This window comes from Mycobacterium venezuelense (assembly GCF_054919535.1).
This window is the reverse complement of record NZ_JBONDW010000005.1, coordinates 1-57,671: the sequence shown is the minus strand read 5'-3', so window position 1 is coordinate 57,671 and position 57,671 is coordinate 1. Positions and strand designations below refer to the sequence as shown.

Genomic DNA, 57,671 nt, shown 5'->3' with positions numbered 1-57,671 from the left:
GACGCGCGCGTTCGGCGGCACGTTCCTGCAGTTCTCCGACTACATGCGGCCTGCCGTGCGCCTCGCGTCGCTGATGGACATCGACACGATCTACATCTGGACCCACGATTCGATCGGCCTCGGCGAGGACGGCCCGACCCACCAGCCGATCGAACACCTCGCGGCGCTGCGCGCCATCCCGAACCTTTCGGTGGTGCGGCCGGGTGATCCGAACGAGACGGCGTATGCCTGGCGCAGCATCATCGCGCGCGGCAACGGCAGCGGGCCGGTCGGTTTCATCCTGACGCGCCAAGGCGTCCCGGTGCTCGAGGGCACCGACGCCGATGGTGTGGCCAAGGGTGGCTATGTGCTCGGCGGGCCGCGCGACAGCGACCCGGACGTGATCCTCATCGGGACGGGTTCGGAACTGCAGCTGTGCGTCGAGGCGGGAAAAATTCTCGCCGACAAGGGCGTTAATGCCAGTGTGGTGTCCATGCCGTGCGTCGAGTGGTTCGAATCGCAGCCCAAGGAGTACCGCGACAGCGTGCTGCCGCCCGCCGTTTCGGCCCGGGTGGCCGTGGAAGCAGCGGTCGCCCAGAGTTGGTACAAGCTGGTCGGCGACACCGGCGAGATCGTCTCGATCGAGCACTATGGCGAATCCGCCGACGACAAGACGTTGTTCCGCGAGTTCGGTTTCACCCCAGAGGCTGTGGTGGCCGCAGCGGAACGATCGCTCGAGAACTGATCGAGAACTAGTAGAGAAGGCGAATCATGACTCAGAACCCGAATCTCGCGGCGCTGAGTGCCGCGGGCGTATCCGTATGGCTCGACGACCTCTCCCGTGACCGGCTCCAGACCGGGAACCTGCAGAACCTGATCGACACCCGCAGCGTTGTGGGCGTCACCACCAACCCGTCGATCTTCCAGGCCGCGCTGTCGAAGGGCACCGCCTACGACGCTCAGGTCAAGGAACTCGCCGAGCGGGGCGCCGACGTAGACGCCACGATCCGCACCGTCACCACAGACGACGTGCGCAACGCCTGTGACGTGCTGGCCAAGCAGTACGAGGCGTCGGGCGGCGTCGACGGACGCGTGTCGATCGAGGTCGACCCCCGCCTCGCGCACGACACCGACAAGACGATCCTGCAGGCGATCGAGCTGTGGAAGATCGTCGACCGGCCGAATCTGCTGATCAAGATCCCGGCGACGCTCGCCGGCCTGCCCGCGATCACCGCGGTGATCGCCGAAGGCATCTCGGTCAACGTCACGCTGATCTTCTCGGTCGAACGGCACCGTGCGGTCATGGACGCCTACCTCGCCGGCCTGGAGAAGGCCAAGGAGGCAGGCCACGATCTTTCCAAGATCCATTCCGTGGCATCGTTCTTCGTGTCCCGGGTGGACACCGAGATCGACGCGCGACTGGACAAGATCGGCAGCGAGGACGCCCTCGCCCTGCGTGGGCAGGCCGGCGTCGCCAACGCACGGCTCGCCTACGCGGCCTACGAAGAGGTGTTCGGCGGCGACCGCTACGCCGCGCTCAAGGCCGACGGTGCCCGCGTGCAGCGTCCGCTGTGGGCGTCGACCGGTGTCAAGAACCCGGACTACTCCGACACGCTCTACGTCACCGAACTGGTCGCCCCCGACACCGTGAACACCATGCCGGAGAAGACGCTCGAGGCCGTCGCCGACCACGGCGAGATCACCGGCAACACCGTTTCGGGCACCGCCGCGGCGGCGCAGGAGACCTTCGACAAACTCGCCGCGGTCGGCATCGATCTGCCGGACGTGTTCAAGGTGCTCGAAGACGAGGGTGTCGAGAAGTTCGAGAAGTCGTGGCAGGAATTGCTCGACGCAACGCAGGGTCAACTCGACGCCGCAAAGAAATGACAGCGGTCAACGACAAGCCCGAGGTCGCGTGGCGTAATCCGCTCCGCGACAAGCGGGACAAGCGCATGCCGCGGATCGCCGGGCCGTGCGGCGTCGTTATCTTCGGCGTCACCGGCGATCTGGCTCGCAAGAAGCTGATGCCGGCGATCTACGACCTGGCCAACCGCGGGCTGCTGCCCGCGTCGTTCGCACTCGTCGGCTTCGCCCGGAGGGACTGGGCGGACGAGGATTTCGGCAAGGTCGTCTACGACGCCGTCAAGCAGCACGCCCGCACTCCGTTCCGCCAAGAAGTGTGGGACCGGCTGGCCGAGGGATTCCGGTTCGTCCAGGGCAGTTTCGACGACGAGGCGGCGTTCGGCCGGCTCGCCGAGACACTCGACAAGCTCGATATCGAGCGCGGCACCGGCGGCAATCACGCGTTCTACCTGTCGATTCCGCCCAACGCGTTCCCCCTGGTGTGCGAGCAGCTGCGCAAGTCCGGCTTGGCGCGTCCGCGCGACGGCCGCTGGAGCCGCGTGGTCATCGAGAAGCCGTTCGGCCACGACCTCAAGACGGCCCGCGAACTCAACGCGGTCGTCAACAGCGTGTTCCCGGAGGAGTCGGTGTTCCGCATCGACCACTACCTGGGCAAGGAGACGGTCCAGAACATCCTGGCGCTGCGCTTCGCCAACGCGTTGTACGAGCCGATCTGGAACAACAATTACGTCGACCACGTGCAGATCACGATGGCCGAGGACATCGGCCTCGGCGGCCGCGCCGGCTACTACGACGGCATCGGCGCTGCGCGCGACGTCATCCAGAATCACCTGTTGCAGTTGCTCGCCCTGACCGCGCTCGAGGAGCCGGTCAGCTTCAGCCCGCACGAACTGCAGACCGAGAAGATCAAGATCCTGTCGGCAGTGAAGCTCGCCGAGCCGTTGGACGAGACCACCGCGCGCGGTCAGTACGCCGCGGGCTGGCAGGGCGGTGAGAAAGTGGTGGGCCTGCTCGACGAAGAGGGTTTCGCCAAGGACTCCACCACCGAGACCTACGCCGCGATCACGCTCGAGGTGAACACCCGGCGCTGGGCGGGCGTGCCGTTCTACCTGCGCACCGGAAAACGCCTTGGCCGCAGGGTCACCGAGATCGCACTGGTGTTCAAGCGGGCACCCCACCTGCCGTTCGACGCCACCATGACCGAGGAGCTGGGCCAGAACGCCCTGGTGATCCGGGTGCAGCCGGACGAGGGCATCACGCTTCGCTTCGGTTCCAAGGTGCCAGGCAGCGCGATGGAAGTCCGCGACGTCAACATGGACTTCTCCTACGGGTCGGCATTCGCCGAGGACTCGCCGGAGGCGTACGAACGGCTCATCCTCGATGTGCTGCTCGGCGAACCGTCGCTGTTCCCGGTCAACGCCGAGGTCGAATTATCTTGGGAGATCCTGGATCCCGTGCTCGATTACTGGGCGGCCAACGGCAAACCGGAGCCTTACGAATCGGGCACGTGGGGACCGCCGTCAGCCGATGAGATGTTGCGTCGCACGGGCCGGGAATGGAGGCGTCCCTAACGATGATTGTCGACCTACCCGACACCACCACCAACAACGTCAACAAGAAGATCACCGGCCTGCGTGAAGAAGGCGGCGCCCTCACCCTCAGCCGGGTGTTGACGCTCGTCATCGCGCCGGACACCGAAGACATCGTCGAGGATTCCATCGAGGCCGCGAATTTCGCGAGCCGTGAGCATCCGTGCCGCGTCATCGTCGTGGTGCCCGGCGACCCGGATGCCGACACACCGCGCCTCGACGCGCAGCTGCGTGTCGGTCACGACGCGGGTGCCGGTGAAGTGGTGGTACTCAAGCTGTCCGGCGAGCTGTCCGGTCACGCCAGCAGCGTGGTGTTGCCCTTCCTGTTGCCCGACACCCCGGTCGTGGCCTGGTGGCCTGCCGTCGCGCCGAGGGTGCCCGCACAGGATCCGTTGGGCAAGTTGGCGATCCGCCGGATCACCGACGCAACCAACGGTGCCGATCCCTTGGCCTGCATCAAGAGCCGGCTGGCCGGCTACACGCCGGGCGACACCGATCTGGCGTGGAGCCGCGTCACGTACTGGCGGGCGCTGCTGGCCGCCGCGGTCGACCAGCCGCCCCACGAGCCGATCACGTCGGCGGTGGTGTCGGGGCTCAAGGACGAGCCCGCACTCGACATCCTGGCCGGCTGGCTGGCCAACCGGATCGACGGGCCCGTCACCCGGGCGGTCGGCGACCTGAAGGTCGAGCTCACGCGGCCGAGCGAGACCGTGACGCTGGTGCGTCCGCAGACCGGTATCACCGCGACGCTCAGCCGCACCGCGCGCCCGGACTCGTTGTTGCCGTTGGCGCGCCGGGAAGCCAAGGAATGTCTGGCCGAAGATCTTCGGCGACTCGACGCCGACGAGATCTACCGCAACGCACTGCAAGGCATCGACAAGGTCCAATACGTATGAGCGACACAGTCATCGAACGCTATCCCGATACCGCGGCGCTTGTCGCCGCCGCCGGCGACCGGCTGGTGGATGCCATCAAGTCGGCGATCGCCGCGCGGGGTCAGGCCACGATCGTGTTGACCGGTGGTGGCACCGGCATCGGCATGCTCAAGCGTGTCGGCGAGCGGAGCACCGATATCGACTGGGCGAAGGTCCATCTGTACTGGGGCGACGAGCGCTTCGTTCCGCAAGACGACGACGAGCGCAACGACAAGCAGGCCCGTGAGGCCCTCCTCGACCACATCGACATCCCAGACGTCAACGTGCACGCGATGGCGGCCAGTGACGGCGAGTTCGGTGACGACCTCGACGCGGCGGCCGACGGGTACGCCCAGCTGCTCGCGGCCAACTTCGACGCCCCCGGGCCGGAGTTCGACGTGCACCTGCTCGGCATGGGCGGCGAGGGACACATCAACTCGCTGTTTCCCGACACCGCGGCGGTGCGGGAGACCACGCGCCTTGTGGTCGGTGTCACCGACTCCCCCAAGCCCCCGCCTCGGCGAATCTCCTTGACGCTGCCCGCAGTTCAGAGTTCGCGTGAGGTATGGGTCGTGGTGTCCGGCGAGGCCAAGGCCGATGCAGTGGCCGCCGCGGTCGGCGGTGCCGACCCCGTCGACGTGCCCGCCGCCGGTGGGATCGGCCGCGAAAAGACGGTCTGGCTGCTCGACGAGGCCGCGGCCGCCAAGCTGTAGCTGTCGAATCAGTCCCCGCTGGGAGCCGGGTCGGTATGCCCGTCGGCCAGCGCCTCGGCATAGCCGGCCAGATAGTCGGCCGGGTCGCGGTCGGCGTCCGCCCGATCGAGACGCCAGGATCGAAGCTCGCAGAATTGCCGCACAGCAATTCAGACGCGCTGGGACCGCATTCGGTTCCCTGGCCCCATACTGTTCGACATGGCAGATAAAGGGGACGGCCGCGTTCGCCCGGCCTCGGGACGGCAGCGAATCAAGACTCTGACGCAGGCTGCCCTCAATGCCGACATGACCGTCGAACAGGTCGACACGCTGCTGACCGACCTCAGCAACACGCTGGTCGACCTCAACAAGTCCACCGGTGGCCTCGACGCCACGCTCGACCGGTTCAACGCAACGATCACCCGCATCGACGAACTAGCGCCGCGGCTCATCGGCGTGGTGGAGCGTCTCGAGGCCATCGTCGACCGCGTCGAGGTGATCGTCGGAATCGGTGAAGCCGTGATGTCGCCGCTCGCGGTGACCGAGAATGCGGTTCGCGGCGTGGTCAAGGCAATTCGCGATCGCACTCACTTGTAGACAGCCTGCCGTCGGCCAGCCGGAACGTACGCACGCAGTTGCCTGCCGCCAGTTCGGCATCGTGGGTGATCATCAGCACGGCCAGGCCCCGGTCCATTTCCCGTTCGAGCACGTCCATCACCGTCGCGGCGGCGGCAGGATCCAGCGCCGAGGTTATCTCGTCGCACACCAATACTCTCGGCGCGTATGCGAGGGCGCGCGCGATCGCGACGCGCTGGCGTTGACCACCCGACAGCATGTGCGGATAACGCTGGGCGAAGTCGTGGGCCAGCCCCACTCTGGCCAGCACATCGGCCACCGCGCCGCGTTTTCCGTTGCTGCGCAACGCCCGGTTGAGAGTCGCGCCGACGGTGCGTCTGGGGTTGAGCGTGGCAGCGGGATCCTGCGGCACGAGTTGGATCGCCATCTTGTCCGACCGCGACCGGCGGCTCAGCGGCTGCGCCAAAGTCGTTCCGTCGAGCATGATCTCGCCATCGTCTGCGACGACCTGACCGGTCAGCGCCCGGGCGAACGTGGATTTCCCGGCACCGGAATCGCCCATCAGCGCGACCGCTGATCCGGCCCCGATGGTCAGGCCTGCCTCGTCGAGAACCCGGTGCGAGCCGAACGTCACCGTGAGCCGGCGTACCTGAAGGACGTCCGGACCGGCCGACCGTCGTTTCGGCGCATCGCGTGCCGGTGCGGGGGCGGCGGCTGCGCCGAGTTCGACGACGCGATCGGCAACCGTCGCCGCCGCGCGCGTCGTATGTGCGGTGACGAGGACGGCCACGCGGCGGTCGGTCGCCCAGGTACGGATGATCGTGGCGATGTCGTCGCGAAGGGGCTGGTGGAGACCGGCGAAGGGTTCGTCCAGCACGAGAACGGTGGTCAGCCGGGACATGGCACGGGCGAGCGCCACCCGGCGCTGCTGGCCGCCCGACAGGCGTACCGCCCGACGTGTCGCCAACCCGTGGTCCAGCTGCACCATGTCCAGGAGCTCGGTCACCGGAGGCGCGTCGGGATGGGCCAGCTCGGTGAGCAGATTCGCCACGGTCGCGGCGGGGTTGAGTGCGGACCCGGGATCCTGACCCACGTAGGCGATCTGGTTGCGCCGGAACTGGCGCAGCGCACGGCGATCGAGCGCGGCGACCTCGACGTCGCCGACTCGCGGACCGCCGCTCAGTGTCGTGCCTGTGGGCAGATCGCCCACCAGGCTCCGGCACACGAGCGACTTGCCGCCTCCCGACGGCGCGATCAGCGCGGTCACGGTCGAGGCGCTGAGATCCAGATCGACGGGCCCGGCGAGGATTCGGCCGGACGCCGCGGTGATCGTAAGCGCTCTGGCGACAACGGCACTCATGACCGTCCCCCCGGTTGCGGGTTGCGCATGAGTACCGCGATGTTGACCGACACCGCGAGCACGGCGATCGCGACGGCGGGAGCCACGACAGCGGCCGGGTTGAGCAAGACCCCCGATGCGTTCTCCCGCACCATCACGGCCCAGTTCGACCCTCCGACCGCGGGGATGAGCTGCAGGAACGCCGCAGTGCTCACTACGTAGATGGCCTCGACATAACGTAGTCCGAACTGCGTTGCGATGGTGTCGCGCAAGTTGGGCAGCACCTGCCCGAAGACGAGGTACGGCAACCGCTCTCCTGCCGCCTCGGCCACCTGGACGTAACCGCTGGCCGCGACCGATGACGCCGCGCCCGCGAGAACCCGCGTCGTGTAGGGCGTTCCGATCACCACCGCGAGCACGATCAGCGCCCATATCCCACCCTGCGGCCAGGACACCAGTACCAGCAGCATGAACAGGACCGGTGGCACGAGCATCGTCGCGTCGGTGATCCAGCCGACCGTCGCCGCATAACGCGGCCGCAGTGCGGCAAGACCGCCCAGGGTGGCCGCCAGCGCCGTCACACCGACCGCGATGACGGCTGCGATCCAGGCCAGCGTCCAGCCCCCGGCGGCAAGCTTGGCCAGCACGTCCTCGCTGCGCGCGTCCGTTCCGAGCCAGTGCGCGGCCGACGGCGGCGCGAATGGCACACCGGAACCGCGGCCCTCGACAGCAGGCGCGATCAGTCGACCCACCGCGACCACGATGAGCACCGTCACCGCGGGTGTGACCAGAGCCCAACGCTGACGGGTCATTCCGCGCGCGCCTTCGCCCAGGCCCGCGTCGCGTCGGCGACGAGCAGCATCAGCAGGATCACCACGCCGGTGCAGGCGACCACCGCCGCAACGACATTGACATCACGCGTGTTGACCGAACCCGCAACCACCGCACCGACACCGGGAAAGTTGAACAGCGACTCCACCACCACCGAACCGCCGACGATCATGCCCACGGTCGTCGCCAGTGAGGCGATCATGGTCGGCAGTGCCCGCGGCGCGATGTACCGGACGAACAGCGCTGCCTCACCCACACCGTCGAGTGCCGCGGCGTGCACGTACGGCATCGACCGCGCCTCCCGGATCGCGGCCACGAAAACCCTGGTGTTCCAGCCGATCTGCGGGAGTGCCAGGGCGATCACCGGCAGGATATACATCGACGGATCACGCGGGGCGCCCGCGGAATCCTGCACCGTCACGGCGGGCAGGACGTCGAGCGCCAAGGCGAATACGAGGATCGCGATCGTGGCGACGACGAACTCGGGCAGTGCGATCACCACGATCGTGCCCACCGATGCGATACGCCGGAACACCGGTCGATCACCGCTGGTCCAGTAGACCGCGAGTAGCGTCGCTGCCACCACCGTAACGAGCAGCGCAGCGCCGGTGAGAATCAGCGAGTTGGGCACCTTCGCCGCCAGCAGGTCGCCCACCGGCTCCCCGCGCAGTGTCGTGCCGAAATCTGCATGTACCAGCCCCGACAACCACTCCCAGAACCGCACCACGACCGGGCGGTCGAGCCCGAGTTCGGCTTCCCGCTCGCGCACCTGGGTTTCGGTGGCGTCGCGGCCGAGCAACGCGCGCACCCCGTTGCCCGGCAACAACGCCATCGCCAGCATCACCGCGAACAACGCGACCACGAGCATCGCCGTACGGTTGAGCAACGCGGCGGCGGGCCGCACGGCGCGGCCTAGGTTTCGAGCCACGTGTTCTCAAGCTGGGCCCGGCCCCACCCCGGCAATTCGGGCAGCCCGCGGACATTCGAGCGGGCCACGTCGATACCGTCGGCCATCCCCCACAGCACGTAGCCGCCACGGTCGAACTGGATCTGCTGAAGGTCGGTCGACGCGTCGCGGTAGTCGGGCGAATCCGGGGCAGCGGCCAGCCCGGCACGATATGCCGCATCGAACTCCGGGTCATTGAAAGCGGTTTCGTTGCTGGTCGATTCGGAGTTGAGCACCTTGCTGGCGAAGAACATCACCGAGTCGTTGGTCGGCCAGCTCGCGGTCGCCAGGGGCGCCGACGGCTTCGCCCAGTAGTTGTCGTAGAAGTCGGCCGATTCCTTGACCTCGACGGCGATCTTGAGTCCGATGTCCTGCAATTGCGCGGCGAACAGCTGCGCCGCCTCGACCTCGTTGAACACCTCGCGTTTGGTGATCAGCGGATAGGTTCGCGCCGTGTCGAAGTGAGCTTCGGCCAGCAGGCGCCTGGCCCGCGTCACGTCGCGGGCGCGCTGCGGCCGGTCGACGTACGTCGGATCTCCCGTCCCCAGCACATCGTTGCCCACACTGCCGTAGCCGGACAGCACTTGTTCGATCATCGCCTGCCGATCGACGCCCAGCCGGATCGCCTCGCGCACACGTGGATCGGTGAACGGTCCGTCGGACGTGCGGATGGCGATCGGCATCGACAGGTCGTTGGGCCTGCGGACCAGTATCAGATCGGGCCGGGCCGACGCACTGCGCGCGGCCAACGGCCCGACGCTGGAGGCCACGTCGATTTCCCCACCCATGATCGCGTTCGCGAGCGCATCGGTGGACTCGAACCGCGTCACCACGATTCGGTCCAGCAGCGGCTTGTCGCCATACCACGTGTCATTGCGCACCAGGGTCGCGTTGCCGTCGCGATAACTGCCGGGTTCCATCCGGAACGGTCCGGTGCCGACGAAATCCGACCGATCGGTGCTGCCTTCCTTGACCGTGAACGTCATCAGCCGCAGCAGTAACGGCAGTTGGCTGTTGGGCGTCGGAGCGCGCATCGTCACCGACCGTGCACCGGACGGCGCGATCGAGCTCAGATCGACCGGCACTTTCCACGGGGTCATCTCGCCGAGAGTTCTCAGCGACCATGCCACGTCGGCGGGACGCACCGGACTGCCGTCGTGGAACGTCGCCGCTTCGGGGAGCGTGAACGTCCACGCCTGCTGCTTCGCATCGGTGGTCCACGACGCCGCGAGCCGGCCGGTGACGTTCGGCGACCTCGCCGGAACTGTCAGCGGGTCGTATACCAACGACATGATCAGCATGTCGGAGTCGTTGGCGAGCAGCCCAAAGGGATCCGACACCACATTCGACGCCTGCCCGAGGGCGCCGATGCGCAGGGTTCCGCCGGGTTTGGGTTCGCCGCCACCGGGTGCGGGGCTCGACGAATTCGCCCCGCAAGCGGCAAGAGTCACCGCCGCTCCCAACCCCAGTGATGCTCCGAAAAACGACCTGCGGTTCAACTGCGGCAACTGAGTTCCCCCTCGCCGTTCCACCCGCGCCGGCTGCATTGCTGTCCCCGTAGCTTAAGTTCGCCTAACCTCGGCACGCCGACAGGGTCATTCGTGTCGCGGGCCCCGGGTTATACGGTGTTGTGCGATGACGGTCGCCGCGACGGGGCGCGAACTCACCCGCCTGGCGGGGCCGATCGCGCTGACACAACTCGCGCAGGTTGCGCTGACCACCACCGACCTGGTGATGATGGGCCCACTCGGTGTGGCGGCGCTCGCCGCGGGCGGCCTGTCCATCACGCTGTTCAATCAACTCCGCACGATGGGCGTGGGCCTGCTGACGTCGGTCGGCAACTTGGTGTCGGCGGCCGTGAGCCGGTCCGAGCGGCACCAGAACACCGCGGACGCGTCCGACGACGAGACGCGCGATCTCGTCCGCGCCAGCTTCCTGGTGGCCACTGTCGCGGGAATCGTCGGTGGGCTTGTCTTGGTGGGCCTCGGCTTTCTGCTGCGGTTGCTGGGCCAGGACGCCGCCGTGCTCGACGGCACGCTTCCGATGTTGGCGGCGCTCGCCCCAGGTCTTGTGCCGTGTCTGTGGTTTCAGGTGGTCCGGCAGTTCACGGTCGGCATGCGGCGCCCGAAGGCGCTTCTGCTGATCACTCTGGCGTCGGTCGTCCTCAACGTCGTGCTCAACGCCGTCCTCATCTACGGCCCCGGCCCGCTGCCGGAAATGGGTCTGGCGGGCATCGGCGCCGCGACATCGCTGGTGTACTTGTTGACGTTCGTCGCGTTCACTGCGATGGTGCGGGCCGACCCCGAGCTGTCGCCGTATTTCAGCGTGGCCATGCACCGCGCGCCGCTGCCCGCGGTGAAGCAGATTCTGCGTCTGGGCATTCCCATCGCCGGCACCTACGGCAGCGAGGCCGGGTTGTTCTCCGTGACCGCGGTTGTGATCGGCACGTTCGGTGCTCCCGCCCTGGCCGCGCATTCCGTGGTGAACCAGTTGAGCTACATCGTCTTTCAGGTGTCGGTCGGGATATCCCACGGGGCCTCGATTCTCGTGAGCCGACTGATGGAACTCGGTGAGGCCGCGCAGAGTCGCGTTATCGCCTGGCTCGCCTACGGGCAGGGCGCGGCCGTGGCCGCCCTCGTGGCGCTCGTGTACCTGTCGATTCCGAGAGAGGTTCTCGGCCTGTTCATGGACACCAGTGACCGCGCCGCGTTGGTCATCGCCATGTCGTTGCTCGTGGTGGCCGCGTTCCAGCAATTCGTCGACTCGGCCCAGAACATCGGTATCGGCTTGCTCCGCGGCCTGCACGACACGTCTTCGAGCTTCCTGATCACGATCGTCGGCTACTGGATCGTGGGGTTCCCGGTCGGCCTGCTGCTGGCCTACGTCGCCGACCTCCAGGCGCTGGGTATGTGGCTGGGCCTGTCCGCGGGCCTCACGACCGCTGCAGTCCTGCTGCTCGTGATGTTCCGGCGCCGGTTCGCCGAAGCGGTCGCCGGCTTCTGACGGCGCTAACCGCTGTTGCGCAGCGCGGTGGCCAACCCGCTCATCGTCAGCAGGATTCCGCGCTGTACGAGTTCGTCGGTGTCGCCCGAACGGTAGCGGCGCAGCAGCTCGACCTGCAGGTGGTTGAGCGGTTCGAGGTAGGGGAAGCGGTTGAACACCGAGCGCGCGAGGGCCGGGTTGTCGGCGAGCAGGTCGTCCTGGCCGGTGATCAGCCGGTGCATCCGGATGGTGCGGTCGTGCTCGGCGACGATCTTGTCGAACACCCTGGCTCTCAGGTCCTCGTCGTCGACCAGCTCCGAATAACGGGCGGCCAGACCCATATCGGCTTTGGCGAGCACCTGCGCCATGTTGGACAGCACGGTGCGGAAGAACGGCCAGCGTTCGTAGAGATCCTGCAGAACGGCGAGGCGGGATTCGGCGCCGTCCGGGTCGAGGCTGACCCATTCCTCGAATGCCGTGCCGGTGCCGTACCAGCCGGGCAGCATCACGCGCGACTGGCTCCATGCGAGCACCCACGGGATGGCGCGAAGATCGGCGATCGATGTGGTGGGCTTACGTGAGGTCGGGCGGCTGCCGATGTTCAACGCACCGATTTCACTGACCGGTGTCGACGCCTTGAAGTAGTCGACGAAACCCGGTGTCTCGTGAACTAATTCGGCGTAGGCGCGCTGCGCCCGGGCGGCCAGTTCGTCGAGCACCCGGTAGGCGGGCTCCGCCTCCTCCCCCAGCCCCTCGACGTCCAGCAAGGTCGATTCCAACGTCGCGGCCAGCAGTGTCTCGAGGTTGCGGTGCGCGATCCGCGGCTCGGCGTACTTGGCCGCGATCACCTCGCCCTGTTCGGTGATCCGCAGCGACCCGTTCACCGCTCCCGGAGGCTGCGCGAGGATGGCGTCGTAGCTCGGCCCTCCTCCACGGCCGACGGTACCGCCGCGACCGTGAAAGAGCCGCAACCGGATTCCGGTTTTGCGGGCCGACTCGACGAGGTCGAGCTCGGCACGGTACAGGGCCCAGTTCGCCGCGAGATAACCACCGTCTTTGTTGGAGTCCGAGTAGCCGAGCATCACTTCCTGATGCCGGCCACGGCAGGCCACCATGGTGCGGTACACCGGAAGGTCCAGCGCCGCTTCGAGAATCGACGAACCACGCTGCAGGTCGTCGATGGTCTCGAACAGTGGAACGATACCGACCGGACAATAGGGTTGCGCGCCGGTCAAATTCAGCAGCCCGGCTTCTTTCAGCAACACCGCCGCCTCGAGCATGTCGGAGACCGACTGGCACATCGAGATGATGTAGTTGGGCACGGCCTGCGGACCGAGAACCTTGACCGCCCGTGCCGCGGCACCGACGATACCCAGTTCCTTGCGTGCCAGCTCGGACAACTCGGCGCCCTCACCGATCAGCGGGCGGCGCGTGGAGATCTCCCCGGCGAGCAGTTCTACCCGCTCCGCCTCTGGCAGCGCGGCATAGTCGGGATGTACGCCCGCCCAGGCGAGCAGTTCGGCGATCACCTGCTCGTGCACTTCGGAGTTCTGTCGCATGTCGAGGCCGGACAGATGGAAGCCGAAGACCCGCACCGCTTCTCGGAGCCTGGCGAGCCGGTCATCGGCGAGCACGGCGCTGCCGTTGGCACGCAGTGAGCCGTCGACCGTGTTCAGATCGGCGAGAAGTTCAGAAGGGGTCGGGTATGGATGGAGACCAAGATCTAGTTGGTGTTCGGGTTGTTCGTCGAGGATCTGGTGTGCCGTGGCAGTGAGTCGGGCGTGAATCACCCGCAGCGCTCTGCGGTAGGGCTCATCGGCACGCGCCGGTTCATGGCACGCGTCGGCCAGCGCGGTCAGCCCGGCGCTGACGTTGACCAGTCGCGCCGACATCGACAGCTCTTCTTCCAGCGCGGTGATCTCGGTGAAGTAGTGCGCCAGCGCCACATAGGCGGCCCGGCCGGTGGCGAGCCGGACTACGTCGGCAGTCACGTTCGGGTTGCCGTCCCGATCGCCGCCGATCCAGGATCCCGGCCGCAGGATCGGATCCTCGAGGAGGTCCACGCCGGGCCAACGAGCCTGCAGCGCATCACGGACTTCGGCGTTGACCTGTGGGATGACTTGGAAAAACGCCGCGGGATAATAGCGAAGGCCGGTCTCGATCTCATCGGAGATCTTGAGCCGCGACAAGCGCACGAGCGCGGTCTGCCACAACGTGAGGATGTGTCGGCGCAGCTCGATCTCGATGTCGCGCCCGTCCTCCGTACGCGCATGCCCGTGTAGCCGCAGACGCATGAGCTCGGTGATTCGATGTTGGGTGTCGAAGATCGTGCGGCGCCGGGTCTCGGTCGGATGCGCGGTGATGACGGGCGAGACCAGGGCGCCCGTCAGCGCGTCGGCGACGGCATCGGCGTCCAGGTCAGCCGAATCCAACTTGAGATAGGTCGCGGCCAGGCTGCTGTCCTGTGGTGGTTCCCCGGCCGCCACGTGCACGGCACGGCGACGCTCGCGGTGGATGTCCTCGGCGACGTTGGCCAGCAGGGCGAAATGGGTGAACGCCCGGATGACCGGTATCGCTTGGTGGATGTCGATTCCGGCGAACAGTCCGGCCAGCTCCACCCGGTCGATCTCGGACCGGCGCACTCGGAAGGACTCCACGCGGGCACGCTCGACGAGGTCGAAGACCGCTTCGCCGTTTTGTTCGCGGACGGTATCGCCGAGAATCGCGCCGAGCAGCCGGATGTCTTCGCGCATCGGCTCGGTGGCGTCACGCCCAACCAAGGTGCGGTGCACCGATCCGATCGGTTCGAGTGCTGTGTCGGAACCGTCAACCATGCGTACCAGTATCGGCGGCGCCGATGGGCGGCGCATGACGGGGACACCGGTGCTCTTAGGATCGGCAGGTGCTCGTCAATGTCATGTCGTTCACCGTGGCCGCGGTGTTGCTGGTGGTCTTGCCCGGGCCCGACACGCTGGTCGTGGTGCGTGGCCTGGTGCGCGGGGGTATCCGAGGTGGCGTTCTGACGTCGCTGGGTGTGTTGTGCGGCCTGGCTGTGTGGGTCGTCGCCGCCGCACTCGGCCTGTCGGCCCTGCTGCAGACCAGTGAGGTCGGTTACGAGGTGCTCAAGGTCATCGGCGGTTGCTACCTGGTGTGGATGGGGGTGCAGTCCTTGCGCTCGCTGCGGCGAACGGCCGCCGAGCTGTCGGCGCCAGATCTGGGACGGCCGGTGTTTACGCGACCGGCGTTCGCGTCCGGTTTTCTCACCGACATCCTCAACCCGAAGGTCGGGGTGTTCTTCATCAGTTTCCTGCCCGGGTTCATCCCCTCGGGGTATCCCGTTGGCTGGATGACGCTGGAGTTCGGCGGCATCTACATCGCGCTCACCGCGCTGTACTGCGCGGGAATCATCGCGGCCTCCGGCGCGATCACGAGCTGGATGCAAGCGCCGCGGATCCGCAAACGACTCGACACACTCACCGGGTTGGTACTGGTGGGGTTCGGCGTGCGCCTGGCGACCGAAGCGTGACGGTCACACGGCGTCTCTCGCGGATCGGATCAGCTGTACTTGATCTGCAGCGCGACGCCGATGATGGACACCACCCAGATGCCGGTCACGAAGAAGGTGAGCCGGTCCAGGTTCTTCTCCACGACCGTGGAACCGGACAGGCTGGACTGGACGCCGCCACCGAACAGGGTGGACAGACCGCCACCCTTGGCACGGTGCAACAGAACCAAGAGCACGACCAGCACGCTGGTCACGACCAGGACAATCTGCAGCGCCAATTCCATGGCCGCAAGACTACCTGGTGAGCCTGCCCGGCCCCGCGTGGGGTTACGGCAGCGGACCGCCCGCGGCGATCGCCGAAAGCGTCGCGAACTGCTCACCGTCAAGCGATGCCCCGCCGACGAGCGCGCCGTCCACGTCACCCTGGGCCACGATCTCGCCGACATTCTTGGCGTTGACCGAGCCACCGTAGAGAACCCGGATACCGGCCGCCGCCTCCGGCGACGACAGGTTGCCCAGTTCGTCGCGGATCGCCTTGCAGACCTCCTGGGCGTCGGCCGCACTGGCAACGCGCCCGGTACCGATGGCCCAGACCGGCTCGTAGGCGATCACGAGCTTGCCGATCTGTTCCTTCGACAGCCCGGCCAGGGAGCCCCTCAGCTGCTCCACGTTGTGCTCGACGTGGTTCCCCGCCTCGCGCACATCGAGATGCTCGCCGATGCAGACGATGGGCGTGAGGCCGTGCTTGAACGCCGCGGCGGCCTTGGCGGCCACCAGGGCGTCGTCCTCGTGATGGTAGGTACGGCGTTCGGAGTGCCCGACGACCACGTACGTGCAGCCCAGCTTGGCCAGGAACGCACCGCTGATCTCACCGGTGTAGGCACCCGAGTCGTGCTGTGACACATCCTGGGCACCGTAGGTCAGACGCAGCTTGTCGCCGTCGACCAGCGTCTGAACGCTGCGAAGATCGGTGAACGGCGGGATGACGGTCACATCCACCTTGTCGAAGTACTTGTCCGGCAAGGCGAATGCGATCTTCTGGACCAGGGCGATGGCCTCGAAGTGATTGAGGTTCATCTTCCAGTTGCCGGCTATCAACGGCTTACGGGCCATGGTTCTACGACTCCAGTACTTCGATGCCGGGCAAGGTCTTGCCCTCCAGGTATTCCAGCGATGCGCCACCGCCGGTGGAGATGTGGGAGAACCCGTCCTCGGGCAGGCCCAGCTGACGCACGGCCGCGGCCGAATCGCCACCGCCGACGACGCTGAACGCGCCCTTGCCGGTGGCCCCGATGATCGCCTCGGCGACCCCCTTGGTGCCCGCGGAGAACGCCGGGAACTCGAACACGCCCATCGGGCCGTTCCAGAACACGGTCTTGGCGTTCGAGAGCAGTGCGGTGAACCGCTTGACCGACTCCGGGCCGATGTCCAGACCCATCTTGCCGTCCGGAATGCGATCGCAGGCAACCGTTTCCGGCTCGGCGTCGGCCGCGAACCTGTCGGCGACCACGATGTCCACCGGTAGGTGGATCACGTCGGCGTAGTCTTCGAGCAGCTTGCGGCAGGTGTCGATCATTTCTTCCTGCAGCAGCGAGGTTCCGACCGAAACCCCTTGTGCGGCAAGGAATGTGAAGCACATCCCGCCGCCGATGATCAGGCTGTCGGCCTTCGTGGCCAGGTTCTCGATCACCGCGAGCTTGTCGGACACCTTGGAGCCGCCCAGCACGACCGCGTAGGGCCGCTCGGTCGAGCTCGTCAACTGCTCGAGCACCTTGACCTCGGCAGCCACCAGAGTCCCGGCGTAGTGCGGGAGGATGGTGGCGACGTCGTACACCGACGCCTGCTTGCGGTGCACCACACCGAAGCCGTCGGACACGAACGCGCCGGGTGAACCGTCGGCACCCTCGACGAGACTCGCGAGCGCCTTCGCCAACTCGAGGCGTTCGGCGTCGTCCTTGCTGGTCTCACGCGCGTCGAACCGGATGTTCTCCAGCAACAGCACGTCCCCGTCGGTCAGGCCCTCGGCGCGGGCAAGCGCATCGGTGCCGACCACATCACCGGCCAACTGCACGTGGCGGCCCAGCTTCTCCCCCAGTGCCGCGGCGACGGGCGCAAGCGAGAACTTGGGATCCGGGCCGCCCTTGGGGCGGCCGAGATGTGCGGTCACGACGACCTTGGCACCGGCCTCGGCCAGCGCCTTGAGTGTCGGCACCGACGCGATGATGCGCCCAGCGTCAGTGATCGAGCCGTCTTCGTCCAACGGGACGTTGAGGTCGGAGCGGACCAACACGCCCCGGCCCTCGACGCCCTCGTTCAGAAGATCTTCGAGTGTCCGGACAGCCATCGTGACTAGAGAGACTTGCCGACCAGCGCGGCCAGGTCCACCAGGCGGTTGGAGTAGCCCCACTCGTTGTCGTACCAGGACACGACCTTGACCTGGTTGTCGATCACCTTGGTCAGGCCCGAGTCGTAGAGCGAGCTGTGCGGGTCGGTGACGATGTCGCTCGACACGATCGGTGCGTCGTAGTACTTGAGGATGCCCTTGAGCGGACCCTCCGCGGCGGCCTTGAAGGCAGCGTTGATGTCATCGACGCTCGCCGCCTTGGAGACCTCGGCGGTCAGGTCGGTGACCGAACCCGTCGGGATCGGCACACGCAGCGCGTAGCCGTCGAGCTTGCCCTTGAGCTCGGGGAGCACCAGGCCGATGGCCTTTGCGGCACCCGTCGAGGTGGGCACGATGTTGATCGCGGCGGCGCGGGCGCGGCGCAGGTCCTTGTGCGGCCCGTCCTGCAGGTTCTGGTCCTGCGTGTAGGCGTGGATGGTGGTCATCAGGCCCTTGACGATGCCGAACTCGTCGTTGAGGACCTTGGCCAGCGGGCCGAGGCAGTTCGTGGTGCACGAGGCGTTGGAGATGATGTTCTGGCTGCCGTCGTACTTGTCGTCGTTGACGCCGAGCACGATGGTGATGTCCTCATCGCTGGCGGGCGCGGAGATGATGACCTTCTTGGCTCCCGCGTCCAGGTGGCCCTGCGCCTTGTCGCGCTTGGTGAAGATGCCGGTGGATTCGACGACCACGTCGACTCCGAGGTCGCCCCAAGGGAGGGCCGCTGGTCCCTCTTTGACCTCGAGAGCCTTGATCTTGGTGTCGCCGATGACGATGGTGTCGTCGCCCTCGAGGCTGACGTCCTCGGGCAGCCGGCCCAGGATGGAGTCGAACTTCAGCAGATGCGCGAGGGTCGCGTTGTCGGTGAGGTCGTTGACCGCCACGATCTCGATGTCGGTGTTCTTGCCCTCGGCCTTCTGCGTCGCCAGGGCCCGGTAGAAGTTGCGTCCGATGCGGCCGAAACCGTTAACGCCTACCCGGATGGTCACGTGTCTCTCCTAATTGTCGAGGGAAAGTTGCCGGTCACTGCTCGTCAGCCAGCCTAGTGGTGCCCTCACCGGCCCGTGCGGTGTGGTCTGAAGCCCGGTCAAAGTGCGGCCAGGTGCTGGTCGGTGAACGGGTTGCCGAGCCAGCGCCGGCGAATCTGCTGCAGGGTGCCGTCGCCCTCCAACTCGCCCTGAACAGCGGCGATCCGGTCGAGCAGTTCGGTATTCGTGCGGGCGACGGCGATCGCGATCTCCTCGGTGGACAGTCGGCGCTGCACCACTTCCACCTCGGGCAGGGGTTTGACCAGCTCGGCGAGTACCGGAGCCAGCTTCATGACCGCATCACAACCGCCGCTGGCCAGATCCGCGAGCGCCACCCGGATGTCGCCATAGTCGTAGACGCGCACCCGGGCGGCCCGGCCCTGTGCGACCAGCCGTTCGGCGATCGGCTGGCTGGTGTTGCCCCGCTGGACGCCGATGGTGAGCCCGGCCAGGTCGTCGACGGACCGCACATGCGGGAGGCGGTTGGTATCGGTTGCCAGGGCCTGTCCGGAGATCAGGTAGGGCGGCGCGAACGCCGCCATCTGTTGCCGCTGCGGGGTGACCGTGGCGCCCGCGATGACGCAGTCGTAAGCGCCGGTGCCGAGGCCGTCGAAGACACCTTCGAAATCGTTCCCGGTGTATTCGACGAATTCGACTGCGGCGCCGAGCTTTTCCGCGATCGCGATGACGAGGTCGATGTCCAGGCCGGCTTGCCCTGGCCCGGCGGTCATCCCGTTGAACGGCGGATCCGGAGCCGCCACGCCCACCCGCAAGGTGCTCATCGCCTCACCGTAGCCGCGTCAGCCTCCCGACGGCCCCGGATGCTGCCTGGGCAGCTCCGTCGTCGGAGCGTCGTCGGTCGGCGCGCCGACGGCAACCGGTTCGCGCGGCGGTGGCAATGGGCGGTGCGGTTGCCGCATTCGCAGCACGTTGATCGGCCACCAGAACCACCGGCCCAGCAGCGTGGCCATGGCAGGCATCATGAACGAGCGCACCACCAGGGTGTCGAACAGCAGGCCGAGCCCGATCGTCGTACCGACCTGGCCCAGCACGCGCAGATCGCTGACCACCATCGCCGCCATCGTCAGCGCGAACACCATGCCAGCAGCGGTAACGACGCTGCCCGTGCCGCCCATCGCGCGGATGATGCCCGTCTTCAAGCCGCCGGGTAACTCCTCCTTGAACCGCGACACCAACAGCAGGTTGTAGTCGGAGCCGACGGCCAGCAGCACGATGACCGACATCGCAAGCACCATCCAGTGCAGGTCGATACCGACGATGTACTGCCAGATGAGGATTGACAGGCCGAACGACGCACCGAGCGACAACAGCACGGTGCCGACGATGACGATCGAGGCGACCAGCGCCCGCGTGATGAGCAGCATGATCAGAAAGATCAGGCACAGCGACGCGATACCGGCGATCAGCAGGTCGTACTTCGATCCGTCGGCCATGTCCTTGAACGTCGCGGCGGTGCCGCCGAGCGAGATCCGGGCATCTTCGAGCGGCGTGCCCTTGACGGCCTCGATCGCCGCCACCTTGATCGGCTCCACCCGGGCGAGCGCTTCGGGGGTCGATGACTCGCCGCGGTGCGAGATGATCATGCGGATCGACTTGCCGTCCGGGGACAGGAAGGATTCCATCCCCCGCTGGAAGTCGGGATTCTCGAACACTTCTGGCGGCAGATAGAACGAATCGTCGTTCTTGGCGGCATCGAAAGCCTTGCCCATCTCGGTCGAGTCTTTGCTCAACTCGTCCATCTGGTTGTAGAAGCCCGACATGGTGGCATACGTCGTCAGCATCATCTGCTGCATGCTCTCCATGGTCGAGATCATCGACGGCATCTGAGCGAGCAGCTGCGGCATCAACGCGTCCATCTCGGTCATGTTGACCATGACCTTGTCCATGGTCGCCGTCATGGTGTCCACGCCGTCCATCGCGTCGAAGATCGAGCGCATCGAATGACAGACCGGGATGTCGTAGCAGTGCGGTTCCCAGTAGAAGTAGTTGCGGATCGGGCGGAAGAAGTCGTCGAAATCGGCGATCTTGTCCCGCAAGTCGTGAATCGTGCCCTGCAGCTCGTTCATCTGACCGACCATGTCGTGGGTGACGCCGGTGAGCTGCGTCATCAGCCCGTACATGGTCTTCATGGTTTGGACCGTCTTGCCCATCTCGTCGGCCTGAGTCTTCATGTCGGCCATCCGGTCCTTCATGAGCTTCATGTTCTGCATCTGCCCGACGCCCTGCATGCTGATGAGGAACGGGATGGAGCTGTGCTCGATCGGAGTTCCCTCAGGTCGCGTGATGGTCTGCACCCGCGCGACACCCGGCACCCGGAACACCGCCTTGGCCACCTTGTCGATCACCAGGAAGTCCGCCGAGTTGCGCAGATCGTGATCGGCCTCGATCAGCAGGATTTCGGGGTTCATCCTCGCCTGGCTGAAATGCCGGTCGGCAGCCTGGAAACCCTCGTTGGCGGGAATGTCCTGCGGGATGTACTTCCGGTCGTCGTAACTGGTCTTGTAGCCGGGCAGGGCCGCGAGGCCGACCAGCGCGAGCGCCAGCGATGCGACGAGAATGGGTCCGGGCCAGCGGACGACGACCGTGCCGATTCGGCGCCACGCGCGTATACGCATGGCGCGCTTGGGTTCCAGCAGGCCGAACCGGCTGCCGATGGTGATGATCGCCGGCCCGAGGGTGAGCGCGACGAGCACGCCTGCGACGATGCCGACCGCACTCGGAACACCGAGGGTCTGGAAGTACGGCATGCGGGTGAGCGTCAGGCAGTACGTCGCACCGGCGATCGTCAGACCCGATCCGAGCACGACATGTGCTGTGCCGTGGAACATCTCGTAGTAGGCCGGCTCTTTGTCAAGGCCTTTGGTGCGTGCTTCCTGATAGCGGCCGATCAGGAAGATCGCGTAGTCCGTGCCCGCCGCGATCGACAGGGCCACAAGCATGTTCACCGCGAACGTGGACAGCCCGATGATGTGATAGTGGCCGAGTAGCGCCACGACACCGCGGGCCACCGCGAGCTGTACACCCACCATCGCGAGCACGAGCACGACGGTCACGATCGACCGGTAGAAGAACAGCAGCATCGTGATGATCACCGCGAAGGTCAGCAGGGTGATCTTGACCATGCTGCCGTCGCCGGCGTGGTTCAGGTCGGCCTGCAGGGCGGCGGGCCCGGTGACGAACACCTTCATGCCCGGCGGCGGTGGTAGTTCCCCGGTGATCGCGCGCACGGCATCGATCGACTCGTTGGCCAATGCCTCGCCCATGTTGCCCGCGAGGTTGAGCTGCACGTAGACGGCCTTGCCGTCGGTGCTCTGCGCGGAGGCCTCGGTCAGCGGATCGCCCCAGAAATCCTGGATGTGCTGCACATGCTTGGTGTCGGCCTTGAGCCGTTCCATGAGCTGGTCGTAATAGGCGTGCGCCTCGTCGCCGAGTTCCTGCTCGCCTTCCAGGACGATCATCGCGACGCTGTCGGAGTCGGATTCCTCGAACAGCTTGCCCATGTTCGTCATGGCCTGCATGGACGGGGCGTTGTGCGGGCTGAGCGATACCGCGTTCTCTTTGCCCACCTGTTCGAGCTGGGGTACGGCGAGGTTCATCACCGCGACCACCAGCAACCAGCCGAGGATGATCGGTATCGACAGCCGCCGGATCCACCGCGCCAGGAACGTCGGTCGGGTGATGTCGCGCTGAGCGTGGTCACTCATACGGACTTCGCAAAGCAATAGATGTAGGCGTTCACGTCGCGTTGTGTCCGTTCGTCTTTGACTTCGCCGTCAGAGGAGATGCGGCATCCGATGAAATCGCTACTGCCTTGCGCGAGCACGTTGCCGGTCATCGACGGCGCATTGGTGACGATCTCGACCGACCACGGCAAGGTGACCCCGTTGACCTGGTTCGGCTCACCGTCGTCGTCGATGTAGTTGACGTCGGCCACCGCTCCTGGCGGGCCGAAGATCTCGTAGACGACCCGTTTGGGGTCCGACACGTTCTTCTGGTCGTCGGACATGCTGCCGGCATAGGTGGGCAATTGCTGGGAACCGAAGATGCCGCGGATCTTCGTGACGGCGAACCCCCCGATGGCGATGACGGCGGCCATCACCAGCGGAATCCACGCCCGCTTGAGAGCTGTGAGAATCGTCGGACCCCTTCAACTTAGGGTTGGCTACCCGAAGAGGTTAACGCACACGACGTGCGTAAGGACGACTACGTTCTGTAGGAGGTCTGTAGGAGGTCTGTAGGACGTCTGGATGACCAACCCACGCGGCCGTACCTTCCGTTATGGTTCGGCCCGTGGAACCGGTGACCTTCAAGAGGGCCCGCACCGCGGAGAACAAGCGGGCGCGGGCGGCCGCGCTGATGGAGGCGGCCCGGTCACTCGCACTCGAATCAGGCGTGGCGGCAGTGACTTTGACCGCCGTCGCCGATCGGGCCGGGGTCCATCACTCGGCGGTTCGGCGGTATTACGCGTCGCACAAGGACATCCTGTTGCACCTCGCGGCCGAAGGCTGGGGCCGCTGGTCGGCCGCGGTGTGTGAGAGCCTGGCGGCCCCCGGGCCGATGTCGCCGGGCCGGGTGGCCGACTCGCTCGTCAGCGGACTGTTACAAGACGTCCTGTTCTGCGATCTGCTGGCCTACCTCCCACTGCACCTCGAACACGAGGTGAAACCCGAACAGGTCGTCAAGGTCAAGCGGCAGTCCTACCCCGCCGTGATGTCGATCGCGGAGGCCATCGAGCGCGCACTGCCCGCACTCGGCCGCCAGGGTGCGGCCGACATGCTGTCGTCGGCCACTGCGCTGGCGGGCACGCTGTGGCAAGTGGTGCACCCGCCCGCCGATCTCGTCGACGCCTACGCGACCGAACCGGCGGTGCCGCCGGAGTTCGATTTCGAATTCGGACCGACGTTGACGCGGCTGCTCACCGCGATGTGTACGGGGCTGGCCACGCAGTCAGCGGGTTAATCGGCGGGTATGCGACCCAGCACGTGCCGCAGCGCACTCTCCAGGGTGGGATGGCGGAACCGATGGCCCGCCCGCTCGAGCCTGACCGGCACGAGACGCTGGCTCGCACAGGCCACTTCACGGGCACCTTCGTCACCCAATAAAATGCGCGGCCCCCATGCGGGCACCGGCAGCACGGTCGGCCGGCGCAGAACTCGGCCGAGCATGTGGGTGTAGTCGACGTTTCGAACCGCTTCGGGCGCAACGGCGTTCACCGGGCCGGACAGACCGTCGTCCCACAATGCGCGGTGGTACACATCGACAAGATCATCGATGCCGATCCACGACAGCCACTGCGCGCCGTCGCCGATCCGGCCACCCAAGCCCAGCTCGAACAACGGATAGAGGCCGCGCAGTACTCCGCCCCGCGGAGATTGCACGATTCCGGTCCGCACCTGTACAACCCGCAATCCGGCCGACGCGGCGGGTGCCGTGGCCGCCTCCCAGTCGGCCACGACCTCGGCGAGGAAGCCATCGCCCCGCCCGCCGTCCTCGGAGACCGGATTTTCACCGGTGTCATTGCCGTAGTACCCGATCGCCGATGCGCACACCAACACGTCCGGCCCGCCATCGGTGCGCGCGGCAAGTTCGGCCAGCCCTCGTGTCGGGCCGACGCGGCTCTCGCGGATCGCGCGCTTGTGACCGGAGTTGAACCGGCCGGCGATCGAGGCACCGGCCAGGTGGATCAGCGCATCGACTCCCGACAGCAGATTCGGGTCGGGGTCTGCCGGATTCCACTCCCGCTCATCGGCATTGGATACAGCACGGCGCACGAGCTTGACGACCCGATGCCCTCCGGTGGTGAGAAACGCCGACAAGGCCGAACCGACAAGGCCGGATGCTCCTGTCATCGCAATCGTCAACGGCCGCAGACCCACCTCGCGGGCCTCGCGGTGGGCCGCGAGGTCGGCGGCGAGTTGTCGATGCCGGTAGGCGAACATGGGACGCAACGCAAAGCCGGGCACTGGCGTTTCGACCCGGTCGATCATCCGGGTTCGGCCGTCGCCGGCGTCCTCGAACTCGTGGGTGTGGGTCCACCGAACCACGGCGCGGACCGGCAGAGAAGCGACACCATCGCTGCTGATCGAGTCGACGAAACGCGTTGGCGGATCGTACAACTCCCGACGGTGCTGGGCCACCCAGCGCAATCCGCCCGGCAGTGCGAGCCGGGCCTGGCCGTCAGCCAGTGACGCGGCCTCGGACACGATGCGCACCGGTTGCCATGGTGGTGACAGCCGAACGAACGCGCCGGGGCGCGCATGCCAGGAGAACACCTCGTCACGCGGGGCATCGATCACCGTCGTGAACACGTGCTCGTCGGCGAGAACCCGGTTGAAGATCCCTGCCACGCTATGGCTCCACCGGTATCGCGATCTCGTTGCGGCGCAGGCATGGAATCGTCCACGGCGGGTCGTAGAACCACGCAGTCGGTTCGCCGTCGGCCTCGAACCCGTACTGCCGTAACACTTCACGCAGTTGCACGGTACGTTCGGTGACCGCGCCGGGACCGCGGTCACCGCTGAATCGCAGTACCGCCACCGACTGGGCCGGCAGCTCCGTGAGCCGCACCCTGTCGTCGTTGGGCTCGGGCAGCGTGTCGATGGTCAACCTCGCCGGCATGTAGAACTGGACGTCCCACCCATCACTGCGTCCTCCGGTTTGCGCGACGGGAGCGGTCATCGCGATCTTCTGTCCACCACCGGACTCCCCGATCCGTCCCGTCCGGCTCGCGCCGCCGTTGTCGCCGAATATGTAGCCGGCCAGTCGGCCGAACCCCAACCGCAGCGCGGCTTCGCGATCGGCGCCGACGGTCGTCACCGCGGCGACACGGGGACCGTAGTGACGGATCTCCACTCCGTCGGCCAACGATTCGGCCCGGTATGGCGGTTCTTCGGTGCCCACCCGCCATCCGATCACCGCGGGCGCTGCTTGAATCATCTGGCTGATGAGCTTCGGTATCTGCTGAAGCACGGCGCGGTTCCCTTCTGCTCAGCGCGGCCCGAAGCCGCGGTCCGCGAATACGGACGTCAGGGATTCGGAGCCGACGCCACCTTGGATTGCCCGGACGGCGAAAAATCATGCGCATCCGAATCGCTGACCGCGACACCCGGAGCGCCGGCGATACCGGTGTCTTCGCGCCATCCCGGCGGCCTCAACATGTAACCGAAGCGTCCGCGCCATGTGCGCGCCCGCCAGACATCGCCGACCATCGCCGCGAACTCGTGGAAATTCGCCTTCACCGGGTTGTACGTATCGATGTTCTTGGTCAGCCCGTAACGCACGGGTTCGTGCTCTGGCGCGAAGCTGCCGAACATGCGGTCCCACACGATGAGAATGCCTGCATAGTTCTTGTCCAGGTACGGGTTGTTGGCGCCGTGGTGCACGCGGTGGTGCGAAGGCGTGTTGAACAGGTACTCGATAACCCATGGCAGCCGGTCGATGCGCTCGGTGTGGATCGGGAACTGGTAGAGCAGCACGATCGCCTGGGAGAGGAAGATCAGCCAGACCGGGATGCCGATCAGCGCCAGCGGCACGTAGACGATCGAACTGAGGAACGATCCCGGGATGAGCCACGGCAGGCGCACGGCGGTCGACAGATTGAAGTGCTGACTGGAATGGTGCACGCTGTGGGCCGCCCAGAACAGCCGGATGCGATGGGACATGCGGTGTTTGACGTAGTAGGCAAGGTCGGCCAGCACGATCGCGACGACCCAGACCCACCAGTGCGCGGCGGACAACTGCATGGGCGCGAACGCCGCCGCGATCGCGACGATGGGAACCTCGATGAATCGCTCCAACGGCCGGACGAGGTAGCCGATGGCATAGATCGACAGGCTCGCGGAGCTGTCGCGCCACGATATTCCGGCGCGCGGCCGTGATTCGTCCTTGTCGAAGCGGTAGCTGAGAAACTCGATCACCATGAGGACGAAGAACGCGGGCATCGCGTAGAGCCCAATTCGCATCGCGTCGACCATCGACTATCCCCGCCCCGCCGAGACCTTGGGCATCCCCGCGATCTGCCAGGCCAGAGCCTGCCCGAAGAGTTCCTCGGGCACCCGGTCCGGGTCGATACGGCGTTGTCTGATCAGCCCCTGGAAAAGCGCAAGCACGACGACCGCGAACGCATCCGGTGAGACACTGTCGTCAACGTTGTTGCGCTCCAATGCTTCCGCGACGATGTCGCGCACCGATGCGAGAGTTCGAGCCGAACGATCCACCAGGATCTGCATGGCGTCCGGGTTACGCACGGCCTGCAGCCAGAACTCAGACTGGATCGCCTCGAACTCGATGTCCTTGTCGGCGATCTCGATCAGCATCCGCCCGAGCGCCCGCAACGGCTCTCCGGTTTCCCGCCTGCCTTCGGCGAGCGTGTCCACCACCCGGTCGATGCGGCCGGCTGCGCGCTCGGCCATCAACTCGGAGAACAGTTGCTCCTTGCCGGAGAAGTTCGAATAGACCGCGCCCACGGAGAACCCGGCGGCCGCCGCGATCTCATCGACCGACGCCGCGGCATAGCCCTTGCGGGCGAAGGTGCGGGCCGCCGCATCGAGCAGCAACGCGCGGGTGCGGGCCTGGTTCTCGGCGCGGGTCAGCCGCCGAGGCTTCGGATCTTCGTCGTGAGCCATATTCAGATAGTAACCGTTATTCCGATATCGATCGTTATGAGAATGCTGTGAGTCGGCGTGGCTGTCGGCACTGCCCGAGAATGCGGTACATGGCATTCGTCGCTGCGGTGATCGTCGTCCTCACACTGATCGTGATGACAACCGGCCGGGCTCCGGCAGTCCTGGCCCTGACATGCGCACTGGTCGCCGCGGGGCTGCTGGGGATCGCCACGCCCACTGAGCTTTTCGGAGGACTGAGCAACGCGGGCGTCATCACCATCGCCGCGATGCTGGTGATCGCCAAAGGCGTCCTGCACACCGGGGTCGTGTCCAGGGTGACCTATCGCCTACTCACCGGTGTCCGTACGCCCGGCCACGCGCTACGCCGTCTCATCCCGCCAGTCGGGTTCGTCTCGGCGCTCATCAACACCACGCCGATCGTCGCGATGCTCATCCCGGCCGCCAAAGAGCTACAACAACAATCGGGTGTGCCGGCGCGCGGCGTGCTGCTGCCGATCGCCCACGCGACCACCCTCGCGGGCTCCGCGACGCTCATCGGCACCAGTTCCAATCTGCTCATCGCCGCGCTCGCCGCACCCGCAGGCGTCGAACTGTCGATGTTCTCGTTCGTCCCGGTAGCAGTGCCCGTCGCGCTCGTCGGCTGGGTCGTGTTGCTCCTGACTGCGCCGCGGATGCTGCGTGGCACATCGGAGGTCGCCGCGCGCGACCTGTCGTGGCATGCCGAGATCCCTGTCTCCGCACGCGCCATCGCGGTCGGCAGGACCGCTGCCGAATTGGGTATCCACACCACCGCCGAGTTCGCGCTACAGGAGGTGCTCCGATGGGGCGAGCCCGTCGGTGCGGATTCCGTGCTGGAAGTCGACGACGTCCTGGTGTACCGGGCCACCGAGTCGGGTGTCCGGATGCTGTGGGGCAGCCCACGATTCGGCCTCTCCCCCCAACGGCTCTATCTGGTCGCGGTCGCCGACAACGAGCAGGCCACGGTGCGCGAGCTCGAGGAGAACGAGGACATCGTGGTGGTCGCGGCTCAGACCGGTAAACGGCTGCGCGACGCCCCGGCCGAGCCTGGCGCACTCTGCCTGGTCACGGCCGGCTCCGCCGATGTCCTCGCGGACAGTCCCCTGGTCGCATTGTGGCGGCAGGCCACCGGCAAAGCTCCACAGACCGGCAAGACCTGGACAGCCCTCGGCATTCTCGCCGCAGTCATCCTGGCGGGTTCGTTCGGGATCGCCCCGGTCGAACTCGTTGCGGTCGCCGGTGCGGTGCTGATGGTTCTCACCGGCGTGCTGACACCGAGATCGGCGGTGCGGGCGCTCAATTGGAACATCCTCGCGATCATCGCCGGCTCCATCGGACTCGGCGTCATCGTCGTCAACAGTGGCCTGGGCGGCTACATCTCGGCGGCGATCCTGGAGCTGTCCGGCGACAGCACCGCGCTGATAGTCCTTGTAATCGCGGTCGGCACCACGATCCTGACGAACGTCGTCACCAACGCCGCCGCCGCGTCGATCCTCACCCCGGTTGTTCTGACGATCGCGGACAGTACCGGACTCGACCCGGTACTGCTGCTGATCACGGTCGGCACCTGCATCTCGTTCACATTCCTCAACCCGTTCAGCCACCAGTCCAACCTCATGGTGATGAAGCCGGGCGGTTATTCGACGGCGACCTTCATGCGCTTCGGCATCCCGCTCACGATCGTGTCGCTGGCCACCGTGTTCGGTGTTGGCTGGGCACTGCTGTCCGTGTGATGCGCTGGCGCGCTTGATATTCCGCCCGGAGTTAGGCGTCGTCGAGCAGATCCGGTGTCACGGCGGACTCGGTATCGGGAATACCGTCCTGCTTGGCTTTACGGTCGGCCATCGACAACAGCCTCCTGATACGGCCCGCCACAGCGTCTTTCGTCATGGGCGGATCGGCGAGCCGGCCGAGCTCCTCGAGCGAGGCCTGCCGATGCTCGACGCGTAACTTGCCCGCCGCCGCCAGATGATCGGGCACCGTGTCGCCGAGAATCTCCAGCGCCCGCTCCACCCGCGCCGCCGCGGCCACCGCGGCGCGCGCGGAGCGGCGCAGGTTGGCGTCGTCGAAGTTGGCCAATCGATTGGCCGTCGCCCGGACCTCGCGGCGCATGCGCCGTTCCTCCCAGGTCAACCGCGTGTCCTGGGCACCCATTCGCGTCAGCAATGCGCCGATCGCCTCGCCGTCACGCACCACGACCCGGTCGCTGCCCCGGACTTCGCGGGCCTTCGCACTGACGCCGAGCCGGCGCGCGGCACCCACCAGCGCCAACGCCGCCTCCGGCCCGGGGCAACTGACCTCAAGCGCCGATGAACGCCCCGGCTCGGTGAGCGAGCCATGGGCCAGGAACGCACCCCGCCACGCGGCCTCGGCATCCCCGACGCTTCCACCGACCACTTGGGCGGGCAGCCCGCGTACCGGCCGGCCACGCAGATCGAGCAGACCGGTCTGGCGCGCGAGCGCCTCACCGTCATTGGCCACTCGGACCACGTACCGCGTGCTCTTGCGAATACCGCTGGCGGACAACACATGGACGACCGCGTTGTAGCCGTAGAGGTCGTAGATGTCCTTGCGGAGCCGGCGCGCGATGATGCCGAGGTCGACCTCGGCTTCCACGACCACCCGGCCTGCGACGATGTGCAACCCTCCGGCAAAGCGCAACAGGGACGCCACCTCGGCCCGGCGCGCACTGACCGAGTTGACCACGAGGCGGCTCAGCTCGTCCTTCACCTCGGCTGTCATCGCCACGGCTCGTCCCCTCTCGATCTGTTCGGTGCCGGTTCCTGACGTGAGACGTCGACCGACCTGGCGGCGGGCGTGGGAACAATCGGCTCCTGCACAGTCCGGCCGGGCGCCATTGCTCGCAACCGGACCCCCTCCAGAGCCGCGGCCAACTTCGCCGGGTCATGTAAAGGTGTACCAGGTCTAGACACGTCAGCAAACTCGACTCGGGCCTCCAGAATGTTGGCCGTGCGGCTGAGCTGCTCGCGCTCGCGGTCGCTGGGCACTCGGCTGGCGTCGACGATGATGTCATGCACCGCGAAATCGGGGGCGTGCTGCGCCAACACGTGAATGTGACGCTCGGCCGAGAACCCGGCGGTCTCGCCGGGCTCGGCAGCCAGGTTGAGCACGAGCGCGCGGCGGGCCGTCGTCGCCCGCAACGCCGCCGCCAACTGCGGCACCAGTACGTGAGGAATGACACTGGTGAACCACGAGCCCGGCCCGAGCACCACCAGATCGGCCGCCATGATCGCCTCGACGGCCTGCCGAGTGGCCGGCGGGTCGCCCGGCAACAGCCGCACCCGGCGCACCTTGCCCACCGTCGTCGCAATCGCCACCTGACCGCGGATCACGCGGCTCATCCGCGGATCGGCCTCGAGGCCGGCGACATCGGCCTCGATCTGCAGCGCGATCGGACACATCGGCAGCACCCGGCCCTTGACCCCGAGGATTCGCCCCAGCTCGTCGAGCGCGGCGACCGGGTCGGCCAACACCTCGTTGAGGCCCGCGAGTATCAGGTTGCCGATCGGATGGCCGGCCAGCGCGCCACTCCCGCCGAACCGGTGCTGGATGATGGTGGCCCACAGGCGGCCGTGCGGACTGTCAGATGCCAACGCGGCCAAGGCCATTCGCAGATCGCCCGGTGGGACGATGTCGAGTTCGCTGCGTAGCCGCCCCGACGAGCCGCCGTCGTCGGCGACGGTCACCACCGCGGTCACGTGTGGGGTGAGGCGCCGGGCCGCCGACAATGTGGCGTAGAGCCCGTGGCCGCCGCCCAGCGCGACAATGCGTGGGCTCATTGCTCGCCTCCCACGCGCTCCGGTCCTCGCTCGTACCTCGCTGCGATCCTCACGCGCGCTCGGCTTCGGGGCGTCATTCGCGGCCCAGATCCCGATGCAACGCCCGCACCGTGAGTCCTTCGCCGCCCTGTAACCGCTCCGCCAGTGCTTCGGCGATCGCAACGCTGCGATGTTTACCGCCGGTGCAGCCGATGGCGACGGTCATATAGCGCTTCCCTTCCCGGCGGTAACCCGCGATCACAACGTCCAACAGCCGATGGTAGGTGTCGAGAAAATCCCTGGCGCCCGGCTGACCGAGCACGTAGTCACGCACGTCGGGATGTTGACCGGTGTGCGGGCGCAGTTCGTCGACCCAGTGCGGGTTGGGCAGGAACCGCACGTCCATCACGGTGTCGGCGTCCATCGGAAGGCCGTACTTGTAGCCGAACGACTCCACCGTCACGTTCGTGTAGGCGACCGTCTCGCCGCCGAAGGCACGCTCGATGCTCTCCCGCAGCGCAGGCACGGAAAGCTTCGACGTGTCGATCACCAAGTCGGCCCCGGCCCGCACCGGCGCCAGCATCGCCCGCTCGGCGGCAATCCCCTCAGCCAACGTTTGGTTGCCTTGCAGCGGGTGACTGCGCCGGTTCTGCTCGTACCGACGCACCAGGATGTCGTCGGAAGCCTCCAGGAAGAGAACGCGCGGCGTGATGTTGCGCGTCGCCAGATCGTGGCGCACCCAGTCCAGGTCGCCGGTGAACCCGCGGGAGCGCACATCCATGACGACCGCCAGCTGGGTGATTCGCGACCCCGCTGCAAGCCCGAGCTCGACCATCCGCGCGATCAACTCGGGAGGCAGATTGTCCGCGACATACCAACCCAGGTCCTCCAACACCTTTGCCGCGGTGCCGCGCCCGGCACCCGACAATCCGGTCACCAGAACGACGTCGATTCCCGATTCCTCGTCACCTTCGGCGATACCGCCTTCGGGACCGTTCTCGTGAAAGTCCCCGCTCACGTGCGATCGGCCCCCGGCTTCACGCTGACGTTCATATGCGGTCCGCCTGTTGCTCACGCTCGTTCATCCCCGACCCCGTCATCACCCTGCTTCGATCATCCTCGATAACGATTGCGGGCGCGTCCGAATTCGACTCACCATTCACGTCGGCATCCGCCCCCGGATCCTGCGTGCCGCCCTCTTCCTGAGTCTGCGGCTCACCGCCCTGGTCACTCGGCGGCCCGCCGAGCGCTTCGAGGACGGCTCGTGCAGTGGCCACGCCGATGCCAGGCACCGCGGTGATCTCCTCCACTGTGGCCTCCTTGAGTCGGGCAACCGAACCGAAATGCGTCACCAACGCCTTCCGGCGATGCTCGCCGAGCCCGCGAACCGAATCGAGCGCCGACGCCGTCATGCGCTTGGATCGCTTGCTGCGGTGGTAGCTGATGGCGAACCGGTGCGCCTCGTCGCGTACCCGCTGCAGCAGATACAGACCTTCACTGTTGCGCGGGAAAATCACCGGATCCGGCTCAGAGGGTACCCACACTTCCTCCAGCCGCTTCGCCAGACCGATCACCGCCACGTCATCGACTCCGAGTTCGTCGAGCACCGCGGCCGCCGCGTTGACCTGTGGAGCACCGCCATCCACCACGAACAGATTGGGCGGATAGGCGAACCGTCTCGGGCGTTGCTCGCCACCGGCGTCCGGCTGCGTATCGGTCACATGACGCAAAAAGCGGCGCCGGGTCACCTCGGCGATCGAGGCGACATCGTCGGACCGCCCGTTGCCTGCGGCCTCACGGATCGCGTAGTGACGGTAGTCAGATTTACGGGGCAGTCCGTCCTCGAATACGACGAGCGAGGCCACCACGTCGGTTCCCTGCACATGGCTGATGTCCACACACTCGATTCGCAGCGGCGCGTCGGCCAACCCGAGTGTGTCTTGAATGCTCTGCAGCGCTTCCGATCTCGCGTTGAAATCGCCGGCCCGCCGGAGCTTGTGCTGCGCGAGCGCCTCGTGCGCGTTGCGCTGCACGGTCTCAGCGAGAGCCCGCTTGTCACCGCGCACGGGCACTCGCACGCTCACCCGCGAACCACGCAGCTCCGATAGCCAGGTGGCCAACTCGTCGACATTGGGCGGCAACACCGGAACCAGCACCTGCCGCGGTACCGGATTCGTGGCCTCATCGGCTGCACCACCCAGTTCGGCCTGCTCGCCGTAGAACTGGGTGAGGAACTGCTCGACCAACTGATCCTGCCCGGATTGCTCCGGGTCTCCGGACTTTTCGACGATCCAGCCGCGCTGACCGCGAACCCGGCCACCCCGCACGTGGAACACCTGAACCGCGGCCTCGAGCTCGTCGTCGGCGAACGCCACCACGTCGGCGTCGGTGCCGTCGCCGAACACCACGGCCTGCTTCTCAAGTGCCCGTTTCAACGCCGAGATGTCGTCGCGCAGCCGCGCCGCCCGCTCGAAATCCAGCTCCTCGGCGGCGGCGGCCATCTGCTGCTCCAGATCCCTGGCAAGCCGGTCGGTCTTACCGGCAAGGAAGTCGCAGAAGTCCTCGACGATCTTGCGGTGCTCTTCCGCGGTGACCCGGCCGACGCACGGCGCCGAACACTTGTCGATGTAGCCGAGCAGGCAGGGGCGGTCGATCTGCTTGTGACGCTTGAACACTCCAGCCGAGCAGGTTCGAGCCGGGAACACCCGGGTGAGCAGGTCGAGCGTCTCCCGGATGGCCCAGGCGTGTGAGTAGGGCCCGAAATACCGGACACCTTTACGGCGCGGCCCCCGGTACACCATGAGCCGTGGGTATTCCTCGTTGAGGGTGACCGCGAGCACCGGATACGACTTGTCGTCGCGATAGCGGATGTTGAAGCGCGGATCGAACTCTTTGATCCAGTTGTACTCAAGCTGCAGCGCTTCGACTTCGGTGTTGACCACCGTCCACTCGACGCTGCCCGCGGTCATGACCATCTGCCGGGTGCGCGGGGCCAGGCCGGCAAGATCGGCGAAGTACGACGTCAACCTGCTGCGGAGGCTCTTGGCCTTGCCGACGTAGATCACCCGGCCATGCGGATCCCGGAACCGGTAGACCCCCGGCTCAACTGGTATCGACCCGGGCGCCGGCCGGTACGTCGTTGGATCGGGCACGGTTTCCAGGTTACTGCCGCGATCCGACGGAACTCCGCTACCGTCGAGGGGTGCGATTGCTGGCGTCCACACGTTCGGTCATCGCCCTGCTCAGCGGTGTCGTCCTGATCGCGGCGGGGTGCGCAGACGGCCCCGAACGGCCGGCCCGCACCGTTGCGGGCCCGTGCGAGATTGTGTCCAACGGCACACCAATGCCCAAGCCACCGGCCGCTTCACCGCCGCAGCCGGCTCCGCCTGCGGCGGTCCCCAGCCCGCCTCCGACAAGCCGTGACCTCGCCACCCAACCCGAAATCGCAACCGGCTACCGCAGCGACATGACGGCCGTACGCACCGCCAGGTACGCCGTCGCCACCGCCAATCCCCTGGCCACCGAAGCGACCTGCAAAGTGCTGCGCGACGGCGGTACCGCAGCCGACGCCCTCGTGACCGCCCAGGCCGTGCTCGGCCTGGTCGAACCACAGTCCTCAGGTATCGGCGGCGGCGGGTTCCTGCTGTACTACGACGCGGCCTCCGGTGCCGTACGCGCCTATGACGGCCGGGAGACCGCCCCCGCGGCTGCCGATGAGAACTACCTCCGCTGGATCTCCGACACCGACCGCACCGCGCCCAAGCCCGATGCGCGGGCGTCCGGCCGCTCGATCGGCGTGCCGGGCATCGTGCGGCTACTCGATGACGTACACGGTGAATTCGGCAAGAAGGCGTGGCGTGAACTGTTCGATCCAGCCGTCTCGATGGCCGACCGCGGCTTCGACGTCAGCCCGCGCCTGGCGGCCGCGATCAAAGACTCCGCTCCCCAACTCCGGCTCGATCCGGAGGCCGCGGCCTACTTCCTCGGTCCGGACGGCACCCCCAAACCGGTGGGCACCCGACTCACCAACCCGGCGTACGCGAACACCCTGGGCGCCATCGCTTCCGATGGGGCGCAAGCGTTCTACACCGGCGACATCGCGCAGGCGATCGTGGCGTCCGTCGCCGACCCGGCAGGCGGCCGCACGCCGGGCCTGCTGACCGGGCAGGACCTCCTCGCCTACACCGTCAAGCAGCGCGAACCGTTGTGCACGCCGTACCGCGGCCGCGAAATCTGCGGCATGCCACCGCCGTCGTCCGGCGGCATCGCGGTGGCCGCCACCCTCGGTGTGCTCGAACACTTCGCGATGGGCAACCACAAGCCGACCGACATGGACCTCAACGGCGGGCGCCCCACCGTCATGGGCGTCCATCTGATCTCCGAAGCAGAGCGGCTCGCCTACGCCGACCGCGACCGCTACGTCGCCGACACCGACTTCGTCCCACTGCCCGGCGGATCGCCCGAAACCCTGCTAGGGAACGCCTATCTCACCGGGCGCGCTGCGCTGATATCCGAACAGCACACCATGGGCACCGCCCAGCCCGGCAACTTCGGCGCGCCCATCACCGCCCCGCCGCAACGCGAGCACGGCACCAGTCAGGTGAGCGTCGTCGACAGCTACGGCAACGCGGCCTCGCTCACCACGACCATCGAATCGGCGTTCGGCTCATTCCATATGGTGGACGGATTCCTGCTCAACAACCAACTCACCGATTTCGCGGCCGAACCGATCAGCCCCGAAGGCACCCCGGTGCCCAACCGGGTAGAGCCGGGCAAACGGCCACGCAGCACCATGGCTCCGACGCTGATGTTCGACAAGGGACCGGCCGGGACGCCCGGATCCAGAGGCCCCCTCTATGCCGTGCTCGGCTCCCCGGGCGGTTCGGTGATCATCCAGTTTGTCGTGAAAACTGTTGTCGGCGTGGTTGACTGGGGCCTGGATCCGCAGCAGGCGGTGTCGATGGTCGACTTCGGCGCCGCCAACACGCCCAAAACCAACGTCGGCGGCGAACATCCCAACATCGACACCTCCGGTCCGCCGGGATTGCCCGGCGACCACGATCCGCTGGTGAAGGGTTTGCGCGCCCTCGGTCATGAGGTCGACCTCGCCGACCAGTCCAGCGGTCTCTCGGCGATCGTGCGCGCCGAACCGGGCTGGATCGGTGGTGCCGATCCGCGCCGCGAAGGCCTGGTGATGGGCGACCCCGCTTGATGCGCGAACCCATGACACCGCACGTGACCCGACTCACCGAGGCGGACTGGCGACTGTTCGCCATCCTCCGGCTACGTGCACTTGCCGACTCGCTGGGGGTCGAGGACCGGCATTACCGCCAGGAATCCAGATTCACTGCTGCCCAGTGGCGCCGACGACTACGCGATCACGCTCAGTTCACCGCGGCGGTCAACGGGCGAGCGGTCGGCCTCCTCGGTGCACAGCAACAGAACGCCGACACCATGTATCTGTATTCGCTGTGGGTTGATCCGGCGGCGCGCGGGTACGGCCTGGCCCACCGGCTGATCAGCGCGGCCGTGGACTGGTCACGCGGCCGAAGCGTCCAAACCGTCAAACTGCGGGTCGCGACCGACAACACGGCGGCCCGGTGCGTGTACGAGAGCCTGGGTTTCGATGTAGCCGACGCCGAACCAGCAACGGAAGCCGACGAATTGGCGATGACGCTGCGCGTCAGCTGAGGCCCGAGCGGTACTTCGCGACCAGGTTCCGGACCTGGTCCATCGCATCGACCGCACGTCCCTTGTCGATCGCCTGAATGGCCATCACCGGGATGTACTCGTCATCTGGCAGATCCACGCGGGCCCAGCGTGCGCCCCGCGGAAAAGAGACGTCGACGACGTCGTCCCACGGAATCAACCGGTAGCCGACCAGATTTCGCACCGCCACACCGGACGGTCCGACCCGCAGCCGCGGCCGGGCGAACATCAATACCACGCAGGCGATGACGGCCCCGAGCAACGCGATCGCCACTTGGTCCGCGGTACGGAAAACAACCCCGGTGGACCCCACTTTGAGCAACGCGCCCACCGAGACATGGGCCGCGAAGATGATCAATGCCGCCCCGTAGGCGAAGATCGGTGTGCGGTAGGGCCGGATCTCGACGTCCCACGTGTCTGCCGTCATGTGATCAGTCATGCGCGGGCGCGCAGCTCACGAAGTGTCAGCGCAGTCGACAACGCCGCGGCGGCCGCCTGGGCGCCCTTGTCCTCGGTCGAGGAGGGAAGCCCGGCCCGATCGAGCGCCTGCTCTTCGGTGTTGGTCGTCAACACTCCATTGGCCACCGGGGTCGACGCGTCCAGCGATACCCGGGTGAGTCCTTGGGTGACGGCATCGCACACGTAGTCGAAATGTGGCGTCTGGCCCCGGATCACCACGCCCAGCGCCACTACGGCATCATGGGTGGCCGCCAAAGCCTGTGCCACGACCGGGATTTCGATCGCACCGAGCACCCGCACGACGGTCGGCTCGGCGATACCGGCGTCGGCGGCCACCTTGCGCGCACCGTCGAGCAACGCATCGCAGATCTTCGTGTGCCACGTACTGGCCACGATCGCCAGTTTCACATTCGAGGCGTCGAGCTGCGGCAGTTCGGGAACTCCTGCGCCGCCACTCATTTGTCGTCCCCGCCGACGTCACTCATTTGTCGTCCCCGCCGACGCCACTCATTTATCCGCCACACCCTCGGCACTCGGCGGGCGGCGATCCCCCAGCAGGTACACCGCCTCGTCGTAATCGTCCATGCTCACCGCTTCGTCATAGTCGTCGAGGCCGACAAGGTCATGGCCCATGCGATCCCGCTTGGTCATGAGATAGCGGATGTTCTCCGCGTTGGCCCGCACCGGCAACGGGACCCGCTCGATGATGTGCAGGCCGTATCCATCCAATCCGACGCGCTTGGCCGGGTTGTTGGTCAGAAGCCTCATCGACCGGATACCGAGATCGACGAGGATTTGTGCGCCGATGCCGTAATCGCGTGCGTCGGCGGGCAATCCGAGCATCAGGTTCGCGTCGACGGTGTCCTCACCGGCATCCTGCAACTGGTAGGCCTGCAGTTTGTGCATCAAACCGATGCCGCGGCCCTCGTGCCCGCGCATGTAGAGCACGACGCCGCGCCCTTCGCGCGCGACCATCGCCATCGCGGCGTCCAGCTGCGGGCCGCAATCGCAGCGCCGCGATCCGAACACGTCACCGGTCAGGCATTCGGAGTGCACACGCACCAGTACGTCGTGACCGTCGCTGTTCGGCCCGGCGATCTCGCCGCGGACCAGTGCGACGTGCTCGACATCCTCGTAGATGCTCTTGTACCCGACGGCGCGGAACTCTCCGTGCCGGGTCGGGATTCGCGCCTCGGCAATGCGCTCGATGTGCTTTTCGTGCTTGCGCCGCCACTCGATGAGGTCGGCGATCGAGATCAGCGCCAAATCGTGATCGTCGGCGAATACCCGCAGCTCGTCGGTGCGCGCCATGTCGCCTTCGTCCTTCTGGCTCACGATCTCGCAGATCGCGCCGGCCGGCTGCAGACCGGCCAGGCGGGCCAGATCGACGGCGGCCTCGGTGTGGCCGGGACGCCGCAGCACCCCACCGTCCTTGGCGCGCAACGGCACTACGTGGCCGGGTTTGGTGAAGTCGTCGGCGACGGTGTCGGGGTTCGCGAGGGCACGCATCGTGGTTGCCCGGTCGGATGCCGAAATGCCGGTGCCCACATCCTTTTTGGCGTCGACGGTGACGGTGTATGCAGTGCCGTGCTTGTCCTGATTGACCGCATACATCGGCAACAGCCCGAGGCGATCGCAGATCTCGCCGTCCAGCGGCACGCACAGATAGCCCGAGGTGTAGCGCACCATGAACGCGACAAGTTCAGGAGTGGCCTTCTCGGCGGCGAAGATGAGGTCGCCCTCGTTCTCGCGGTCTTCGTCGTCGATCACAACCACGGCTTTGCCCGCCGCGATATCGGCTATCGCCCTCTCGACGGAATCGAGCCTGGTCATCTGCGCCACCTTGCCTGTTCAATGCGACGTTCCATACGTGGAACCATCGTCGTCGACTCCAGTATGAACCACCGAAATCCAGCAGTTATTGCCAGCTCTTACTGACCGGTACCGGTCATGAGCCGCTCGACGTACTTGGCGATGACGTCGACCTCGAGGTTCACCGGCGCGCCGACGTCCGCGCGTCCCACCGTGGTGAGCTCACGTGTCGTGGGGATCAGCGACACCTCGAACCAGTCGTCTCCCAGACCGGAGACGGTCAACGACACCCCGTCGACGGTGATCGAACCCTTCTCGACGACATACCTCGACAGGGCTGCAGGCAGACCGATCCGCACCACCTCCCAGTGCTCGGACGGCGTGCGCGAAATCACATGACCGGTGCCGTCGACATGGCCTTGGACGATGTGCCCGCCCAGGCGGCTGTTCACCGCCGCAGCACGTTCCAAGTTGACCCGGCCACCGACTTCGAGCTTCTGCAGGCTGGACCGGTTGAGTGTCTCGGCCATCACGTCGGCGGTGAAAACCCCGTCGGGCCGGACGTCCACGACGGTCAGGCACACGCCATTCACCGCGATCGAATCCCCATGCCGTGCGTCGGCGGTGACGATCGGCCCGCGGATGGCGAACCGCGCAGCGTCGACAAGCTCTTCCTTGTCGACAAGGACGCCCAGCTCTTCAACGATTCCGGTGAACACGTGACCAGAGTATTCAGTCGATGACCGGTTGGAGAAAGCGGCCGCGGACGTGAGGAGCGAGAATCCTCTTGGTCACGGCAAGCCTCTACGATGCAGTCATGCAGACGCGCCCACGCTTCGCAGTCCGATCGTTGCTCGCTTTTCTTTTCGCCGCCGTTGCGCTTATCGCGGGGTGCTCGTCGTCGGAGAAGACGTCCGACGCCCCACTTCCCGACGCCACGACGTTGCTGCAGGAGTCCTCGGCGGCGACCAAGAGCCAGCAGAGCGTGCACCTGCTGCTGACCGTGCAGGGCACGATCGACGGACTACCTGTCGAGAAGCTCGACGGTGACCTCACCAACGCTCCGGCCGTCGCCGCCCAGGGCACCGCTGACCTCATCGCGTTCGGTCAGAAGATCGCCGACGCGCAGTTCGTCGTCGCCGACGGCAACCTGTATGCCGCGCTGACGCCCGGTGACCCGCTGTCGAACTACGGTGCGGCCGCCAACATCTACGACGTCTCGGCGATCCTCAACCCCGAAACCGGCCTGGCCAACGTGCTCGCGAACTTCAGCGACGCCAAGGCCGAGGGCCGCGAGTCGATCAACGGTACGGAAGGCGTGCGGGTGACAGGCAACGTCAGCGCCGACGCCGTCAACAAGATCGCACCGCAGCTCAAGGCGACCGGTCCGGTGCCGGGCACCGCGTGGATCACCGAAGACGACAAGCACACGTTGCTGCAGGCCAAGCTGGAGCCCACGCCAGGAAACAGCGTCACGATGACCCTGTCGGACTGGGGTAAGCAGGTCACTGTCACCAAGCCCGCTCCCTGATGCGGACCGCTGACGCGGTGACGTCCCGCGGAAACCGCACGATCGCGATCAGCGCGGGCAGCCTTGCGGTGCTGCTCGGCGCACTCGACACCTATGTCGTGATCACGATCATGGTCGACATCATGAAAGACGTCGGCATCGCGATCAACAAGATTCAGCAGGTCACGCCCATCATCACGGGCTATCTACTGGGCTACATCGCCGCCATGCCGCTGCTGGGCCGCGCGTCCGACCGGTTCGGCCGCAAGATGCTGATCCAGGTGGGCCTGGCCGGCTTCGCGATCGGATCGGTGATCACCGCCCTGTCGGGCGATCTGACCACCCTGGTCATCGGCCGCGTCGTGCAGGGCACCGCCAGCGGTGCCCTGCTGCCGGTCACGCTTGCCTTGGCCGCCGATCTGTGGTCGGCCCGTAACCGCGCCGGGGTGCTGGGCGGGGTTGGCGCCGCGCAGGAGTTGGGCGCGGTCCTCGGCCCGGTCTACGGCATCACGCTTGTCTGGCTGTTCAACCACTGGCAGGCGGTGTTCTGGGTCAACGTGCCCCTGGCCGTCATCGCGATGGTGATGATCCACTTCAGCCTGCCGCCACGAGACAAAGACCAACCACCGGAGAAGGTCGACGTCGTCGGCGGTGTGCTGCTGGCGATCGCACTCGGCCTGGCCGTGGTGGGCCTGTACAACCCGGAGCCCGATGGCAAGCAGGTGCTGCCCAGCTGGGGTCTGCCGGTTCTGGTCGGCGCGTTGATCGCGACAATCGCGTTCTTCGTATGGGAGAAGGTCGCCAAGACTCGGCTGATCGAGCCGGCTGGTGTGCACTTCCGGCCGTTCCTGGCCGCCCTCGGCGCCTCGTTGTGCGCCGGTGCGGCGTTGATGGTCACTTTGGTCAACGTCGAACTCTTCGGCCAGGGCGTGCTCGGTCAGGATCAGAACGAAGCGGCATTCCTCTTGCTGAGGTTTCTGATCGCTTTGCCCATCGGCGCACTGCTCGGTGGCTGGCTGGCCACCAGGATCGGTGACCGGGTCGTCGCCTTCATCGGCTTGGTGATCGCCGCAGGCGGCTTCTGGCTGGTGTCGCACTGGTCGATCGACGTGCTGTCGGCGCGCCACGACCTGGGCCTGATCACGCTGCCGGTGCTCGACACCGACCTCGCGATCGTCGGGTTGGGGCTCGGCCTGGTGATCGGCCCGCTAACGTCGGCGACTTTGCGGGTCGTTCCTCCCGCACAGCACGGCATCGCCTCGGCACTCGTGGTGGTCGCCCGCATGATTGGCATGCTGATCGGCATCGCCGCCCTGTCCGCGTGGGGTCTGTACCGGTTCAACCAACACCTGGCGACCCTCGCCGCAACCAACAACGCCGGTCCGATGTCGCTGGCCGAGCGGCTCTCCGCACAGGCCGTGCGGTATCGCGAGGCGTACGTGATGATGTACGGCGATATCTTCTTGATCGCCGCCGTCGTGTGCATCGTCGGCGCGGTGCTCGGGCTGTTGATCAGCGCCCGGCACGAGCATGCCGACGACGTCGAACCGCAGTCCGAGCCGCCGCGCGACGACACGGATCCCGACGACGCCCCTACGGAGTTGCTCGACCTGCCGACCCAGGCACTCCCGGCGCAACCCGCCGATCAGACGGTTCGCCTACCGGGCCAGCAGCCGCCGGGTCGGCACCGCGCACCGTAACGGGCTCAGCAGCGTTCGACACCCGGGCGCAGGAGCCGCGGCAGATCCTCACCGGTCTGCGGGCGCCTGCCCGGGCGGACGACACGTAGCGGGGCGCACACCAGAGTGCGGACCGCGCGGGGCGTTAGCGGGGAAATACTGAGCCAGTCCTGCAGTGCAGTCACGCTCGTGTCCTTTGCTCGTGTTCACCTAGCGCATGTCGGCAGTGAACGCGCTTTGGTACGAGTGTACCGAGACGCCGGCCGCAAAACCGGTGTCAACCGGGCCGTCGGCGCCTGTCAGTTGGGTACGAGACTCAGCAGGACGTCCGGGCCGATCGCCTCGATACCGTCGAAACGCCAGCGCTGAGCGTGCACGATGCTGAGCACGCCGACGTCGTCGACCGCGGTGATCGGTCCGCCGAGCAGAATCGGCGCGACGTAGGCCAGGATCCGGTTCACCACACCGGCCCGCAGGAACGCTCCCGCCAACGTCGGCCCACCCTCGACCAATACGTCGGTGCGGTCGCCCAGCGACCGGATCACCTCGTGCGGATCGTGGGTGCGGATCACCATGGTGCGCGAATCGTCGTTGAGGACTTTGGAATCCGACGAGACTTCGCGCTCGCCCACGACCACGCGCAGCGGCTGCCGGTCAGCCAAGCTGCCATCGGGCAGCCTTGCCGTGAGCGCAGGATCGTCGAAGAAGACCGTGCCGGTACCCACCACGATGGCCTCGGCCACCGCACGCCTGCGGTGTACATCGGCCCGGGCGGCCTCGCTGGTGATCCACTGACTCGATCCGTCGGCCGCGGCGCTGCGCCCATCCACGCTCGTGGCGAATTTCCACGTCACGTGTGGAAGCCCCGTACGTTGCTTGTGCAGCCACTCCCGTAGTGGGCCCCGCTCCACCTCATCGGCGAGCACCCCGGCGGTGGTCTCGATGCCCGCATCGGCCATCCGCGCGGAGCCGCCCGCCGCAACCGGATTCGGATCGCTGACCGCGTAGACGACGCGCGAAATCCCTGCGGCCACAAGGGCATCCACGCAGGGCGGGGTGCGGCCGTGGTGGTTGCACGGTTCCAGCGTGACAACTGCGGTGCCGCCCTCGGCGCGGAACCCGGCATCCCGCAGCGCCATCACCTCGGCGTGCGGCCCGCCCGGCGGCTGAGTTGCGCCGACCCCGGCCACGTGCCCGTCGCGGTCCACAATCACTGCTCCCACCGGCGGATTGGGATACGTCGAACCCTTGACCCGCTCAGCCTGCTCGATGGCCAGCCGCATGACGGCTTCGGGTTCAGCGGTCACAGTGTCAGGTGTTTGGAGGCGCTCGCGGCTTGCTGCCGCAGCGATTTCACCGCCGCGGCCGGGTCCGCTGCGCTGTAGACGGCCGACCCGGCGACGAAGCAGTCGACTCCTGCTTCGGCCGCCTGAGCGATCGTATCGGCGTTCACGCCGCCGTCGATCTCCACGACAACCGTGAGCTCACCGGAGTCCACGAGCCGGCGTGCCGTGCCCACCTTCGCCAACACCTCGGGGATGAACTTCTGCCCACCGAATCCGGGCTCCACCGACATCACCAGCAACGTATCGAACTCCCGGAGGATCTCCAGATACGGTTCGAGCGGCGTGCCCGGCTTCACCGAGAGACCGGCCTTGGCGCCTGCCGCGCGGATGTCACGGGCGACCGCGACGGGATTGTCGGTGGCCTCCGCATGGAACGTGACGTTGTACGCGCCGGCTTCGGCGTACGGCGGTGCCCAACGTTCCGGGTCCTCGATCATCAGATGGCAGTCCATCGGAATGTCGGTGACTTTGAGCAACGACTCCACCACGGGAAGGCCGAGCGTCAGGTTGGGCACGAAGTGGTTGTCCATCACGTCGACGTGCAGCCAGTCGGCGCCTGCCACCGCGGCCACCTCGTCGGCGAGCCGCGCGAAATCCGCGGACAGGATGGAGGGCGCGATCAGCGGTTCAGCCATGTGGTCAATCTACTTTCAGTGCTGCCGCGAACATCGCATCGGTCCCCTGCCGGTGCGGCCACAACTGGACGTGCGGGCCCGCGCCGAGGTCGTCGACCGGGTCGAACAGCGGCCGCGTGTCCAACGCGGTCACCGGGTGGCGCCGCAGCGCATCGGCCACGACTCCGACGGTTTCGGCGAGGTGCGGCGAACATGTCGCATACAGCACGACGCCACCGGGCCTCGTCAGCTTGATCGCAGCGGACAGCAGTTCGCGCTGCAGTTTCGCGAGTCCCGGGACATCGCCGGGCTTGCGCCGCCAGCGAGCTTCGGGCCTGCGTCGCAGCGCTCCGAGCCCCGTGCACGGCGCGTCGACGAGCACCCGGTCGAAACCCGGTTGCAGGCCGGATTCGCGCCCGTCGACACGGTGCACGTCCACGTCGAGGCCGCGGGTGTTCTGCTCGACCAGATCGGCTCGCCGCTCGCCCGGCTCCACGGCGGTGACCCGCGCACCCGACGCCTTGCCGATCGCGGCCAACAGCGCCGTCTTGCCACCGGGCCCGGCGCACAGGTCGAGCCAGCGGCCGTTGTCGGGCCCGTCGAGCTCGGCCAGTGTCAGCGCACGTGCGACGAGCTGGCTGCCCTCGTCCTGCACCTGCGCGGCACCCTCGCGGACCGCGGTCAGCTGTCCGGGATCACCACCGGACAGGTACACCGCATACGGCGAGTACCGGCCGACGGTCCCGCCGGTCTGCGTGGCCAGTTCCTCTGCGGTCAACGCGGTGGGCCGTGCGGCAAGGTGCACGACGGGCCGTTCGTCGTCGCTGGCCAGCAACGCATCGAGCTGCCCGGCCTGCGCACCGAGTGCATCGGTGAACGCCTGGGCGATCCAACGTGGGTGCGCGTGGACGAATGCGGCGTGCCCGACCGGATCGGCAGCCGCGGACGGTGCCAGCTCCTCGGTCCACGATTGCTCGTCGCGCGACGCGATGGTGCGCAACACTCCGTTGACGAAACCCGCACGCGCCGAATCGAATTCGATGCCCGCCTGCTCGACGGTGGTGGACACCGCCGCGTGCGGTTCGACCCTGGTGCGCAGCAACTGGTAGGTGCCGAGCCGAAGAAGGTCGAGCAGCACCGGATCGATCCGTTCGGGCGGGCGCCCGGCCGCACGTTCGATGACTGCGTCGAGCAGCCCCCGGGTCCGGCATGCGCCGTAGGTCAGCTCGGTGGCGAAAGCCGCGTCGCGGCCCTCGATGCCGCGCTCGCGGAGCAGAGCGGGCAGCGCCAGGTTGGCGTAAGAATCCCGCTCGGAGACCGCACGCAGTACGTCGAATGCGGCTTGCCGGGCCGGGTCGAGCGGTTTGCGCCGCGGCGGCCGGTTGCGCTGCGGCCGGTTGGGAGGTCTGCTCATGAGGCGTGCACCGGTTCTTCGAGACGTGCACCACGTGCCCAATCCGCGGCATTCATCAGTTTCTTGCCAGGCGGCTGAATCTGGCCGAGCCGCACCGGATGCGAACCCGTCCCCACCTCGACACTGTTGCGGCCCACCCGGATCACCCCGGGCGGCAATGGGTCTGCGGCTTCCGCCACGGTGACCGGCCCCACCTTGACCCGCAGGTCACCGATCATCGTCCACGCTCCGGGATTCGGCGTGACGGCGCGGATCCGGCGGTCGACCACGTGTGCAGGCAAATCCCAACGCACTCTGGCGGCCTCGACGGTGATCTTGGGTGCGACCGTGACGCCGTCGGCGGGTTGTTGGACCGCGGTCAGCGAGCCGTCGGCGATGCCGTCCAGCGTGGTCTCCAGCAGCATGGCGCCGGAAATCGCAAGGCGGTCAAGCAGATCCCCGGCCGTATCGGTATCCCGCACGGTTTCGGTGACCACGCCGTACACCGGACCGGAGTCCAGTGCCGGCTCGATGAGAAACGTCGTAGCCCCCGTCACGGAGTCCCCGGCGGCGATCGCAGCCTGCACCGGTGCCGCCCCGCGCCAGGCAGGCAACAACGAGAAGTGCAGATTGATCCAGCCGTGCGGCGGAACGGCGAGCAGCCGTTCACTCAGCAGCGCGCCATAGGCCACCACCGCGCAGCAGTCCGGGGCGAGCTCACTCAACTCGGCAATGAACTCGTCGCCGTTGGGTCGCGCGGGCCGCAGCACGGGTATGTCGTGCTCGATGGCCAGGCGCGCAACCGGAGACGGCGCGGGTTTGCCGCGCCGACCGGCCGCCGCATCGGGACGGGTGAGCACCGCAACCACGTCGTGGTTGGGCGATTCGATCAGTCTCCGTAGTGCCGGCAGTGCCGGCTCCGGGGTACCAGCGAAGACGAGACGCACCCGGTCAGTCTATGGATCGCCGACCGGCGGGTGTCAGACGGGCGGGCGCGAGGCGAACGATCACCCGACGCGAACCTCCGACCGATCGGCGTCGGAGCACTCGTCGCGAACCCGGTCGGCGAGCTCGAGTACCCGGCACGTGCTGTGCAGCGCCGCCTTAGCCCGCTCGACCGCCGGAACACCCGGGGCGATTACCGGCGCCTCGACGCTGACCGGTGTGTGGGGCGGCATCGCGAGCAGAAGCGCGAGCAGGTCGAGACCTCCGGAACCGGGCAACAGCCTCGCCACTCGCGACTGGTACACCAAATCTGCTGTGCTGCTTGGCAGCTCGTTCGGCGCGTCGCACAGCTGCAGATAGCGGAACCACGATCCGGGAAGCCCGGCGAGCTCGGCGAGTGCGTTGTGGCCCCGGTAGTAGTGAATGGGGTCGATGAGCAGTCCGATATTGCGATGCCCGGCGCGCTCGATGAGCGAGGCGGCTTCGGTGACGTTGCGAATGTCGTTGTACGGCATCGGTTCGATGTTCGGCGTGAGCCCGTAGCCGTCGGCCAGCTCGGCCAGTTCGGCGAGATTGTCGGCGGCACGGCCGATATCGGGGTCGTTGCCCGCGACCAGGATTTCACCGGCTCCCAGGTACGCGCCGGTCTCCAGGAACGCTTCGAAATCTTCGCGGACGCGAGTGCCCGGTTCGAGCCGCAGCACTTCGATGTCGCGCAGTTCGATACCGGAGTCGTCCAGCCGCGCGCGGGTCTGGCGGATCAGTGGAGTCACACCGATCGTGGGGCGCTGCGGCTCTTCGGCCGTCGCCCGGATCAGACGCAGGCCCACGGCGTGGTACCCGGCCGCGGCGGCGCAGCTGACCATATCGGGAGGGGCGAGTTCGAGCACCGTCAACGGTGCAAGACCCAGCCTTGCGCGCGCCGCTACCGACTCCACGGACATTGTCACCACCAGACTCTTCTGCCCCCTGCAGGCACTCGATTCCGTACCGAAGGGCCCATTGTGGGTGAGCGGGCGCCAAGTTTGGGGCCTACGTCCGCCCGACACGGGGCAGGTGTGGCGAATCAGTCACTCATCGGCGCGGCGTCTGGTAGAACTCGCGCTTCTCGACCCCGGCCAGCGGTGCGACATACGTCCAGGGGATCGTTGCGATCAGGCGGTTCAACTGGCTGACGGAGTCGTTGTAGTACTGACGCGCGAACGCCAGCTTGTTCTCGGTGTCGGCGAGGTTGTCCTGGAGATTGAGAAAGTTGTTCGACGAGTTGAGCCGTGGGTAGGCCGATCTCAATGCCAGCACTCCGGCGATGGCATGGTCGAGTTCGGTTTCGGCCGCGCTTCGCCGCGCCACCGATGTGCTGCCGGTCGCCCTCGTCAGCGCGGCCGTGGCGGCGCTGACCTGGTCCAGCACGGCCTTCTCGTGGGCCGCAAAGGTTTGCACGGTATGTACGAGACCTGGGATCAGCGCAGCTCGCCTGCTCAGTTCCACGTCGATGCCGGCCAATGCCTCGGCGACATGGACATCGACGGCGCGAAGCTTGTTGTGTCCCACCACCAAACCGATGAGCACCGACACCGCCAGTACCAGGATCACGATCAACGCCAGAGTCACCACGATCCGCCGCCTCCTCCCCCGCCACCACCGCCGCCGCCACCGCCACCACCGCTCGACCCGCCGCCACCCGAAGAGGATGACGACGACTGCGATGCGGTGTAGGCGCCGATCGACGACGACAACGCCGATTCGAAACTGTCGAAATCCATGCCGCCGCCTCCGCCGGTGGCATCCCAGCTGGACTGCGATGTCGAGCTGTACCAATCCGGTTGAGGCGCGGGAGTGCCGATGCTGTCGTGGTACTTCTTGGCCCACAGTGCAGCCGATCCGGCCGCCACCGCGAAGGGAACGTAGGCGAGGTAGAGATCTTTTCGGGCGGCGAAATCGAAGCGGGTCTCGGCGGAGTCGGTCGACAGCAGCCGATGAAAGCCGCCTACCCGCGACCACAGGTCCCGCCCGGCGGCGGTTCGCCGCGTTCCCACACCCTCCTGCCACGAGCGCACCGACAGCACGAAGAAGACCGCGAACGGCAGCCCCCACATGGTGACCGGAATGCCGAACCACAGCCAGAATCCGCCGAGCGCGGCGAAGAACGCGAACGCGTTCGCAGTGCGCACCCAGAGCTCCTTGCGGCGGTTGACGAGCAGACCGCCGTCGAACGCCCACTTCTTCACCGCGGTAGTCATGTCCGTCTTGGCCTTGCTGAGTTTCTGACCGGACTTCACGGTGCGCTTGGCCGCGAACTCGGCACCGGGCTGCATCACCTTGAGCGCGGACCCCACTGCGACGCTGACGGGGTCGACGTCAGCCCACGCCCCTGGCTCGGCAAGGCCGCGAACGTTCCATTGTTTGTCGCTGACCTGCTGCAACTCGACGAGTCGCCGTTCGGCGAGATAGAGCAGTGTGGCGGTGAGTCCGTTCTTCGGGACACTCTCGGTGCGGATGTACTCCGTCTGCACCGGTCCAAGCCCTTCCGGCGGTGCATACTGCAGCGGGAATCCGGGTGTCGGCTCGCTCGTGGTTCGAGACCAGAAATAGGCGAGCAGCCCGAGCGCGACCGACAACCCGGCCACCCACAGCACCGCGGTCAACGATCCTCCCAGGATCGGGTCCCAGGTGTGCGGCCAGGGCAAGCTCACCTGTGGCGGCGTGGGTACATCGACGCCGGCCCGCAGCGTGACGGGCGTATGAGGGCTTAGATCGAGCGCTTGCATCCGCACGGTGTTGCCACTGACGGCCAGGTCCCGGCATGCGCGGCCGACCCCGGTACCCACGCTGCACTCCGCACCTGTGATGTCGGCGGGCAAGGTAACCGAGATGTCTGCCCGCTCGATGGTGTTGTTCCAGGCCGGTGCGATGACATTCCAGTAGAACACCGACCGTGAGTTGGGATCGCCGGTGGATTCGGCGAACTGTTTGTCGGCGCCGACGCTCCCGGGATCCAGGACACCGGGAATCGTGTAGCGGATCTCGAAGACGTGGCTGCCCCAGTCGAGCGTCACGTCGGGATCCCCGATCTTTGCGACCCGGAACCGTTTGTCACCGGCCCACTGCAGCTGATAGGGCGCGGGTTGCCCGTCGAGCCGGACCGAAGTGATCTCCGGTTCCTGCCGCAGTCGGGAGTTGTTCTGATTGGCCACATCCCAGTGCCGGAAGATGCCATGGCGCCCACTGGGAAAGTCGGCGGTGATGGTCTCCACCGCGTGGAGCCGTCCGTCGGCGTCGACCTGGAACTCGGCTCGGTAGTCGGTGATCACCACCGGGTCGGAGGCATCGGCCCGCTCATCATCGCCACCGCCGAACACGAGCGGCCACAGCAACCCAAAAGCGATGAGCGTCAACGTAAAAAGCCACGCCAGCGCTCGTCGCATCGCAGCCTCCCGCTCGCCACTCACCGATACCGGGTGAGGTGTCCGCCTCACCCTATGTGCAGCGGGTCGATCTGCACTCGAGATGGCTCCTGATCGTGGCGCGCGCTGAGCACCGCGGTCGCCCGCCGCAACGCGCCCGCCAACTCGAGACCGCCGTCGCGCGGCATCCGAACCAGCATCCGACTCACCTCGGCGTCGGCGGCCATACCGGGAGGTCTGCGGGCGCCGGGCGGCAGTTCCACGGGTCCGAGTGGTTCAGCGGCCGCGGGCAGCTGTGCGGTCTCCAGCAGCGCCATGACCGCGGGCGTGGGGCCGTCGACGGCCGCCATGTGAACAGCCGGGGGCAGCCCCACCTCGCCGCGGCCGTCAAGTTCGGCGTCGGCGTGGCCGACCGGATCCCAGCGGATGAGGGCTTGCACGGTTGGAAGCGCCGACTCCGCGACCACCGCGACCACTCCGCCGTCGCCGCGGGACCGAACCAGCGCCGCGGCCGCCATCCAGCGCCGCAATGTGTCCTCGGCCGCGCGCAGATCCTGTCTGCCGAGCAGTGCCCACGCGTCGAGCAGCAGCGCTGCGCCGTAGCCGCCGTCGGCGACCGGCTCCGCGCCGGGGGTACAGACCACAAGGGCCGGTTTGTCCTCGACGGCGCTGACCACGGCGTCCCCACCCGACGTGATCACCGTCGTGCCGGGAAAGGCCCGGCCGAGTTCTTCTGCGGTGCGACGGGCCCCGACCACGACCGCCCGGACGGCATCGGACCCGCATCGCGGGCAACGCAGCGCGGGTTCTGCGCGCCCGCACCAGCGACACTGCGCCGCGGCGCTGTCCCGGTCGGGAAACGACAGCGGGCCGGTGCAATGCCGGCACCGCGCAATGGTGCGGCACCGCGCGCACGCCAGCGCGGGTACGTAACCGCGTCGGGGCACCTGGATGAGCACCGGACGGTCGCCCTGCAGCGCCGTGCGGGCCGCCTGCAGCGCCATCGACGGCAGCCGGGCCGTGTGCGCGGCCGGATCCCGCTCCTGTGCGTACCCGCTGGCCTCCAGCGCGACGACGCGCGGTGCCGCCGCGCGCACGACGGGCCGCGTCGCGACCAGGTCATGCGCCCACCGGGTCCGCACGAGCGCCTGGCCCTCCGCGGTGCGTGCGTAGCCGCCGATCATTGCCGCACAACGCAATTGGTGGGCGCGCAGCATCGCGACCTCACGCGCGTGCGGGTAGGGCGCCCGCGGTTCGGCGAGGTTGTCGTCACCGTCGTCCCACACCAGGATCAGCCCGAGTTCGGCAACCGGGGCGAACACCGCGCTGCGGGTGCCGATCACCACGCGGGCATGGCCGCGCAGCACCGCGAGCCAGCGCCGGTACCGCTGCGCCGGGCCCAGTCCGGCCGACAACGCAACCACCCGCGTTTCGGGGACATGACCGATCGCGGCCGCGTGTAACGCGTCGACGTCGCGCTGGTCCGGCATGATCGCGAGCACGCTTTGGCCGGCGTTGACGGTGACCGCCGCGGCTTCGGCGAGACGCTGCGCCCACTGCTCACCGGGCAATGCCTGCCAGACGGCGCGGGCCGCTCGCCCCTCGCTCAACGCGGTCAGGAACTGTTCGCCGCGCCCGTACCGCGCCCAGCCGCTCGGATCGACGTCGATCGCCGGGATCGGTTGCGGTTCCGGCGGATTCTGCTTCTCCACCGTGGCGTGGCGGGGCGGGACGGCCAACCGCAGAACGTCGGGCCGGGTGCCGGCGTAGCGCGCGGCGACGGCGTCGGCCAGCCGTCGCACGTCGGCGGTCAGAACGGGTTCGGCCGAGACCACCTTGTCGAGCCAACCGAGCTTGCCGGCATGGTCGGTGTCGGACCGCCGCTCCAGGATGAACGCGTCGACCAGCCTGCCGTGGAAGCGCACCCGGGCCCGCACGCCCGGTTGCGCATCGTCGGACTGTTCAGCCGACACCAGATAGTCGAATTCCCGGTCCAGGTGTGGCACCGACAGCATCGGCAGCACCCGGGCGATGGGTTCGTGCTCGGCGGCGCGCCGGGTGATGGTCACGGCGCAGATGTAGCAGACGGTGCCGACGTCCGGCCGAAGAACAATCCGGCCGTGATCAACAGCAACGACCCGGCGTACGCCCACCAGATCGGGACCGCGAGTAGCTGATCGCCCCGCACGAATTCACTGATCCCGATCATCGCGTCCGAAACCGCGAAGCACACCGCGCCGAGCGCGGTCCACGCGGTGGGCAGTCGGGCCAGCAGCGCCGTACACACCATGGCACCCAGAACAGCGATGTAGGCCGTCACCGGGATGGCCATGCCCTGTTCGATCAGCCGGGGCCAGAACCACGCCAGCAACACCAGACACGCCACCACGGTGAGCGCGACGGCGACCAACCGCGGGGTGGAGCGCTGCGCCAACGGCAGCAACGCGGCGAGAAAGCACAGGTGCGCCACCAGGAAGGCGGCCAGACCGAGCACGAACGATGGCTCCCACCACGGCATCGCGAGCAGGAAGTCACCGACGGCCGAGAAGATCAGCGCCCCGACCAGCCACCGGCGCTCGCGCGCGATCGGATGGGTGAACGCCGCGACGGCCAACAGGACGGCGGCGAGGGCTTTGACGGCCGGTTGGCCGGGGAACTGTCCGGTGAGGGCGGTGCCCGCAGGCAGCCGAAGTGCCGTGACGAGAAGGAAGACGCCGTACCCGGCCGCGACCACCGCGGCGGCGACCCACAGCAGCACCGTCGCGCGGTGTGCGTACCGTGTCCGTGTGTCTGTTACCAAGCCGGCTGTCGATGCCATTCTGCTGAAGGTACTGCAGGTGGTGCCTTTCCAACTCACCACCAAGGACGGTGTCGAGGAGGCCAGGCGACGGTTCGGTGAGCTGCCCCGCCGTGAGATCCATCCCGAGCTGCAGGTCGAGGATCGCGTGATCGACGGCCCCGCCGGGCCGATCCCCGTGCGGGTGTACCGGCCGCCGACTCCGGCCGGCGTGGCCCTGCCGGTCGTGGTGTTCATCCACGGCGGCGGCTGGTCGGTCGGCGACCTGAACAGCTACGACAGCACCGCACGGCGGCACGCCGTCGGCGCCGAAGCGGTCGTCGTGTCGGTGGACTACCGGCTGGCGCCCGAGCATCCGTATCCGGCGGCCGTCGACGACGTGTGGGCCGCGACGCAGTGGGTCGCCGCCAACGCAGGGGAACTGGGCGCAGATGCCAGCCGGATGGCGGTCGCCGGGGATTCGGCAGGCGGCAATCTCGCCGCGGTCGTCGCGCAGCTCGCGCGCGACGCGGGCGGACCGGCGCTGCGCTTCCAGCTGCTGTGGTACCCGGCCACGACGTGGGACACCACACTGCCGTCGTTCGTCGAGAACGCCGAGGCCCCGATTCTCGCGCTCGACGCCGTCAAGGGCTTCTCGCGCTGGTATGCCGGTCACGTCGACCTCACCGATCCCCCTGCCACCCTGGTACCGGCTCGGGCCGCGGACCTGTCGGGGTTGCCACCGGCCTACATCGCGGTGGCCGGGCACGATCCGCTGCGCGACGACGGTGCCCGCTACGCCGAACTGCTGACCGCGGCAGGCGTCGCGGCGGAACTGCACAACGCCGAAACCCTCGTCCACGGTTACCTCGGCTACTCCGGGGTCGTCCCCGCGGCGACCGAGGCGTTCGACCGTGGGCTCGCGGCACTGCGCGAGGCCTTATCGCTCTGACGCATCCGCTGATATTGGCTCGGCGGCATGCCGTGCCAGCGTCTGAAGGCGTGACAGAACGTGGAGGTCTCGGTGTAGCCGAGTCGCCGCGAAACCTCTTCGACGGTCAGCCCGACCTGACACAGCAGGTCGACCGCGAGTGCCGACCGGGCTTCGGTGACCAGCGCCCGAAATGACGTGCCCTCATCGGCAAGCTGGCGCCGCAGAGTGCGCGGGTGCATGTCGAGTTCCGCAGCCACCTCGGGTAGCGCCGGAAACCGTCCGGATTCCCGAAACAGCTTGGAACGCACCACCGCAGTGATGCCACGCCGCACTTCTGAGCGCTGCATCAGCAAGTCGCACTGCGCCACACACAGCTTCAGCGTGTGCGGGTCGGCTTGCGGCAGTGGCTCGTCCAGCATCGCGCGCGGAAAGTGCAGGCGATTGTGTGCCCGGCCGAACTCGCGGTTCACCTCAGGCAGCAGGTCCAACAACGGCGCGACGACGCCCTGATCGAAGGTCGCCTCGACGCGCACCTGATCGGCGTACCGAGCGAGCACCGTCAAGGCGAAATCACGCGTCGTCATCACGATCCCGGCCACATCACGCTCGAGGAAGAACCCGCGGACATCGGCGGGCAGATGGTCGACCTCGAACTCCATCAGGCAGCTGTCGGAACCCTCGAACAGGTTCACGCCGATATTGAGCATCGTGAGCGAGAAGTAGCGCATCGAGATGCCGAACAGTTCGCGAAGCGTTGCGCAGGACATGACCGCAAACCCGAACAAGCCGAGATGAGTCAGCCGGAATCTGCTGCCGACGTCGATGCCGAGCCCCGCCGCGTCGGGAATTGCCGCCAATAGTCGGCGCACCACGGCGATCTCGTCAGAGGCAGCGACCACCGCGTCGGGGTCGTCGAGCAGATGGGGCTCGATGCCCGTGCCGTCGAGCAGGTCGGCGATCGCGACACCACGTTCGCTCGCGACCTCGCACAGGACGCGGGTCGTGTAGACGGGACGCCTCAGATCGGGCGACCACGGTGAGGCGGTGTGGCCATGAACCATGTCCCAAACTCCCAACTCCGTGTCCCATAATCTCATTACGCATCGGGGGTGTCAGTCATACCGTTGATTCATGGCGGCACCGGCGCTGCGGCTGAACACCTGGACGATGACGCGCGACGCCATCACGGTCGGTTTCGACGCCACCGGCGGCTTCATGTCCCGCGTGTGCGGTCACGACATCACCCGATTCCGTTGCGGTGGAAGACGTTTCGTGTCGCTGACCCACCCCGATTACGTCGACCACGTGTTGCATCGAGCGCGCCTGAAATACGTCAAATCGAACGAGTACGAGGCCATCCGGGCCGCAGCAGGTGTCAATCTGCTGACCGACGAGGGTGACTCATGGGCCGCCCATCGGGGCACGCTGAACCCCACGTTCGCACGCCGTCACCTCAACGAGATCATCGACCTGATGATCGACCCGATCGAGCGGGCCACCGCCGACGTGGTGCCGCAGGCCGAATTCGACATGCACACGGCGATGGTGGAGGCCACGCTGCGCGTCGTGGCCAATGCGCTGTTCAGCCAGGACTTCGGCCCGCTCGTACATTCGATGAAAGACCTCACCACCCGCGGGTTGCGCCGCACCGAGCGCCTCGCCCGCCTCGGCCTGTGGGGCCTGATGCCGCGGCCGGTTTACGGCGCGCTGACTTGGTGCACGTTCTCCGGCGTCCGGCTACCGCCGCCGATCCGCGAAGGCCAGAAGATCGCGCTGGCACTCGACGACGCGGTCAGCCGGATCCTCGACGAGCGTATCGCCCACCCGACCGACTCCCCGGACCTGCTCAACGTGCTGTTCAGCGCCGACAACGGCACGTGGTCACGCCGGCGCATCCGGGACGAGGCGTTGACGTTCATGCTCGCCGGCCACGAGACCACGGCCAACGGCATGTCGTGGTTCTGGTATCTGATGGCGCTCAACCCCGCGGCACGCGACAGGATGCTCGCCGAGATCGACGACGTGCTCGGCGAGCGCCGTCCGACCGCGGCCGATCTGACGAGGCTGCCGTGGACCACGGCCTGTGTCCAGGAATCACAGCGGTACTACTCCGCGGTGTGGATGATCGCACGGGAGGCCATCGAGGACGATCTCATCGACGGCCACCACATCCGACCGGGCACAACGGTGCTGATCCCGATCCACCAGATACACCACGACCAGCGGTGGTGGCCGGATCCCGAAACATTCGACCCCACCCGGTTTTTGGGCGCTGCCGCCAAGGACCGGCCCCGATCGGCGTACCTGCCGTTCGGAGGCGGTAGGCGGATCTGCATCGGACAGAGCTTCGCGCTCATGGAGATGGTGCTGATGGCCGCGATCATGAGCCAGCGCTACACCTTCGACGTATGCCCCGACCATCCGGTAGAGCTCGAAGCGACGCTGACGTTGCGACCCAGGCACGGGCTGCCCGTCATCGCCCACCGACGGGAGGCCCGTGACCGTGTCTGATGTAAAGCCCGACCACCACATCCTCATCGTGGGTGCCGGTTTCTCCGGCATCGGCACCGCGATCAAACTCGACAAGGCAGGCATCGACGACTACCTGATCGTGGAGGCAGGCGACGGCGCGGGTGGAACCTGGTACTGGAACACGTATCCCGGTATCGCCGTGGACATTCCGTCGTTCTCCTATCAGTTCTCGTTCGAGCAGTCGCGGGAGTGGTCGCGCACGTACGCGCCGGGTCCCGAACTGCGCGCATACGCCGACCGATGCGTCGACAAGTACGGGTTGCGCCCCAAGATCCGGTTCAACACCAAGGTGTCGGACGCGCAGTTCGACGACGACGCCAGTCTGTGGCGGGTTCGGCTGGAGGACGGCGAAGTTCTGACTGCGCGGTACCTGGTCAACGCCAGCGGTGTGCTGACGATCCCGAAGTTGCCGGAGATCGACGGCGTGGACTCCTTCGCCGGGATGACGGTGCACACGGCTCGTTGGGACCACACCGTGGATCTGGCGGGCAAGCGCGTCGCGATCATCGGCACCGGAGCCTCGGCGGTCCAGGTGATCCCCGAGATCGCGCCGAAAGTCAAGCAGCTCACGGTGTTTCAGCGCACTCCAATCTGGTGTTTTCCGAAGTTCGACGTGCCCTTGCCCGCCGCCGCGCGCTGGGCGCTGCGCATCCCGGGCGGCCGGACGCTACATCGCCTGATCAGCCAGGCCTACGTCGAGTTCACCTTTCCCCTTGCCGCCCAGTACTTCACGGTCAATCCGTTCGCCAAACGCGGCGACCGGCTCGGCCGCGCGTACCTGCGCCGCGAGGTTCACGACCCGGTGGTCCGCGACAAGCTCACGCCGCGCTACGCCGTCGGGTGCAAGCGACCCGGGTTCCACAACACCTACCTGTCGACTTTCAATCGGGACAACGTCCGACTGGTCACCGAGCCCATCGGCAAGATCACCGGGTCCGGGGTCGCCACCGCCGACGGCGAGCATCACGACGTCGACGTCCTCATCCTGGCCACCGGATTCAAGGTGATGGACGTCGACGCCCTGACCTTCGACATCGTCGGATCGGGCGGGCAGTCGCTGCGTGACTTCTGGGAACTGCACCGGATGCAGGCCTACGAGGGCGTGAGCGTCCCGGGGTTCCCCAACTTCTTCACGGTGATGGGGCCCTACGGCTACGTCGGGTCGTCGTACTTCGCGCTCATCGAGGCCCAGACGCACCATCTGGTGCGGTGTATCGAGCGTGCCGGCCGTCGCCGGGCCCGCCGCGTCGAGGTGAAGCAGGAGGCCAATGACCGGTACTTCGCCGAGATGATGCGCAAGCGGCACCGCCAGATCTTCTGGCAGGACAGCTGTTCGCTCGCCAACAGCTATTACTTCGACCGAAACGGGGATGTGCCGCTACGGCCGGCCACCACCTTCGAGGCGTACTGGCGCAGCCGCAGCTTCCCGCTGGACGATTACGCGTTCACTTCCTAGGACCAGCAGACGCAAATGTCCCCGACACGCCGT

Annotated in this window: 52 protein-coding genes and 1 pseudogene (1 of these 53 running past the window's edge); 17 read left to right on the top strand and 36 right to left on the bottom strand. The window is 67.1% G+C overall.

Going from position 1 to position 57,671, the window contains the following annotated elements; genetic code table 11:
* The 5 genes in view from tkt to pgl are tightly spaced (at most 23 nt apart) and all read left to right on the top strand, a layout consistent with a single transcriptional unit that may run on beyond the window.
* Nucleotides 1-724, top strand: the 3' portion of a protein-coding gene (tkt, locus tag ACRCUN_RS09590; RefSeq protein ID WP_462141403.1) for a transketolase. 1,367 nt of this gene lie to the left of the window's left edge; the window shows 724 of its 2,091 coding nt (coding positions 1,368-2,091); its start codon lies off the left edge, out of view; its stop codon occupies nt 722-724.
* Nucleotides 725-747: 23 nt separating this feature from the next.
* On the top strand, nt 748-1,866 hold the full coding sequence (gene tal, locus ACRCUN_RS09585; protein WP_462141687.1) for a transaldolase: 1,119 nt from the start codon (nt 748-750) through the stop codon (nt 1,864-1,866).
* Nucleotides 1,863-3,413: a glucose-6-phosphate dehydrogenase gene (gene zwf / locus ACRCUN_RS09580; protein WP_462141402.1), complete on the top strand. Its 1,551-nt coding sequence runs from the start codon at nt 1,863-1,865 to the stop codon at nt 3,411-3,413. Before tal ends, zwf begins: the two co-directional genes overlap by 4 nt.
* A gap of 2 nt (nt 3,414-3,415) precedes the next feature.
* Nucleotides 3,416-4,327, top strand: coding sequence for a glucose-6-phosphate dehydrogenase assembly protein OpcA (gene opcA / locus ACRCUN_RS09575; RefSeq protein WP_462141401.1), 912 nt, complete (start codon nt 3,416-3,418; stop codon nt 4,325-4,327).
* Nucleotides 4,324-5,058 (top strand): 6-phosphogluconolactonase, encoded by a 735-nt coding sequence (gene pgl / locus ACRCUN_RS09570; protein ID WP_462141400.1) that lies wholly within the window; start codon nt 4,324-4,326, stop codon nt 5,056-5,058. The genes opcA and pgl overlap by 4 nt, the downstream gene beginning before the upstream one ends.
* 8 nt (nt 5,059-5,066) lie before the next feature.
* On the opposite strand, the gene ACRCUN_RS09565 is transcribed toward pgl, so the two are convergent.
* A complete protein-coding gene (locus tag ACRCUN_RS09565) occupies nt 5,067-5,201 on the bottom strand; it encodes a hypothetical protein (RefSeq protein ID WP_462141399.1) in 135 nt (44 codons plus the stop codon).
* A gap of 55 nt (nt 5,202-5,256) precedes the next feature.
* Between ACRCUN_RS09565 and ACRCUN_RS09560 the strand changes: the two genes are divergently transcribed.
* Nucleotides 5,257-5,634: an ATPase gene (locus tag ACRCUN_RS09560; RefSeq protein ID WP_067845238.1), complete on the top strand. Its 378-nt coding sequence runs from the start codon at nt 5,257-5,259 to the stop codon at nt 5,632-5,634.
* On the opposite strand, the gene ACRCUN_RS09555 is transcribed toward ACRCUN_RS09560, so the two are convergent.
* Genes ACRCUN_RS09555 through ACRCUN_RS09540 form a run of 4 tightly spaced genes read right to left on the bottom strand, consistent with a single transcriptional unit; the run spans nt 5,603 to nt 10,180 of the window.
* Nucleotides 5,603-6,973 (bottom strand): ABC transporter ATP-binding protein, encoded by a 1,371-nt coding sequence (locus ACRCUN_RS09555; RefSeq protein ID WP_462141398.1) that lies wholly within the window; start codon nt 6,971-6,973, stop codon nt 5,603-5,605. The two genes, ACRCUN_RS09560 and ACRCUN_RS09555, sit on opposite strands and share 32 nt — an antisense overlap.
* On the bottom strand, nt 6,970-7,764 hold the full coding sequence (locus ACRCUN_RS09550; RefSeq protein WP_462141397.1) for an ABC transporter permease subunit: 795 nt from the start codon (nt 7,762-7,764) through the stop codon (nt 6,970-6,972). The genes ACRCUN_RS09555 and ACRCUN_RS09550 overlap by 4 nt, the downstream gene beginning before the upstream one ends.
* On the bottom strand, nt 7,761-8,711 hold the full coding sequence (locus ACRCUN_RS09545) for an ABC transporter permease (protein WP_462141396.1): 951 nt from the start codon (nt 8,709-8,711) through the stop codon (nt 7,761-7,763). The genes ACRCUN_RS09550 and ACRCUN_RS09545 overlap by 4 nt, the downstream gene beginning before the upstream one ends.
* Complete coding sequence (locus tag ACRCUN_RS09540; protein WP_462141395.1) at nt 8,696-10,180, bottom strand: ABC transporter substrate-binding protein; 1,485 nt, start codon at nt 10,178-10,180, stop codon at nt 8,696-8,698. The genes ACRCUN_RS09545 and ACRCUN_RS09540 overlap by 16 nt, the downstream gene beginning before the upstream one ends.
* A gap of 184 nt (nt 10,181-10,364) precedes the next feature.
* Here ACRCUN_RS09540 and ACRCUN_RS09535 point away from each other — a divergent pair, with 184 nt between their 5' ends.
* Nucleotides 10,365-11,732 carry an MATE family efflux transporter gene (locus ACRCUN_RS09535; protein ID WP_462141394.1) on the top strand — a complete coding sequence of 456 codons (1,368 nt, stop codon included), beginning with the start codon at nt 10,365-10,367 and terminating at the stop codon, nt 11,730-11,732.
* A 5-nt stretch (nt 11,733-11,737) separates the two neighbouring features.
* Here ACRCUN_RS09535 and ppc read toward each other — a convergent pair whose 3' ends face one another.
* Nucleotides 11,738-14,545, bottom strand: coding sequence for a phosphoenolpyruvate carboxylase (gene ppc, locus ACRCUN_RS09530; protein ID WP_462141393.1), 2,808 nt, complete (start codon nt 14,543-14,545; stop codon nt 11,738-11,740).
* 68 nt (nt 14,546-14,613) lie between these two features.
* Between ppc and ACRCUN_RS09525 the strand changes: the two genes are divergently transcribed.
* A complete protein-coding gene (locus ACRCUN_RS09525; protein WP_462141392.1) occupies nt 14,614-15,237 on the top strand; it encodes a LysE family translocator in 624 nt (207 codons plus the stop codon).
* 29 nt (nt 15,238-15,266) lie between these two features.
* Here ACRCUN_RS09525 and secG read toward each other — a convergent pair whose 3' ends face one another.
* The 7 genes from secG to ACRCUN_RS09490 form a co-directional block, all read right to left on the bottom strand.
* On the bottom strand, nt 15,267-15,500 hold the full coding sequence (gene secG, locus ACRCUN_RS09520) for a preprotein translocase subunit SecG (protein ID WP_067845215.1): 234 nt from the start codon (nt 15,498-15,500) through the stop codon (nt 15,267-15,269).
* Between the two features lie 43 nt (nt 15,501-15,543).
* A complete protein-coding gene (gene tpiA, locus ACRCUN_RS09515; RefSeq protein WP_462141391.1) occupies nt 15,544-16,329 on the bottom strand; it encodes a triose-phosphate isomerase in 786 nt (261 codons plus the stop codon).
* Between the two features lie 4 nt (nt 16,330-16,333).
* The gene (locus ACRCUN_RS09510; RefSeq protein ID WP_462141390.1) at nt 16,334-17,560 is read right to left on the bottom strand and encodes a phosphoglycerate kinase; all 1,227 of its coding nucleotides are present in this window, start codon (nt 17,558-17,560) and stop codon (nt 16,334-16,336) included.
* 5 nt (nt 17,561-17,565) lie between these two features.
* Entirely contained in the window at nt 17,566-18,588 is a 1,023-nt protein-coding gene (gap, locus tag ACRCUN_RS09505; RefSeq protein WP_462141389.1) for a type I glyceraldehyde-3-phosphate dehydrogenase, read from the bottom strand.
* 98 nt (nt 18,589-18,686) lie between these two features.
* Nucleotides 18,687-19,409 (bottom strand): ABC transporter substrate-binding protein, encoded by a 723-nt coding sequence (locus ACRCUN_RS09500; RefSeq protein WP_462141388.1) that lies wholly within the window; start codon nt 19,407-19,409, stop codon nt 18,687-18,689.
* Between the two features lie 18 nt (nt 19,410-19,427).
* On the bottom strand, nt 19,428-22,352 hold the full coding sequence (locus tag ACRCUN_RS09495) for an MMPL/RND family transporter (protein ID WP_462141387.1): 2,925 nt from the start codon (nt 22,350-22,352) through the stop codon (nt 19,428-19,430).
* Entirely contained in the window at nt 22,349-22,744 is a 396-nt protein-coding gene (locus tag ACRCUN_RS09490; protein WP_462141386.1) for an MmpS family transport accessory protein, read from the bottom strand. Before ACRCUN_RS09490 ends, ACRCUN_RS09495 begins: the two co-directional genes overlap by 4 nt.
* Before the next feature lie 182 nt (nt 22,745-22,926).
* Between ACRCUN_RS09490 and ACRCUN_RS09485 the strand changes: the two genes are divergently transcribed.
* Nucleotides 22,927-23,607 (top strand): TetR family transcriptional regulator, encoded by a 681-nt coding sequence (locus ACRCUN_RS09485; protein ID WP_462141385.1) that lies wholly within the window; start codon nt 22,927-22,929, stop codon nt 23,605-23,607.
* Here ACRCUN_RS09485 and ACRCUN_RS09480 read toward each other — a convergent pair.
* The 4 genes from ACRCUN_RS09480 to ACRCUN_RS09465 are packed head-to-tail and all read right to left on the bottom strand — an operon-like array spanning nt 23,604 to nt 27,272.
* Nucleotides 23,604-24,986 (bottom strand): TIGR01777 family oxidoreductase, encoded by a 1,383-nt coding sequence (locus ACRCUN_RS09480; RefSeq protein ID WP_462141686.1) that lies wholly within the window; start codon nt 24,984-24,986, stop codon nt 23,604-23,606. The genes ACRCUN_RS09485 and ACRCUN_RS09480 overlap by 4 nt on opposite strands.
* 10 nt (nt 24,987-24,996) lie before the next feature.
* Nucleotides 24,997-25,617: an SOUL family heme-binding protein gene (locus ACRCUN_RS09475; RefSeq protein ID WP_462141384.1), complete on the bottom strand. Its 621-nt coding sequence runs from the start codon at nt 25,615-25,617 to the stop codon at nt 24,997-24,999.
* Nucleotides 25,618-25,673: 56 nt separating this feature from the next.
* Nucleotides 25,674-26,621 carry a sterol desaturase family protein gene (locus ACRCUN_RS09470; protein ID WP_462141383.1) on the bottom strand — a complete coding sequence of 316 codons (948 nt, stop codon included), beginning with the start codon at nt 26,619-26,621 and terminating at the stop codon, nt 25,674-25,676.
* Between the two features lie 3 nt (nt 26,622-26,624).
* Nucleotides 26,625-27,272 (bottom strand): TetR/AcrR family transcriptional regulator, encoded by a 648-nt coding sequence (locus tag ACRCUN_RS09465; RefSeq protein WP_462141382.1) that lies wholly within the window; start codon nt 27,270-27,272, stop codon nt 26,625-26,627.
* 89 nt (nt 27,273-27,361) lie between these two features.
* Here ACRCUN_RS09465 and ACRCUN_RS09460 point away from each other — a divergent pair, with 89 nt between their 5' ends.
* Complete coding sequence (locus tag ACRCUN_RS09460; RefSeq protein ID WP_462141381.1) at nt 27,362-29,023, top strand: SLC13 family permease; 1,662 nt, start codon at nt 27,362-27,364, stop codon at nt 29,021-29,023.
* A 31-nt stretch (nt 29,024-29,054) separates the two neighbouring features.
* Here ACRCUN_RS09460 and whiA read toward each other — a convergent pair whose 3' ends face one another.
* From whiA to uvrC, 4 genes are all read right to left on the bottom strand, one after another.
* Nucleotides 29,055-30,032: a DNA-binding protein WhiA gene (gene whiA, locus ACRCUN_RS09455; protein ID WP_462141380.1), complete on the bottom strand. Its 978-nt coding sequence runs from the start codon at nt 30,030-30,032 to the stop codon at nt 29,055-29,057.
* Nucleotides 30,029-31,090 (bottom strand): uridine diphosphate-N-acetylglucosamine-binding protein YvcK, encoded by a 1,062-nt coding sequence (gene yvcK, locus ACRCUN_RS09450; protein ID WP_462141379.1) that lies wholly within the window; start codon nt 31,088-31,090, stop codon nt 30,029-30,031. The genes whiA and yvcK overlap by 4 nt, the downstream gene beginning before the upstream one ends.
* A 73-nt stretch (nt 31,091-31,163) precedes the next feature.
* The gene (rapZ, locus tag ACRCUN_RS09445; RefSeq protein ID WP_462141685.1) at nt 31,164-32,048 is read right to left on the bottom strand and encodes an RNase adapter RapZ; all 885 of its coding nucleotides are present in this window, start codon (nt 32,046-32,048) and stop codon (nt 31,164-31,166) included.
* Nucleotides 32,049-32,118: 70 nt separating this feature from the next.
* Nucleotides 32,119-34,221, bottom strand: coding sequence for an excinuclease ABC subunit UvrC (gene uvrC, locus ACRCUN_RS09440; protein WP_462141378.1), 2,103 nt, complete (start codon nt 34,219-34,221; stop codon nt 32,119-32,121).
* Between the two features lie 50 nt (nt 34,222-34,271).
* On the opposite strand from uvrC, the gene ACRCUN_RS09435 reads away from it, so the two are divergent.
* Together ACRCUN_RS09435 and ACRCUN_RS09430 are read left to right on the top strand one after the other, a co-directional pair.
* Nucleotides 34,272-36,281, top strand: coding sequence for a gamma-glutamyltransferase family protein (locus ACRCUN_RS09435; protein ID WP_462141377.1), 2,010 nt, complete (start codon nt 34,272-34,274; stop codon nt 36,279-36,281).
* 11 nt (nt 36,282-36,292) lie between these two features.
* The gene (locus ACRCUN_RS09430) at nt 36,293-36,760 is read left to right on the top strand and encodes a GNAT family N-acetyltransferase (RefSeq protein WP_462141376.1); all 468 of its coding nucleotides are present in this window, start codon (nt 36,293-36,295) and stop codon (nt 36,758-36,760) included.
* On the opposite strand, the gene ACRCUN_RS09425 is transcribed toward ACRCUN_RS09430, so the two are convergent.
* The 4 genes from ACRCUN_RS09425 to ACRCUN_RS09410 form a co-directional block, all read right to left on the bottom strand.
* A complete protein-coding gene (locus ACRCUN_RS09425; protein ID WP_462141684.1) occupies nt 36,753-37,205 on the bottom strand; it encodes a PH domain-containing protein in 453 nt (150 codons plus the stop codon). The genes ACRCUN_RS09430 and ACRCUN_RS09425 overlap by 8 nt on opposite strands.
* An 8-nt stretch (nt 37,206-37,213) precedes the next feature.
* Nucleotides 37,214-37,696, bottom strand: coding sequence for a 6,7-dimethyl-8-ribityllumazine synthase (gene ribH, locus ACRCUN_RS09420; protein ID WP_462141375.1), 483 nt, complete (start codon nt 37,694-37,696; stop codon nt 37,214-37,216).
* Nucleotides 37,697-37,744: 48 nt separating this feature from the next.
* Complete coding sequence (locus ACRCUN_RS09415) at nt 37,745-39,070, bottom strand: bifunctional 3,4-dihydroxy-2-butanone-4-phosphate synthase/GTP cyclohydrolase II (protein ID WP_067845179.1); 1,326 nt, start codon at nt 39,068-39,070, stop codon at nt 37,745-37,747.
* Between the two features lie 98 nt (nt 39,071-39,168).
* Nucleotides 39,169-39,768 carry a riboflavin synthase gene (locus tag ACRCUN_RS09410; RefSeq protein ID WP_462141374.1) on the bottom strand — a complete coding sequence of 200 codons (600 nt, stop codon included), beginning with the start codon at nt 39,766-39,768 and terminating at the stop codon, nt 39,169-39,171.
* Between the two features lie 98 nt (nt 39,769-39,866).
* Between ACRCUN_RS09410 and ACRCUN_RS09405 the strand changes: the two genes are divergently transcribed.
* Together ACRCUN_RS09405 and ACRCUN_RS09400 are read left to right on the top strand one after the other, a co-directional pair.
* Nucleotides 39,867-40,580, top strand: a complete 714-nt coding sequence (locus tag ACRCUN_RS09405) for an LppX_LprAFG lipoprotein (RefSeq protein WP_462141373.1) — start codon at nt 39,867-39,869, stop codon at nt 40,578-40,580.
* Nucleotides 40,580-42,259, top strand: coding sequence for an MFS transporter (locus ACRCUN_RS09400; RefSeq protein ID WP_462141372.1), 1,680 nt, complete (start codon nt 40,580-40,582; stop codon nt 42,257-42,259). The genes ACRCUN_RS09405 and ACRCUN_RS09400 overlap by 1 nt, the downstream gene beginning before the upstream one ends.
* Before the next feature lie 5 nt (nt 42,260-42,264).
* Here the strand turns inward: ACRCUN_RS09400 and ACRCUN_RS09395 are convergent, their stop codons facing one another.
* The 10 genes from ACRCUN_RS09395 to ACRCUN_RS09350 all read right to left on the bottom strand — a co-directional run bounded on the left by ACRCUN_RS09395 (nt 42,265) and on the right by ACRCUN_RS09350 (nt 52,758).
* The gene (locus ACRCUN_RS09395; RefSeq protein WP_462141371.1) at nt 42,265-42,423 is read right to left on the bottom strand and encodes a hypothetical protein; all 159 of its coding nucleotides are present in this window, start codon (nt 42,421-42,423) and stop codon (nt 42,265-42,267) included.
* 114 nt (nt 42,424-42,537) lie between these two features.
* The gene (gene ribD, locus ACRCUN_RS09390) at nt 42,538-43,521 is read right to left on the bottom strand and encodes a bifunctional diaminohydroxyphosphoribosylaminopyrimidine deaminase/5-amino-6-(5-phosphoribosylamino)uracil reductase RibD (RefSeq protein ID WP_462141683.1); all 984 of its coding nucleotides are present in this window, start codon (nt 43,519-43,521) and stop codon (nt 42,538-42,540) included.
* 20 nt (nt 43,522-43,541) lie between these two features.
* Complete coding sequence (rpe, locus tag ACRCUN_RS09385) at nt 43,542-44,219, bottom strand: ribulose-phosphate 3-epimerase (RefSeq protein ID WP_462141370.1); 678 nt, start codon at nt 44,217-44,219, stop codon at nt 43,542-43,544.
* Between the two features lie 4 nt (nt 44,220-44,223).
* Nucleotides 44,224-45,612 (bottom strand): RsmB/NOP family class I SAM-dependent RNA methyltransferase, encoded by a 1,389-nt coding sequence (locus ACRCUN_RS09380; RefSeq protein WP_462141369.1) that lies wholly within the window; start codon nt 45,610-45,612, stop codon nt 44,224-44,226.
* Nucleotides 45,609-46,538, bottom strand: coding sequence for a methionyl-tRNA formyltransferase (gene fmt, locus ACRCUN_RS09375; protein ID WP_462141368.1), 930 nt, complete (start codon nt 46,536-46,538; stop codon nt 45,609-45,611). Before fmt ends, ACRCUN_RS09380 begins: the two co-directional genes overlap by 4 nt.
* 60 nt (nt 46,539-46,598) lie before the next feature.
* Nucleotides 46,599-47,480 carry a sugar phosphate isomerase/epimerase family protein gene (locus ACRCUN_RS09370; protein WP_462141682.1) on the bottom strand — a complete coding sequence of 294 codons (882 nt, stop codon included), beginning with the start codon at nt 47,478-47,480 and terminating at the stop codon, nt 46,599-46,601.
* A gap of 130 nt (nt 47,481-47,610) precedes the next feature.
* Nucleotides 47,611-48,150, bottom strand: a complete 540-nt coding sequence (locus ACRCUN_RS09365) for a LemA family protein (RefSeq protein WP_462141367.1) — start codon at nt 48,148-48,150, stop codon at nt 47,611-47,613.
* Nucleotides 48,144-49,961, bottom strand: coding sequence for a DUF2207 domain-containing protein (locus tag ACRCUN_RS09360; RefSeq protein WP_462141366.1), 1,818 nt, complete (start codon nt 49,959-49,961; stop codon nt 48,144-48,146). Before ACRCUN_RS09360 ends, ACRCUN_RS09365 begins: the two co-directional genes overlap by 7 nt.
* Nucleotides 49,962-50,008: 47 nt before the next feature.
* Entirely contained in the window at nt 50,009-51,955 is a 1,947-nt protein-coding gene (locus tag ACRCUN_RS09355; protein ID WP_462141681.1) for a primosomal protein N', read from the bottom strand.
* A 50-nt stretch (nt 51,956-52,005) separates the two neighbouring features.
* Nucleotides 52,006-52,758: a lysoplasmalogenase gene (locus ACRCUN_RS09350; protein ID WP_462141365.1), complete on the bottom strand. Its 753-nt coding sequence runs from the start codon at nt 52,756-52,758 to the stop codon at nt 52,006-52,008.
* Here ACRCUN_RS09350 and ACRCUN_RS09345 point away from each other — a divergent pair.
* On the top strand, nt 52,727-53,668 hold the full coding sequence (locus tag ACRCUN_RS09345) for an alpha/beta hydrolase (RefSeq protein ID WP_462141364.1): 942 nt from the start codon (nt 52,727-52,729) through the stop codon (nt 53,666-53,668). The genes ACRCUN_RS09350 and ACRCUN_RS09345 overlap by 32 nt on opposite strands.
* A gap of 5 nt (nt 53,669-53,673) precedes the next feature.
* Here ACRCUN_RS09345 and ACRCUN_RS09340 read toward each other — a convergent pair.
* A pseudogene (locus ACRCUN_RS09340) lies at nt 53,674-54,711 on the bottom strand (AraC family transcriptional regulator); the annotation flags it as partial.
* A gap of 70 nt (nt 54,712-54,781) precedes the next feature.
* Here ACRCUN_RS09340 and ACRCUN_RS09335 point away from each other — a divergent pair.
* Both ACRCUN_RS09335 and ACRCUN_RS09330 read left to right on the top strand, forming a co-directional pair.
* Nucleotides 54,782-56,161, top strand: coding sequence for a cytochrome P450 (locus tag ACRCUN_RS09335; protein WP_462141363.1), 1,380 nt, complete (start codon nt 54,782-54,784; stop codon nt 56,159-56,161).
* Nucleotides 56,154-57,638, top strand: coding sequence for a flavin-containing monooxygenase (locus ACRCUN_RS09330; protein WP_462141362.1), 1,485 nt, complete (start codon nt 56,154-56,156; stop codon nt 57,636-57,638). Before ACRCUN_RS09335 ends, ACRCUN_RS09330 begins: the two co-directional genes overlap by 8 nt.
* Nucleotides 57,639-57,671: the final 33 nt, after the last annotated feature.

Coding starts and splice junctions, on each gene's coding strand:
- ACRCUN_RS09560 (WP_067845238.1), top strand. CDS start 5,257: ATGGCAGATAAAGGGGACGGCCGCGTTCGCCCGGCCTCGGGACGGCAG.
- ACRCUN_RS09360 (WP_462141366.1), bottom strand. CDS start 49,961: ATGCGACGAGCGCTGGCGTGGCTTTTTACGTTGACGCTCATCGCTTTT.
- ppc (WP_462141393.1), bottom strand. CDS start 14,545: ATGGTTGACGGTTCCGACACAGCACTCGAACCGATCGGATCGGTGCAC.
- ACRCUN_RS09555 (WP_462141398.1), bottom strand. CDS start 6,973: ATGAGTGCCGTTGTCGCCAGAGCGCTTACGATCACCGCGGCGTCCGGC.
- ACRCUN_RS09510 (WP_462141390.1), bottom strand. CDS start 17,560: ATGGCTGTCCGGACACTCGAAGATCTTCTGAACGAGGGCGTCGAGGGC.
- opcA (WP_462141401.1), top strand. CDS start 3,416: ATGATTGTCGACCTACCCGACACCACCACCAACAACGTCAACAAGAAG.
- zwf (WP_462141402.1), top strand. CDS start 1,863: ATGACAGCGGTCAACGACAAGCCCGAGGTCGCGTGGCGTAATCCGCTC.
- rpe (WP_462141370.1), bottom strand. CDS start 44,219: ATGGCTGAACCGCTGATCGCGCCCTCCATCCTGTCCGCGGATTTCGCG.
- ACRCUN_RS09490 (WP_462141386.1), bottom strand. CDS start 22,744: ATGGCCGCCGTCATCGCCATCGGGGGGTTCGCCGTCACGAAGATCCGC.
- ribD (WP_462141683.1), bottom strand. CDS start 43,521: ATGCGGCTGGCCATCGAGCAGGCTGAGCGGGTCAAGGGTTCGACGTAT.
- ribH (WP_462141375.1), bottom strand. CDS start 37,696: ATGAGTGGCGGCGCAGGAGTTCCCGAACTGCCGCAGCTCGACGCCTCG.
- yvcK (WP_462141379.1), bottom strand. CDS start 31,090: ATGAGCCCACGCATTGTCGCGCTGGGCGGCGGCCACGGGCTCTACGCC.
- ACRCUN_RS09380 (WP_462141369.1), bottom strand. CDS start 45,612: ATGAGCAGACCTCCCAACCGGCCGCAGCGCAACCGGCCGCCGCGGCGC.
- ACRCUN_RS09400 (WP_462141372.1), top strand. CDS start 40,580: ATGCGGACCGCTGACGCGGTGACGTCCCGCGGAAACCGCACGATCGCG.
- ACRCUN_RS09485 (WP_462141385.1), top strand. CDS start 22,927: ATGGTTCGGCCCGTGGAACCGGTGACCTTCAAGAGGGCCCGCACCGCG.
- ACRCUN_RS09495 (WP_462141387.1), bottom strand. CDS start 22,352: ATGAGTGACCACGCTCAGCGCGACATCACCCGACCGACGTTCCTGGCG.
- tpiA (WP_462141391.1), bottom strand. CDS start 16,329: ATGGCCCGTAAGCCGTTGATAGCCGGCAACTGGAAGATGAACCTCAAT.
- pgl (WP_462141400.1), top strand. CDS start 4,324: ATGAGCGACACAGTCATCGAACGCTATCCCGATACCGCGGCGCTTGTC.
- ACRCUN_RS09470 (WP_462141383.1), bottom strand. CDS start 26,621: ATGGTCGACGCGATGCGAATTGGGCTCTACGCGATGCCCGCGTTCTTC.
- ACRCUN_RS09460 (WP_462141381.1), top strand. CDS start 27,362: ATGGCATTCGTCGCTGCGGTGATCGTCGTCCTCACACTGATCGTGATG.
- ACRCUN_RS09370 (WP_462141682.1), bottom strand. CDS start 47,480: ATGTCCGTGGAGTCGGTAGCGGCGCGCGCAAGGCTGGGTCTTGCACCG.
- ACRCUN_RS09465 (WP_462141382.1), bottom strand. CDS start 27,272: ATGGCTCACGACGAAGATCCGAAGCCTCGGCGGCTGACCCGCGCCGAG.
- ACRCUN_RS09355 (WP_462141681.1), bottom strand. CDS start 51,955: ATGCTGTCGGTGCCACACCTGGACCGGGAATTCGACTATCTGGTGTCG.
- ACRCUN_RS09405 (WP_462141373.1), top strand. CDS start 39,867: ATGCAGACGCGCCCACGCTTCGCAGTCCGATCGTTGCTCGCTTTTCTT.
- ACRCUN_RS09335 (WP_462141363.1), top strand. CDS start 54,782: ATGGCGGCACCGGCGCTGCGGCTGAACACCTGGACGATGACGCGCGAC.
- ACRCUN_RS09350 (WP_462141365.1), bottom strand. CDS start 52,758: ATGGCATCGACAGCCGGCTTGGTAACAGACACACGGACACGGTACGCA.
- ACRCUN_RS09500 (WP_462141388.1), bottom strand. CDS start 19,409: ATGAGCACCTTGCGGGTGGGCGTGGCGGCTCCGGATCCGCCGTTCAAC.
- ACRCUN_RS09535 (WP_462141394.1), top strand. CDS start 10,365: ATGACGGTCGCCGCGACGGGGCGCGAACTCACCCGCCTGGCGGGGCCG.
- ACRCUN_RS09415 (WP_067845179.1), bottom strand. CDS start 39,070: ATGACCAGGCTCGATTCCGTCGAGAGGGCGATAGCCGATATCGCGGCG.
- ACRCUN_RS09430 (WP_462141376.1), top strand. CDS start 36,293: ATGACACCGCACGTGACCCGACTCACCGAGGCGGACTGGCGACTGTTC.
- ACRCUN_RS09550 (WP_462141397.1), bottom strand. CDS start 7,764: ATGACCCGTCAGCGTTGGGCTCTGGTCACACCCGCGGTGACGGTGCTC.
- secG (WP_067845215.1), bottom strand. CDS start 15,500: ATGGAATTGGCGCTGCAGATTGTCCTGGTCGTGACCAGCGTGCTGGTC.
- whiA (WP_462141380.1), bottom strand. CDS start 30,032: ATGACAGCCGAGGTGAAGGACGAGCTGAGCCGCCTCGTGGTCAACTCG.
- ACRCUN_RS09425 (WP_462141684.1), bottom strand. CDS start 37,205: ATGACGGCAGACACGTGGGACGTCGAGATCCGGCCCTACCGCACACCG.